The 40891-nt window shown below is 58.9% G+C and carries 49 protein-coding genes; 36 read left to right on the top strand and 13 right to left on the bottom strand.

Going from position 1 to position 40891, the window contains the following annotated elements; genetic code table 11:
- Positions 1-213 precede the first annotated feature (213 nt).
- The 30 genes from rpsJ (at position 214) to bfr (ending at position 16225) form a co-directional block, all read left to right on the top strand.
- Positions 214-525: a 30S ribosomal protein S10 gene (gene rpsJ, locus D8U70_RS18295; RefSeq protein WP_003186070.1), complete on the top strand. Its 312-nt coding sequence runs from the start codon at positions 214-216 to the stop codon at positions 523-525.
- Between the two features lie 80 nt (positions 526-605).
- Positions 606-1241, top strand: coding sequence for a 50S ribosomal protein L3 (gene rplC, locus D8U70_RS18290; RefSeq protein ID WP_003228738.1), 636 nt, complete (start codon positions 606-608; stop codon positions 1239-1241).
- Positions 1242-1253: 12 nt separating this feature from the next.
- The gene (rplD, locus tag D8U70_RS18285) at positions 1254-1856 is read left to right on the top strand and encodes a 50S ribosomal protein L4 (RefSeq protein WP_003228735.1); all 603 of its coding nucleotides are present in this window, start codon (positions 1254-1256) and stop codon (positions 1854-1856) included.
- Complete coding sequence (rplW, locus tag D8U70_RS18280; RefSeq protein ID WP_002555488.1) at positions 1853-2152, top strand: 50S ribosomal protein L23; 300 nt, start codon at positions 1853-1855, stop codon at positions 2150-2152. The genes rplD and rplW overlap by 4 nt, the downstream gene beginning before the upstream one ends.
- 14 nt (positions 2153-2166) lie before the next feature.
- Complete coding sequence (gene rplB, locus D8U70_RS18275; protein ID WP_016772943.1) at positions 2167-2991, top strand: 50S ribosomal protein L2; 825 nt, start codon at positions 2167-2169, stop codon at positions 2989-2991.
- A 16-nt stretch (positions 2992-3007) separates the two neighbouring features.
- Complete coding sequence (gene rpsS, locus D8U70_RS18270) at positions 3008-3283, top strand: 30S ribosomal protein S19 (protein ID WP_130929451.1); 276 nt, start codon at positions 3008-3010, stop codon at positions 3281-3283.
- A gap of 11 nt (positions 3284-3294) precedes the next feature.
- Positions 3295-3627, top strand: coding sequence for a 50S ribosomal protein L22 (gene rplV / locus D8U70_RS18265; protein ID WP_003103908.1), 333 nt, complete (start codon positions 3295-3297; stop codon positions 3625-3627).
- 13 nt (positions 3628-3640) lie between these two features.
- Entirely contained in the window at positions 3641-4327 is a 687-nt protein-coding gene (gene rpsC / locus D8U70_RS18260; protein ID WP_003176422.1) for a 30S ribosomal protein S3, read from the top strand.
- Positions 4328-4339: 12 nt separating this feature from the next.
- Positions 4340-4753: a 50S ribosomal protein L16 gene (gene rplP, locus D8U70_RS18255; protein ID WP_003228729.1), complete on the top strand. Its 414-nt coding sequence runs from the start codon at positions 4340-4342 to the stop codon at positions 4751-4753.
- Complete coding sequence (gene rpmC, locus D8U70_RS18250) at positions 4753-4944, top strand: 50S ribosomal protein L29 (protein ID WP_002555481.1); 192 nt, start codon at positions 4753-4755, stop codon at positions 4942-4944. Before rplP ends, rpmC begins: the two co-directional genes overlap by 1 nt.
- A 2-nt stretch (positions 4945-4946) precedes the next feature.
- On the top strand, positions 4947-5213 hold the full coding sequence (gene rpsQ, locus D8U70_RS18245; protein ID WP_003194644.1) for a 30S ribosomal protein S17: 267 nt from the start codon (positions 4947-4949) through the stop codon (positions 5211-5213).
- Between the two features lie 23 nt (positions 5214-5236).
- Positions 5237-5605 carry a 50S ribosomal protein L14 gene (gene rplN, locus D8U70_RS18240; RefSeq protein WP_002555479.1) on the top strand — a complete coding sequence of 123 codons (369 nt, stop codon included), beginning with the start codon at positions 5237-5239 and terminating at the stop codon, positions 5603-5605.
- A gap of 11 nt (positions 5606-5616) precedes the next feature.
- Entirely contained in the window at positions 5617-5931 is a 315-nt protein-coding gene (gene rplX / locus D8U70_RS18235; RefSeq protein ID WP_003186046.1) for a 50S ribosomal protein L24, read from the top strand.
- Between the two features lie 20 nt (positions 5932-5951).
- Positions 5952-6491 (top strand): 50S ribosomal protein L5, encoded by a 540-nt coding sequence (rplE, locus tag D8U70_RS18230; RefSeq protein WP_003210069.1) that lies wholly within the window; start codon positions 5952-5954, stop codon positions 6489-6491.
- A gap of 13 nt (positions 6492-6504) precedes the next feature.
- Positions 6505-6810 carry a 30S ribosomal protein S14 gene (gene rpsN, locus D8U70_RS18225; protein ID WP_003186042.1) on the top strand — a complete coding sequence of 102 codons (306 nt, stop codon included), beginning with the start codon at positions 6505-6507 and terminating at the stop codon, positions 6808-6810.
- A 208-nt stretch (positions 6811-7018) separates the two neighbouring features.
- The gene (gene rpsH / locus D8U70_RS18220) at positions 7019-7411 is read left to right on the top strand and encodes a 30S ribosomal protein S8 (protein WP_016772944.1); all 393 of its coding nucleotides are present in this window, start codon (positions 7019-7021) and stop codon (positions 7409-7411) included.
- Between the two features lie 12 nt (positions 7412-7423).
- Positions 7424-7957, top strand: coding sequence for a 50S ribosomal protein L6 (rplF, locus tag D8U70_RS18215; RefSeq protein ID WP_003228722.1), 534 nt, complete (start codon positions 7424-7426; stop codon positions 7955-7957).
- 10 nt (positions 7958-7967) lie between these two features.
- Positions 7968-8318, top strand: coding sequence for a 50S ribosomal protein L18 (rplR, locus tag D8U70_RS18210; protein ID WP_003186037.1), 351 nt, complete (start codon positions 7968-7970; stop codon positions 8316-8318).
- Positions 8319-8321: 3 nt separating this feature from the next.
- Positions 8322-8822 carry a 30S ribosomal protein S5 gene (gene rpsE, locus D8U70_RS18205; protein ID WP_007955637.1) on the top strand — a complete coding sequence of 167 codons (501 nt, stop codon included), beginning with the start codon at positions 8322-8324 and terminating at the stop codon, positions 8820-8822.
- A gap of 2 nt (positions 8823-8824) precedes the next feature.
- Complete coding sequence (gene rpmD / locus D8U70_RS18200) at positions 8825-9001, top strand: 50S ribosomal protein L30 (protein WP_003176408.1); 177 nt, start codon at positions 8825-8827, stop codon at positions 8999-9001.
- A 3-nt stretch (positions 9002-9004) separates the two neighbouring features.
- Positions 9005-9442 carry a 50S ribosomal protein L15 gene (gene rplO, locus D8U70_RS18195; protein ID WP_003228720.1) on the top strand — a complete coding sequence of 146 codons (438 nt, stop codon included), beginning with the start codon at positions 9005-9007 and terminating at the stop codon, positions 9440-9442.
- Positions 9443-10771, top strand: coding sequence for a preprotein translocase subunit SecY (secY, locus tag D8U70_RS18190; protein WP_016772945.1), 1329 nt, complete (start codon positions 9443-9445; stop codon positions 10769-10771).
- Between the two features lie 27 nt (positions 10772-10798).
- A complete protein-coding gene (gene rpmJ, locus D8U70_RS18185; protein ID WP_002555468.1) occupies positions 10799-10915 on the top strand; it encodes a 50S ribosomal protein L36 in 117 nt (38 codons plus the stop codon).
- A 130-nt stretch (positions 10916-11045) separates the two neighbouring features.
- Positions 11046-11402, top strand: a complete 357-nt coding sequence (gene rpsM / locus D8U70_RS18180; protein ID WP_003186020.1) for a 30S ribosomal protein S13 — start codon at positions 11046-11048, stop codon at positions 11400-11402.
- Between the two features lie 30 nt (positions 11403-11432).
- Positions 11433-11822: a 30S ribosomal protein S11 gene (gene rpsK, locus D8U70_RS18175; protein WP_002555466.1), complete on the top strand. Its 390-nt coding sequence runs from the start codon at positions 11433-11435 to the stop codon at positions 11820-11822.
- Between the two features lie 18 nt (positions 11823-11840).
- Positions 11841-12461: a 30S ribosomal protein S4 gene (rpsD, locus tag D8U70_RS18170; protein ID WP_003176404.1), complete on the top strand. Its 621-nt coding sequence runs from the start codon at positions 11841-11843 to the stop codon at positions 12459-12461.
- Between the two features lie 22 nt (positions 12462-12483).
- Positions 12484-13485 carry a DNA-directed RNA polymerase subunit alpha gene (gene rpoA, locus D8U70_RS18165; RefSeq protein WP_016772946.1) on the top strand — a complete coding sequence of 334 codons (1002 nt, stop codon included), beginning with the start codon at positions 12484-12486 and terminating at the stop codon, positions 13483-13485.
- 42 nt (positions 13486-13527) lie between these two features.
- Positions 13528-13914 (top strand): 50S ribosomal protein L17, encoded by a 387-nt coding sequence (gene rplQ, locus D8U70_RS18160; protein ID WP_003176402.1) that lies wholly within the window; start codon positions 13528-13530, stop codon positions 13912-13914.
- 239 nt (positions 13915-14153) lie between these two features.
- Positions 14154-15590, top strand: coding sequence for a catalase (locus tag D8U70_RS18155; protein ID WP_110646970.1), 1437 nt, complete (start codon positions 14154-14156; stop codon positions 15588-15590).
- Positions 15591-15757: 167 nt separating this feature from the next.
- A complete protein-coding gene (bfr, locus tag D8U70_RS18150) occupies positions 15758-16225 on the top strand; it encodes a bacterioferritin (RefSeq protein ID WP_016772947.1) in 468 nt (155 codons plus the stop codon).
- Positions 16226-16289: 64 nt separating this feature from the next.
- On the opposite strand, the gene uvrA is transcribed toward bfr, so the two are convergent.
- The gene (gene uvrA, locus D8U70_RS18145; protein ID WP_130929450.1) at positions 16290-19124 is read right to left on the bottom strand and encodes an excinuclease ABC subunit UvrA; all 2835 of its coding nucleotides are present in this window, start codon (positions 19122-19124) and stop codon (positions 16290-16292) included.
- Positions 19125-19315: 191 nt separating this feature from the next.
- On the opposite strand from uvrA, the gene D8U70_RS18140 reads away from it, so the two are divergent.
- On the top strand, positions 19316-20713 hold the full coding sequence (locus D8U70_RS18140) for an MFS transporter (RefSeq protein ID WP_122747494.1): 1398 nt from the start codon (positions 19316-19318) through the stop codon (positions 20711-20713).
- Between the two features lie 9 nt (positions 20714-20722).
- Positions 20723-21241 carry a single-stranded DNA-binding protein gene (locus tag D8U70_RS18135; protein ID WP_003228709.1) on the top strand — a complete coding sequence of 173 codons (519 nt, stop codon included), beginning with the start codon at positions 20723-20725 and terminating at the stop codon, positions 21239-21241.
- Between the two features lie 194 nt (positions 21242-21435).
- Here the strand turns inward: D8U70_RS18135 and D8U70_RS18130 are convergent, their stop codons facing one another.
- The 7 genes from D8U70_RS18130 to D8U70_RS18100 form a co-directional block, all read right to left on the bottom strand.
- A complete protein-coding gene (locus tag D8U70_RS18130; protein ID WP_130929449.1) occupies positions 21436-22593 on the bottom strand; it encodes a glutathionylspermidine synthase family protein in 1158 nt (385 codons plus the stop codon).
- A gap of 1 nt (position 22594) precedes the next feature.
- On the bottom strand, positions 22595-23296 hold the full coding sequence (locus D8U70_RS18125) for a DUF1190 domain-containing protein (protein ID WP_130929448.1): 702 nt from the start codon (positions 23294-23296) through the stop codon (positions 22595-22597).
- An 18-nt stretch (positions 23297-23314) separates the two neighbouring features.
- Positions 23315-23740 carry a DUF350 domain-containing protein gene (locus tag D8U70_RS18120; RefSeq protein ID WP_016772952.1) on the bottom strand — a complete coding sequence of 142 codons (426 nt, stop codon included), beginning with the start codon at positions 23738-23740 and terminating at the stop codon, positions 23315-23317.
- 15 nt (positions 23741-23755) lie between these two features.
- Entirely contained in the window at positions 23756-24406 is a 651-nt protein-coding gene (locus D8U70_RS18115) for a DUF2491 family protein (RefSeq protein ID WP_110646975.1), read from the bottom strand.
- Positions 24407-24616: 210 nt separating this feature from the next.
- The gene (locus D8U70_RS18110; RefSeq protein ID WP_041477670.1) at positions 24617-25315 is read right to left on the bottom strand and encodes a PspA/IM30 family protein; all 699 of its coding nucleotides are present in this window, start codon (positions 25313-25315) and stop codon (positions 24617-24619) included.
- A 17-nt stretch (positions 25316-25332) separates the two neighbouring features.
- On the bottom strand, positions 25333-26001 hold the full coding sequence (locus D8U70_RS18105) for a YjfI family protein (protein WP_130929447.1): 669 nt from the start codon (positions 25999-26001) through the stop codon (positions 25333-25335).
- 143 nt (positions 26002-26144) lie between these two features.
- A complete protein-coding gene (locus D8U70_RS18100) occupies positions 26145-26699 on the bottom strand; it encodes a cysteine hydrolase family protein (protein ID WP_130929446.1) in 555 nt (184 codons plus the stop codon).
- 101 nt (positions 26700-26800) lie between these two features.
- Here D8U70_RS18100 and D8U70_RS18095 point away from each other — a divergent pair, with 101 nt between their 5' ends.
- The 3 genes from D8U70_RS18095 (at position 26801) to D8U70_RS18085 (ending at position 29934) form a co-directional block, all read left to right on the top strand.
- Positions 26801-27781 (top strand): helix-turn-helix domain-containing protein, encoded by a 981-nt coding sequence (locus tag D8U70_RS18095; RefSeq protein WP_130929445.1) that lies wholly within the window; start codon positions 26801-26803, stop codon positions 27779-27781.
- A gap of 298 nt (positions 27782-28079) precedes the next feature.
- Positions 28080-29189, top strand: coding sequence for a DUF3182 family protein (locus D8U70_RS18090; RefSeq protein WP_130929444.1), 1110 nt, complete (start codon positions 28080-28082; stop codon positions 29187-29189).
- A complete protein-coding gene (locus tag D8U70_RS18085) occupies positions 29179-29934 on the top strand; it encodes an alpha/beta fold hydrolase (protein WP_071173737.1) in 756 nt (251 codons plus the stop codon). The genes D8U70_RS18090 and D8U70_RS18085 overlap by 11 nt, the downstream gene beginning before the upstream one ends.
- Positions 29935-30028: 94 nt before the next feature.
- Here the strand turns inward: D8U70_RS18085 and D8U70_RS18080 are convergent, their stop codons facing one another.
- Genes D8U70_RS18080 through D8U70_RS18065 form a run of 4 tightly spaced genes read right to left on the bottom strand, consistent with a single transcriptional unit; the run spans position 30029 to position 34006 of the window.
- Positions 30029-31018, bottom strand: a complete 990-nt coding sequence (locus D8U70_RS18080) for a lysylphosphatidylglycerol synthase domain-containing protein (RefSeq protein ID WP_130929443.1) — start codon at positions 31016-31018, stop codon at positions 30029-30031.
- Positions 31015-32289, bottom strand: coding sequence for a cardiolipin synthase ClsB (gene clsB, locus D8U70_RS18075; protein WP_016772961.1), 1275 nt, complete (start codon positions 32287-32289; stop codon positions 31015-31017). The genes D8U70_RS18080 and clsB overlap by 4 nt, the downstream gene beginning before the upstream one ends.
- Complete coding sequence (locus D8U70_RS18070; RefSeq protein ID WP_056790768.1) at positions 32286-33083, bottom strand: endonuclease/exonuclease/phosphatase family protein; 798 nt, start codon at positions 33081-33083, stop codon at positions 32286-32288. The genes clsB and D8U70_RS18070 overlap by 4 nt, the downstream gene beginning before the upstream one ends.
- Positions 33080-34006, bottom strand: coding sequence for a DUF72 domain-containing protein (locus tag D8U70_RS18065; protein WP_130929442.1), 927 nt, complete (start codon positions 34004-34006; stop codon positions 33080-33082). Before D8U70_RS18065 ends, D8U70_RS18070 begins: the two co-directional genes overlap by 4 nt.
- Before the next feature lie 387 nt (positions 34007-34393).
- On the opposite strand from D8U70_RS18065, the gene D8U70_RS18060 reads away from it, so the two are divergent.
- Positions 34394-36496 (top strand): mechanosensitive ion channel family protein, encoded by a 2103-nt coding sequence (locus D8U70_RS18060; RefSeq protein WP_130929441.1) that lies wholly within the window; start codon positions 34394-34396, stop codon positions 36494-36496.
- 114 nt (positions 36497-36610) lie between these two features.
- Here D8U70_RS18060 and D8U70_RS18055 read toward each other — a convergent pair whose 3' ends face one another.
- On the bottom strand, positions 36611-40891 hold the full coding sequence (locus tag D8U70_RS18055) for a DEAD/DEAH box helicase (protein WP_130929440.1): 4281 nt from the start codon (positions 40889-40891) through the stop codon (positions 36611-36613).

Genomic DNA, 40891 nt, shown 5'->3' with positions numbered 1-40891 from the left:
CTATCCGTGAAGGCGGTCGTACCGTCGGCGCTGGCGTCGTAGCCAAAATCATCGAGTAAGACTTTTAAAGTCAGCTTGATGGATTGAAAAAGCCCCCGCTCAGCGGGGGCTTTTTTATTGGGTTGACACCTATCGGGGGCGTCTATAGAATTGCGCCTCCTTTTAACGGGCGTATTGCGCCCGGTGGGAATAGCAGCCGGAGTCTGAAATCCAATGCAAAATCAGCAAATCCGTATCAGGTTGAAGGCTTTTGACCATCGCCTGATCGACCAATCAACCCAGGAAATCGTGGAAACCGCGAAACGTACTGGTGCTCAAGTGCGTGGTCCAATTCCACTGCCTACCCGTAAAGAGCGGTTCACCGTTCTGGTTTCCCCGCACGTCAACAAAGACGCGCGTGACCAGTACGAGATCCGCACTCATAAGCGTGTTCTGGACATCGTCCAGCCAACGGATAAAACCGTTGACGCGCTGATGAAGCTTGATCTTGCGGCCGGTGTGGAAGTGCAGATCAGCCTCGGCTAAGACTCGGTCTTGGTCGTGTAACGCTCTGAAATGGGCGGCCATAGCGGGTGAAAGCCCCGTACACTCATGAGGTTTACAACATGACTATTGGTGTAGTCGGTCGTAAATGCGGTATGACCCGTATTTTCACCGAAGAAGGTGTCTCCATTCCGGTCACGGTCATTGAGATCGAGCCGAATCGCGTCACCCAGTTCAAAACTGAAGAGACCGATGGCTATCGTGCAGTGCAAGTCACTGTCGGCGAGCGTCGCGCTTCGCGTGTAACAGCAGCTCAGGCTGGCCACTTCGCTAAAGCGAACGTTGCCGCTGGTCGCACCACCATGGAATTCCGCCTTGAAGAAGGCGAGTACCAGGCTGGCGATCTGATCAACGCTGAAATCTTCGCCGCTGGTCAACTGGTTGATGTAACCGGTCAGTCCAAGGGTAAAGGCTTCCAGGGTACGATCAAGCGTTGGAATTTCCGCGGGCAAGATAACACCCACGGTAACTCCGTATCCCACCGCGTCCCAGGCTCTATCGGCCAGTGCCAGACTCCTGGTCGTGTATTCAAGGGCAAAAAAATGTCCGGTCATATGGGCGCTGAGCGCGTGACCGTGCAGTCCCTGGAAGTAGTGCGCGTGGACGCTGAACGCAATCTGTTGTTGGTCAAGGGTGCTGTTCCTGGCGCTACTGGCGGCAACCTGGTTGTACGTCCAGCAGCCAAGGCTCGCGGTTAAGGGGAAGCTGACATGCAATTAAATGTAAATGACGCTCAAGCGATCGAAGTTTCCGAACTGACATTTGGCGGCGAATTCAACGAGACGCTGGTTCACCAAGCAGTCGTGGCCTACATGGCCGGCGGCCGTCAAGGTAGCAAGCAGCAGAAGACCCGTTCCGACGTTCGTGGTGGCGGCAAGCGCCCATGGCGTCAGAAAGGTACTGGCCGTGCTCGTGCCGGTACTATCCGTAGCCCAATCTGGCGTGGCGGCGGTACCACTTTCGCAGCTCGTCCACAGGATCACTCCCAGAAGCTGAACAAGAAGATGTATCGCGCAGCAATGCGTTCCATCCTTGCTGAGCTGGTGCGTACTGATCGTCTGGTCGTGGTTCAGGATTTCGCTGTTGAAACTCCGAAAACCAAAGATCTGCTGGGCAAACTGAACAACATGAGCCTGACCGACGTTCTGATCGTGTCGGACGCTGTTGATCAGAACCTGTACCTGGCTGCTCGCAACCTGCCGCACGTAGATGTACGTGACGTGCAAGGTTCCGATCCAGTTAGTCTGATCGCATACGACAAGGTGTTGATCACCGTGTCGGCCGTGAAGAAATTCGAGGAGCTGCTGGGATGAACCAGGAACGCGTATTTAAAGTTCTGCTTGGCCCGCACGTTTCCGAGAAGGCTACGGTTCTGGCAGACAAGAAAGGCCAGTTCGTTTTCAAGGTTGCTACTGATGCAACCAAGCTGGAAATCAAGAAGGCCGTCGAAAGCCTGTTCAGCGTGAAAGTAGAGCGCGTCACTACCCTGAACGTTCTGGGTAAGAGCAAGCGCACTGCTCGCGGTCTGGGCAAGCGTAATGACTGGAAGAAGGCAGTTATCTCCCTTCAGCCAGGCCAAGATCTCGATTTCAGCAGCAGTGCTGAGTAAGGAAGGGGTGCATCATGGCAATCGTTAAATGCAAACCGACTTCCCCTGGCCGCCGTTTTGTGGTCAAGGTGGTCAACCAGGAGCTGCATAAAGGCGCTCCTCACGCACCGCTGCTCGAGAAAAAATCGAAGTCTGGTGGTCGTAACAACAATGGCCGTATTACCACTCGTCACATCGGTGGTGGTCATAAGCAGCATTACCGTATGGTCGATTTCCGTCGCAACGACAAAGATGGCATCGTCGCCACTGTCGAGCGTATCGAATACGATCCAAACCGTACTGCTCACATCGCACTGCTTTGCTACGCAGACGGCGAGCGCCGCTACATCATCGCCCCTAAAGGCGTGAGTGCTGGCGACCAGCTGATCGCAGGCGCTCTGGCTCCAATCAAGCCAGGCAACGCTCTGCAACTGCGCAACATTCCAGTCGGTTCTACCGTACACGGCATCGAATTGAAGCCAGGTAAAGGTGCACAGATCGCTCGTTCCGCTGGTGCTTCGGCTCAGCTGATCGCTCGTGAAGGTGTCTACGTGACCCTGCGTCTGCGTTCCGGTGAAATGCGTAAAGTCCTGGCTGAATGCCGTGCGACCCTGGGTGAAGTCTCGAACTCCGAGCACAGCCTGCGTTCGCTGGGTAAAGCTGGTGCCAAACGCTGGCGTGGCGTTCGCCCAACCGTTCGTGGTGTTGCCATGAACCCGGTTGACCACCCACATGGTGGTGGTGAAGGTCGTACCTCTGGTGGTCGTCATCCGGTATCGCCATGGGGCTTCCCGACTAAGGGCGCGAAGACTCGTGGTAATAAGCGTACCGACAAAATGATCGTCCGTCGTCGCAAGTAAATAGAGGGATACGACAGTGCCACGTTCTCTGAAAAAAGGTCCTTTTATTGATCTTCACCTACTGAAGAAGATCGAAGTGGCGGCGGAAAAGAACGATCGCAAACCAGTTAAGACCTGGTCGCGCCGTTCCATGATCCTGCCACAAATGGTCGGTCTGACCATCGCGGTACACAACGGTCGCCAACACGGCCCAGTTCTCGTGAACGAAGACATGGTCGGCCATAAACTGGGCGAGTTTGCCGGTACCCGCACTTATCGTGGGCACGTGGCTGACAAGAAAGCCAAGCGTTAAGGGGTAAGGAAATGGAAGTAGCCGCTAAGTTGTCGGGCGCTCGAATCTCCGCCCAGAAAGCCCGCTTGGTCGCCGACCAGATCCGCGGGAAGAAGGTGGGCGAAGCGCTCAACCTGTTGGCTTTCAGCAGTAAGAAAGCCGCCGAGATCATGAAGAAAGTGCTGGAGTCGGCCGTAGCCAACGCCGAGCATAACGAAGGCGCAGACGTTGATGACCTGAAGGTCAGCACCGTTTTCGTCAACGAAGGGCGTTCGCTGAAGCGCATCATGCCACGTGCCAAAGGCCGTGCTGATCGCATCGTCAAGCGGTCTTGCCATATCACTGTCAAGGTTGCTGACAAGTAACGGAGTCGAAGAGATGGGTCAGAAAGTACATCCCATTGGCATTCGCCTGGGAATCGTCAAGGAGCACACCTCCGTCTGGTACGCAGACGGTCGGACTTATGCGGACTACTTGTTCGCAGATCTGAAAGTGCGTGAGTATCTCCAAGACAAACTAAAAAGCGCGTCCGTAAGCCGTATCGATATCCATCGTCCGGCCCAAACTGCACGCATCACCATCCACACCGCTCGTCCAGGTATCGTTATCGGGAAGAAAGGTGAAGATGTTGAGAAACTGCGTCAGGACCTGACCAAGCAAATGGGTGTGCCTGTGCACATCAATATCGAAGAGATCCGCAAGCCGGAGCTCGACGGTATGCTGGTTGCGCAGAGCGTAGCTCAGCAGCTGGAGCGTCGTGTAATGTTCCGTCGCGCTATGAAGCGCGCTGTACAGAACGCCATGCGCATTGGTGCCAAAGGCATCAAAATCCAAGTGAGCGGTCGTCTCGGCGGTGCTGAAATCGCACGTACTGAATGGTATCGCGAAGGTCGTGTGCCACTGCACACCCTGCGTGCCGACATCGACTATGCCAACTACGAAGCTCACACCACTTACGGTGTGATCGGTGTAAAGGTTTGGATCTTCAAAGGCGAAGTTATTGGTGGTCGCCAAGAAGAACTGAAACCACAAGCACCAGCGCCTCGTAAAAAAGCTGCTAAGTAAGGGGTACGCCAAATGTTGCAACCAAAGCGTACGAAGTTCCGCAAGCAGATGACCGGCCACAACCGTGGTCTGGCACTGCGCGGTAGCAAAGTCAGCTTCGGCGAGTTCGCGCTGAAGTCTGTTGCTCGTGGTCGTCTCACCGCTCGTCAGATCGAGTCAGCGCGTCGTGCTCTGACCCGTCACGTAAAACGTGGCGGCAAGATCTGGATCCGTGTATTCCCGGACAAGCCGATCTCCAAGAAACCTCTCGAGGTTCGTATGGGTAAAGGTAAGGGTAACGTGGAGTACTGGGTTGCCCAGATTCAGCCAGGCAAAGTCCTGTATGAAATCGAGGGTGTTTCTGAAGAGCTGGCGCGTGAGGCTTTCGCCCTGGCTGCTGCAAAGCTGCCGCTCGCCACCTCCTTTGTTAAACGGACGGTGATGTGATGAAAGCGAATGAACTTCGTGAAAAATCCGCACAGCAGCTGAACGAGCAACTGCTCGGCTTGCTGCGCGACCAGTTCAATCTGCGCATGCAGAAAGCAACTGGCCAGTTGGGGCAGTCTCATCTGCTCTCGCAAGTTAAGCGTGACATCGCTCGCGTGAAGACTGTGCTCAACCAGCAGGCAGGTAAGTGATCATGGCTGAAGCCGAAAAAACTGTCCGTACGCTGACTGGCCGTGTTGTCAGCGACAAGATGGACAAAACCATCACCGTTCTGATCGAGCGTCGCGTAAAGCACCCGATCTACGGTAAATACGTTAAGCGTTCGACTAAGCTGCACGCGCACGACGAAACCAATCAGTGCCACATCGGCGACAAAGTCACTATTCGTGAAACTCGTCCGATGGCCAAGACCAAGTCTTGGGCGCTGGTTGATGTTCTCGAACGCGCTGTGGAAGTCTAAGGGCTAGGGGTCGGAGAAATTATATGATTCAGACTCAATCCATGCTCGATGTGGCCGATAACAGCGGCGCTCGCCGTGTTATGTGCATCAAGGTGCTGGGTGGCTCCCATCGTCGTTACGCTGGTATCGGTGACATCATCAAAGTTACCGTCAAGGAAGCAATTCCTCGCGGTAAAGTGAAAAAAGGCCAAGTGATGACTGCTGTTGTAGTCCGCACTCGTCACGGCGTACGTCGTGCTGATGGCTCCATTATCCGCTTTGATGGCAACGCTGCTGTTCTTCTGAACAACAAGCAAGAGCCGATCGGCACCCGTATCTTTGGGCCAGTGACCCGTGAACTTCGTACTGAGAAGTTCATGAAGATCGTCTCGCTCGCCCCAGAAGTGCTGTAAGGAGATCCGACATGCAAAAGATTCGTCGTGACGACGAGATCATCGTGATCGCCGGCAAAGACAAAGGTAAGCGCGGTAAGGTGCTGAAGGTTCTTGCTGACAACCGTTTGGTTGTTGGTGGTCTGAACCTGGTCAAGCGTCATACCAAGCCTAACCCGATGTCGGGCGTACAGGGCGGTATCGTCGAGAAAGAAGCGCCACTGCACGCTTCCAACGTCGCCATCTTCAACGGCGAAACCAACAAGGCTGACCGCGTTGGTTTCAAAGTAGAAGACGGTAAGAAAATTCGTGTCTTCAAGTCGACCCAAAAAGCGGTTGATGCTTGAACACTGCTAGGTAGAAGACCATGGCACGACTAAAAGAGATTTACCGGAAGGAAATCGCTCCGAAACTTAAGGAAGAACTTAAGCTTTCGAACGTGATGGAAGTTCCGCGCGTTACCAAAATCACCCTGAACATGGGTCTGGGCGAAGCGATCGGCGACAAAAAAGTCATCGAGCACGCTGTTGCTGACCTCGAAAAGATCACCGGCCAGAAAGTCGTTGTGACCTACGCTCGTAAATCCATCGCTGGCTTCAAAGTCCGCGAAGGATGGCCGATCGGCGTCAAAGTGACCCTGCGCCGTGAGCGTATGTACGAGTTCCTGGATCGTCTGCTGTCGATCTCCCTGCCTCGGGTTCGCGACTTCCGCGGCCTGAATGCCAAGTCCTTCGATGGTCGTGGCAACTACAGCATGGGCGTGAAAGAGCAGATCATCTTCCCGGAAATCGACTACGACAAGATCGATGCTCTCCGCGGTCTGGACATTACCCTGACCACCACTGCCAAGAACGATGATGAAGGCCGCGCTCTGCTGCGTGCTTTCAAATTCCCGTTCCGCAACTGATTGGAGTAGGAAAATGGCCAAGAAGAGCATGAAGAACCGTGAGCTGAAGCGTCAGCTCACCGTTGCCAAGTACGCCACCAAGCGTGCAGCGCTGAAAGCTATCATCGTCGATCTGAACGCAAGTCCAGAAGCGCGTTGGGAAGCTACCGTAGCTCTGCAGAAGCAACCACGTGACGCTAGCGCTTCGCGCATGCGTAACCGTTGCCGCCTGACTGGTCGTCCGCACGGCGTATACCGCAAGTTCGGCCTCGGTCGTAACATGCTGCGTCAAGCTGCAATGCGTGGTGACGTACCAGGTCTGGTTAAAGCCAGCTGGTAACAGTTGTCAAAGTCTCGATGTTCGGGTTCGCAAGAACCTGACCATCGGTGGCCTTGAATCTGAATCAAGCCCCTTTTGGGGCTTGATTCATTTCTGGGGTGTGTCTAGAATGACCGGCTCGCCTGAGCCCGTGTTTTTCTGCCCGGAAGTTCTCGGCGACAAGTAGTAGCCGCAAGGCTAATTTTTTTGTATTAGGAGCGTCTAGCCCATGAGTATGCAGGACCCGTTAGCGGACATGCTAACTCGAATCCGTAATGCCCAGATGGCTGAAAAGTCTGTCGTAAGCATGCCGTCTTCCACGTTGAAGGCTGCTGTAGCAAAAGTCCTGAAGGACGAAGGTTACATCGCGGATTTTCAGATCACCACCGACGCCAAGCCGTCGCTGTCCATCTCGCTGAAGTACTTCGAAGGCCGTCCGGTTATCGAAGAAGTGAAGCGCGTTAGTCGTCCAGGCCTGCGTCAGTACAAGTCCGTTGAAGATCTGCCGAAAGTTCGTGGCGGTCTTGGCGTGTCTATCGTCTCCACCAACAAAGGTGTGATGACGGATCGTGCTGCGCGCGCTGCCGGTGTCGGCGGCGAAGTTCTTTGCACTGTGTTCTAAGGGGGGATAAGCATGTCTCGCGTCGCTAAGAACCCCGTTAAGCTGCCAGCCGGTGTCGAAGTCAAATTCGCAGGCCAACAGCTTTCGGTGAAGGGTGCCAAGGGTACTCTTGAACTGAACATCCATTCGTCCGTTGAGATCGTTGAAGAAGCTGGTGAGCTGCGTTTCGCTGCTCGCAATGGCGATCAACAAACTCGCGCAATGGCCGGTACCACGCGTGCGTTGGTAAACAACATGGTCCAGGGCGTAAGCCAAGGCTTCGAGCGCAAGCTCCAGCTGGTCGGTGTTGGTTACAAAGCGCAAGCAAAAGGTCAGGTTCTGAACCTGGCTCTTGGCTTCTCGCACCCAGTGGATTACGAACTGCCGGAAGGCATCACCGCTGAGACTCCTAGCCAGACCGATATCCTGATCAAGGGCATCGACAAGCAGCTGGTAGGTCAAGTGGCCGCCGAGATCCGCGACTTCCGTCCACCAGAGCCATACAAAGGCAAAGGTGTGCGCTACGCGGACGAAGTCGTCCGTCGTAAAGAAGCCAAGAAGAAGTAGGGCATAGCAAATGACCGACAAAAAAGTTACTCGACTGCGTCGCGCTCGCAAAGCACGCCTGAAAATGCACGAACTCGAAGTCGTGCGTCTCTGCGTGTTCCGCTCGTCGCAGCACATCTACGCCCAGGTCATCTCGGCCGACGGCAACAAAGTCCTGGCAAGTGCCTCGACTTTGGATAAAGAACTGCGTGATGGTGCCACTGGCAACATCGACGCGGCCACAAAGGTTGGCCAGCTGGTCGCTACGCGTGCTAAGGCCGCTGGCGTATCGCAAGTGGCTTTCGACCGCTCTGGCTTCAAGTACCACGGCCGCGTTAAAGCGCTGGCTGATGCTGCTCGTGAAGCTGGGCTGGAGTTCTAAGTTATGTCAAATAACGACCAAAAGCGCGACGAAGGCTACATCGAGAAGCTGGTTCAAGTTAACCGCGTAGCCAAAACCGTTAAAGGCGGCCGTATCTTCACTTTCACCGCGTTGACCGTGGTTGGTGATGGTAAAGGGCGTGTTGGCTTCGGCCGTGGCAAGTCGCGTGAAGTGCCTGCTGCGATCCAGAAGGCAATGGAAGCTGCTCGCCGCAACATGATTCAAGTTGACCTGAACGGCACCACTCTGCAGTACGCAATGAAGTCCGCTCACGGCGCTTCGAAGGTGTACATGCAGCCTGCTTCTGAAGGTACCGGTATCATCGCTGGCGGCGCTATGCGTGCTGTCCTCGAAGTTGCTGGCGTTCAGAACGTTCTGGCCAAGTGCTACGGCTCGACTAACCCGGTAAACGTGGTTCACGCCACTTTCAAGGGTCTGAAGGCTATGCAGTCTCCTGAGTCCATCGCTGCCAAGCGTGGCCTGCGTGTTGAGGAGATCAAGTAATCATGGCTACCGTTAAAGTTACGCTGATCAAAAGCATGACCGGCCGCATCCCTAACCACAAACTGTGCGTTAAGGGTCTGGGTCTGCGTCGCATCGGTCACACTGTAGAAGTCCAGGATACTCCCGAAAATCGCGGGATGATCAACAAGGCTTACTACATGCTGCGTGTCGAGGGTTAATCGATGAAACTCAATGATCTGAGTCCAGCGCCGGGTTCCCGTCGCGAAAAGCATCGTCCGGGCCGTGGTATCGGTAGTGGTTTGGGCAAGACTGGTGGCCGTGGTCACAAAGGTCAGACCTCCCGCTCCGGTGGCACCATCGCTCCAGGCTTTGAAGGCGGTCAACAGCCGCTGCATCGTCGCCTGCCTAAGTTCGGTTTCGTTTCCCTGAAAGCCATGGATCGCGCAGAAGTGCGTTTGTCCGAGCTGGCCAAAGTGGAAGGCGACATCGTTACTGTGCAGTCCCTGAAAGATGCCAACGTGATCAACGTCAACGTACAGCGTGTGAAAATCATGCTGTCCGGTGAAGTGACTCGCGCTGTCACTATCGGCAAGGGAATCGGCGCCACCAAAGGTGCGCGTGCGGCTATCGAAGCAGCTGGCGGCAAGTTCGAGGAATAAATGGCTAAGCAAGGTGCTCTCTCTGCGCTCGGCAAAGGCGGTATGTCTGAACTCTGGGCTCGTCTGCGTTTTCTGTTCCTGGCGATTATCGTCTACCGAATAGGCGCACACATCCCGGTTCCAGGTATCAACCCGGACCGACTCGCAGACCTGTTTCGACAGAATGAGGGGACCATTCTTAGCTTGTTCAACATGTTCTCCGGCGGCGCGCTGGAACGGATGAGCATCTTTGCACTGGGGATCATGCCGTACATTTCGGCATCGATCATCATGCAACTGATGACCGCCGTCAGCCCGCAGCTGGAGCAGTTGAAGAAGGAAGGTGAAGCTGGCCGTCGCAAGATTAGCCAGTACACCCGCTACCTCACCGTCGCTCTCGCTCTGGTCCAGGCTATTGGCATGTCCATTGGTCTGGCGGGGCAGGGCGTCGCGTTCACTGGTGACTTTGGCTTCCATTTCGTCGCGGTAACCACATTTGTGGCTGGTGCGATGTTCATGATGTGGCTGGGTGAGCAGATTACTGAGCGTGGTGTTGGCAACGGTATCTCGATGTTGATTTTTTCGGGTATCGTCGCCGGTCTTCCGAGAGCAATCGGGCAGTCTTTCGAGTCTGCGCGTCAGGGTGATATCAACATCTTCGCCCTGGTTGCCATCGGTTTGCTGGCAGTAGCGATTATCGGTTTCGTGGTGTTCATTGAGCGTGGTCAGCGTCGTATTGCTGTTCACTACGCCAAGCGTCAGCAGGGCCGCAAGGTTTTTGCTGCGCAGACAAGCCACTTGCCGCTGAAGGTGAACATGGCCGGTGTTATTCCGGCTATTTTCGCGAGCAGCATCTTGCTGTTTCCGGCTTCGTTGGGTGCCTGGTTCGGTCAGTCTGAAGGTATGGGCTGGTTGCAGGACATCTCGCAGTCGATCGCTCCTGGTCAGCCGTTGAATATTCTGCTGTTTAGTGCAGGGATTATTTTCTTCTGCTTCTTCTATACGGCGTTGATGTTCAATCCGAAAGACGTAGCGGAAAACCTGAAGAAGTCCGGTGCCTTTATTCCGGGCATCCGTCCAGGTGAGCAGTCTGCGCGCTATATTGATGGCGTTCTGACCCGCTTGACCCTGTTCGGTGCTCTTTACATGACGGCCGTGTGCCTGTTGCCCCAATTCCTGGTGGTTGCAGCAAACGTTCCGTTCTACCTTGGCGGGACCTCGTTGCTGATCGTGGTCGTGGTTGTGATGGACTTCATGTCCCAAGTACAATCGCACCTCGTTTCGCACCAGTACGAATCCCTGATGAAGAAAGCCAACCTGAAGGGTTACGGCAGCGGCATGTTGCGCTGAGTACCCATAAGGTTCGAGGAGTTGGTGATGAAAGTTCGTGCATCGGTGAAAAAGCTGTGCCGTAACTGCAAGATTATTCGCCGCGAAGGTGTTGTTCGAGTAATTTGCAGCGCGGAACCGCGTCACAAACAGCGCCAAGGCTGAGTGTGATTGTGCTTCAAGCCCGGTAGCTAGTGCGCTACCGGGTTGATTATTTGTTATTACAGCGATATTATCTCGCGCCCTATTTCTTGGCTTCCGGGGCGTAGGTAGCTGTCAATTGGAGTCCCACTGAATGGCCCGTATTGCAGGCGTTAACATTCCAGATAACAAGCATACTGTTATCTCGCTGACCTACATCTATGGTGTTGGTCGCACTACTGCGCAGAAGATCTGTGCAGTGACTGGGGTAAACCCAGCAGCAAAGATCAAAGATCTGAGCGACGAGCAAATTGAACAGCTGCGTGGCGAAGTGGCGAAGTTCACCACTGAAGGTGACCTGCGTCGCGAAATCAACATGAAAATCAAGCGCTTGATGGACCTCGGTTGCTATCGCGGTCTGCGTCATCGTCGTGGTCTGCCAGTACGCGGTCAGCGTACCAAGACCAACGCGCGTACCCGTAAAGGTCCGCGTAAGCCGATCCGCAAGTAATCGCCCCAGCGAATCGACAGGAATTTAATCATGGCAAAACCTGCTGCTCGTCCTCGTAAAAAAGTTAAAAAGACAGTGGTTGATGGCATCGCCCACATCCATGCATCTTTTAACAACACCATCGTGACCATTACCGACCGTCAAGGTAACGCTCTTTCCTGGGCTACCTCCGGTGGTTCGGGTTTCCGCGGTTCCCGCAAGTCCACCCCGTTCGCTGCTCAAGTAGCTGCTGAGCGTGCTGGTCAAGCTGCGCTGGAATACGGCCTGAAAAACCTCGACGTCAACGTCAAGGGTCCAGGTCCAGGTCGTGAATCCGCAGTCCGCGCTTTGAACGGCTGTGGCTACAAGATCGCCAGCATCACCGACGTGACGCCAATCCCGCACAACGGGTGCCGTCCGCCGAAGAAGCGCCGCGTGTAATCCAGGAGATTGTAAAGAATGGCTCGTTACATTGGTCCAAAATGCAAACTCGCTCGTCGCGAAGGCACCGATCTCTTCCTGAAGAGCGGCGTGCGCGCGATCGAATCGAAGTGCAACATTGAAGCAGCACCTGGTATCCACGGCCAACGCCGCGGTCGCCAGTCCGACTACGGCACCCAACTGCGTGAAAAGCAGAAGGTCCGTCGTATCTACGGCGTTCTCGAGCGTCAGTTCAGCGGCTACTACAAAGAAGCTGCTGGCAAGAAAGGTGCAACCGGTGAAAACCTGCTGCAACTGCTCGAATGCCGTCTGGACAACGTTGTATACCGTATGGGCTTTGGTTCGACTCGTGCCGAATCCCGTCAACTGGTATCGCACAAGTCGATCAGCGTTAACGGTCAGACCGTAAACGTTCCGTCGTATCAGGTTCGTGCTGGTGACGTGGTTGCAGTTCGCGAGAAAGCAAAAAACCAACTTCGCATTGTCCAAGCTCTCGATCTGTGTGCCCAACGTGGCCGCGTAGAATGGGTAGAAGTAGACACTGAGAAGAAGTCGGGCGTTTTCAAGAACGTTCCTGCTCGCAGTGATCTGTCCGCCGACATCAACGAAAGCCTGATTGTCGAGCTCTACTCCAAGTAAGGGCTAGAAAATAGGTGCATCCATGCAGATTTCGGTAAATGAGTTCCTGACACCCCGCCACATTGATGTGCAGGTTGTCAGTCCAACCCGCGCCAAGATCACTCTCGAGCCTCTCGAGCGTGGTTTTGGCCACACCCTGGGCAACGCGCTGCGCCGCATCCTGTTGTCCTCAATGCCCGGCTGCGCAGTAGTCGAGGCCGAGATTGACGGTGTGCTCCACGAGTACAGCGCCATCGAAGGTGTACAGGAAGACGTAATTGAAATCCTGTTGAACCTTAAAGGTCTGGCCATCAAGCTGCACGGTCGTGACGAAGTTACGCTGACCTTGTCGAAGAAGGGTTCGGGGGTGGTTACCGCTGCCGATATTCAGCTGGATCATGATGTCGAGATCGTTAATCCCGATCACGTAATCGCTAACCTGGCGTCTAACGGCGCCCTGAACATGAAGCTCACCGTAGCTCGTGGTCGTGGTTATGAACCAGCCGACTCGCGTCAGAGCGATGAAGACGAAAGCCGCAGCATCGGTCGCTTGCAGCTCGACTCTTCGTTCAGCCCGGTTCGCCGTATCGCTTACGTGGTGGAAAACGCCCGTGTCGAACAGCGTACCAACCTGGACAAGCTGGTTATTGATCTGGAAACCAACGGTACCCTGGATCCTGAAGAGGCTATCCGTCGCGCTGCAACCATCCTGCAACAGCAGCTGGCTGCGTTCGTCGACCTCAAAGGTGAAAGTGAGCCGCTGGTTGTCGAGCAGGAAGACGAGATCGATCCGATCCTGCTTCGCCCGGTTGACGATCTGGAACTGACTGTACGTTCGGCTAACTGCCTTAAGGCGGAAAACATCTACTACATCGGCGACCTGATTCAGCGTACCGAAGTAGAGCTGTTGAAGACTCCGAACCTGGGCAAGAAATCCTTGACTGAAATCAAGGACGTTCTGGCCTCCCGCGGTCTGTCCCTCGGCATGCGCCTCGACAACTGGCCGCCTGCAAGTCTTAAGAAGGACGACAAGGCGACTGCCTGATCGTCGTAATCACCGAACGTAGTGTTTGGTAAGGAATGAACCATGCGTCATCGTAAAAGTGGTCGTCACCTGAGCCGCACCAGCTCGCACCGCAAGGCCATGTTCCAAAACATGGCGGTGTCGCTGTTCGAGCACGAGCTGATCAAAACTACTCTGCCAAAAGCCAAAGAACTGCGCCGCGTTGCCGAGCCGCTGATCACTCTGGCCAAGACAGACAGCCTGGCTAACCGCCGTCTGGCTTTCGACCGTACTCGTTCGAAAGCTATCGTTGGTAAGCTCTTCAACGACCTGGGCAAGCGTTACGCTACCCGTGAGGGTGGCTACCTGCGCATCCTCAAGTGCGGTTTCCGCGCTGGCGACAACGCGCCTATGGCGTACGTCGAGTTGGTTGATCGTGCTACTGCTGGCGAAGCTGTATCCGCCGAGTAAGACGTCAGTCTGAAACAAAGAACCGGGCCTAGTGCCCGGTTTTTTGTGCCTGTAAGAAATGCGCCGTCTGTACAAGTTTCTGACATGGTTGAACTGCCACTATGTGCCGGGAAAACATAATTAGTAATTATCTATCGATGCCTGCAAGTTAATGAATTTGTAGCTGTAACGTCGATGATCAATACTTCCCGCCAAGCCCATTAGCCGGCAGTTCAAGACTGACAGAGGAAGAAGACCGCATGAGCCAGACCAAGACGCTTACAACCGCCAGTGGCGCGCCAGTCGCTGACAACCAGAATTCCCGTTCCGCCGGCCCACGCGGTCCGCTGCTTCTCGACGATTTCCATCTGATCGAAAAGCTCGCGCACTTCAACCGTGAAAACATTCCAGAACGCCGTGTCCACGCTAAGGGCTCGGGCGCTTACGGTACGTTCACCGTCACCCGTGACATCACCGAATACACCAGTGCAAAGTTGTTCGAATCGGTAGGCAAACAAACGCCAACCTTTCTGCGCTTTTCCACCGTAGGTGGCGAGCGTGGTTCGGCCGACACTGAGCGCGATCCGCGCGGCTTCGCCTTGAAGTTCTACACCGAGGAAGGCAACTGGGACATCGTTGGCAACAACACGCCAGTGTTCTTCATCCGCGATCCGCTGAAGTTTCCGGACTTTATCCATACGCAAAAACGTCTGCCGCAAAGCAACCTGAAAAGCGCGCAGATGATGTGGGATTTCTGGTCGCATTCGCCTGAAGCGTTGCACCAGGTCACCATCCTGTTTTCTGATCGTGGCATCCCTGACGGCTATCGCCATATGCACGGCTTCGGCAGTCACACTTACAGCCTGATCAACGACAAAGGCGAGCGTCACTGGGTGAAGTGGCACTACAAGACTCAGCAAGGCATCAAGAACCTGGCGCCAGCCGAGGCCGCCCGTTTGGCCGGTACCGACCCGGACTATGCGCAGCGTGACCTGTTCGAGGCCATCGAGCGCGGTGAATTCCCGAAATGGCGCGTGTGCATTCAGATCATGACCGAAGCGCAAGCGGCGGCTCATTACGAGAATCCGTTCGACGTGACCAAGACTTGGTCGCAGAAGGAGTTTCCGTTGATCGAAGTTGGTGAGCTGGAGTTGAATCGCAACCCGTTGAACTACTTCGCTGAAGTTGAACAGGCGGCGTTTGGCCCGAGCAACATGGTGCCAGGCGTCGGTCTGTCGCCAGACCGCATGCTGCAAGGCCGTGTATTCGCATACGCTGACGCGCACCGCTACCGTGTGGGCACCAATCACCAGCAATTGCCGGTGAACGCTCCGCGCAGCCCGGTGAATACTTATCAGCGTGACGGCTCCATGGCTTTCGGCAGCAATGGCGGCGCGGCGCCGAACTATGAACCGAACAGCTACGTTGAGTCGCCGAAACAAGCGCCACATTACGCTGAGCCAGCGCTGGCCTTGAGCGGTGCCGCCGATCGTTATGATCACCGCGAAGACACCGACTACTACAGCCATGCCGGTGCCTTGTTCCGCTTGATGAGCGACGAGCAGAAAGCATTGCTGGTCAGCAACATTGCCGGCGCAATGGCGGGTGTTTCGAGCGACGTCGTGGATCGTCAGCTGCAGCATTTCTACAAAGCCGATCCGGCGTATGGAGAAGCAATCGCAAAGCTGCTCAACTGACAGCTTAACGTAGTCTAAACGAGAAGCAGAACCGCCCTCATTTGGGCGGTTTTTGCGTTATTTGGCCTGCTTTTCTCAGAATATCTTCGCTTTTATTGCGCGAAGCGAGTGACCTTCCGGTCAGGTTGGTTCAAACTACAGACTTTCAGGAAGGGAGATGTAGGGCGATGCAAGGCCACCCAGATGTAATCGATTACCTCAATACGTTGCTGACCGGCGAACTGGCCGCGCGTGACCAATATTTTGTTCATTCGCGGATGTATGAGGACTGGGGGTTCACCAAGCTCTACGAGCGCATCAACCACGAGATGGAAGAAGAAGCCGGCCACGCCGATGCATTGATGCGGCGGATTCTGATGCTCGAAGGCACGCCGCGCATGCGTCCGGACGATCTGGATGTCGGCACCACGGTGCCTACGATGCTCGAAGCTGATTTGCGCCTCGAATACAAAGTCCGCGCTGCGCTGTGCAAAGGCATCGAACTTTGCGAGCAACACAAAGACTATGTCAGCCGCGAAATTCTGCGGGTTCAGCTCAACGACACCGAAGAAGATCACACCTACTGGCTGGAAAAGCAGCTGGGCCTGATCAAGCTGATCGGTCTCGAGAACTACCTGCAATCCCACGCATCCTGATTGCACGGCTACAAAAAAGCCCCTGTCACTTCAACGGTGACAGGGGCTTTTTCATGCCTGGCAGTTAAGCCCGATCTCGGACCAGCAGCGGCTTGAGGTAATGGCCGGTGTGAGATTGCTTCATCTCGGCGACTTCCTCCGGCGTACCGGTGGCAATGATCTGCCCGCCCTTGGAACCGCCTTCAGGACCAAGGTCCACCAGCCAGTCAGCGGTCTTGATCACATCGAGGTTGTGCTCGATGACCACCACGGTGTTGCCGTGGTCGCGCAGACGATGGAGGACGTCGAGCAATTGCTGGATATCGGCAAAGTGCAGACCGGTGGTCGGCTCATCGAGGATGTACAGGGTCTTGCCGGTATCGCGTTTGGACAGCTCGCGCGACAACTTGACCCGCTGTGCTTCACCGCCGGACAGGGTCGTTGCCGACTGCCCCAGCTTGATGTAGGACAGGCCGACATCCATCAGCGTTTGCAGCTTGCGCGCCAGTGCCGGAACCGCGTCGAAGAATTCCCGTGCTTCCTCAATGGTCATTTCGAGGGTTTCATGGATGCTCTTGCCCTTGTACTTGATTTCAAGGGTTTCGCGGTTGTAACGCTTGCTCTTGCACACATCGCAGGGCACGTAGATGTCCGGCAGGAAGTGCATTTCCACCTTGATCAGGCCATCGCCCTGGCACGCTTCGCAGCGACCGCCCTTGACGTTGAACGAGAAACGCCCCGGGCCGTAACCCCGGGAGCGCGACTCGGGCACGCCGGCAAACAGTTCGCGGATCGGCGTGAACAGCCCGGTGTAGGTCGCCGGGTTGGAGCGCGGCGTACGGCCGATCGGGCTCTGGTCGATATCGACGACTTTGTCGAGATGTTCCAGGCCTTTGATGCTGTCATGTGCAGCCGCTTCCAGCGTGGTCGCGCCATTCAGCGCCGTGGCGCTCAGCGGGAACAGCGTGTTGTTGATCAGTGTCGATTTACCCGAACCGGATACGCCAGTCACGCACGTCAGCAGGCCGATCGGGATGTCCAGATCGACATTGCGCAGATTGTTGCCGCGCGCACCCTTGAGCGACAGGTTGAGCTTCTTGTTGCGTGGGGTGCGTTTGGCCGGCACTTCGATCTTCACCCGGCCGGACAGGTATTTGCCAGTCAGCGAATCCGGGTGCGCCATGACTTCATCCGGCGTGCCCTCGGCAACGATCCGCCCGCCGTGTACACCTGCGCCAGGACCGATATCGACGACATAGTCAGCCAGACGAATCGCGTCTTCATCATGCTCGACCACGATCACCGTGTTGCCGATATCGCGCAAATGCTTGAGCGTACCGAGCAGCCGATCGTTGTCGCGCTGATGCAGACCAATGGACGGTTCATCAAGGATATACAGAACGCCGACCAGACCGGCGCCAATCTGGCTGGCCAGACGAATCCGTTGCGCCTCGCCACCGGACAATGTGTCGGCACTGCGATCCAGCGACAGATAGTCGAGGCCGACGTTGACCAGGAATTGCAGGCGCTCGCGGATTTCCTTGAGGATCTTGTCGGCGATCTCGCCGCGGCGACCGGTCATCTTCAGCGCGCCGAAATATTCGCAGGCATCGCCGATCGGCAGATTGGTCACTGCCGGCAAGGTTTTCTCGCCGACCCAGACGTGCCGCGCTTCACGGCGCAGACGCGTGCCACGGCAATCCGGGCAGGCCTGATGGCTGAGGAACTTGGCCAGCTCTTCGCGCACGCTCGCCGATTCGGTTTCGCGATAGCGACGCTCAAGATTCGGCACGATGCCTTCGAACGGGTGCGAGCGTTTGACGATATCGCCACGGTCGTTGAGGTATTTGAAGTCTACGTTCTGCGAGCCGCTGCCATGCAGGATGAACTTCTGCTGCTCGGCGCTGAGGTCGTTGAAGGGCTTGTCCAGGCTGAACTTGTAGTGCGAGGCGAGTGAGCCGAGCATCTGGAAGTAATAGACGTTGCGCCGGTCCCAGCCGCGTATTGCACCTTCGGCCAGGGTCAGCTCGCCATTGACCAGACGCTTGATGTCGAAGAACTGCTTCACGCCCAAGCCATCACAGGTCGGGCAGGCGCCGGCCGGGTTGTTGAAGGAAAACAGCTTGGGTTCCAGCTCGCTGATCGCATGGCCGCAGATCGGGCAGGCGAAGCGTGCGGAGAAGATCATTTCTTCGCCCGGCTCGTCGTCCATCGGCGCGACCAGGGCAATGCCGTCGGCGAGTTTCAGCGCGGTCTCGAAAGACTCGGCCAGACGCTGCTGCAGATCGGCGCGGACCTTGAAGCGGTCGACGATCACATCGATCGAATGCTTCTTCTGTTTATCCAGCTTCGGCAGCTCGTCGAGCTCGCAAATGCGTCCGTTGACCCGGGCGCGGACGAAACCCTGCGCACGCAATTCTTCGAAGACCGACAGGTGTTCGCCTTTGCGTTCGCGGATCACCGGTGCCAGCAACATCAGTTTGCTGCCTTCCGGCTGCGCCAGCACCAGATCGACCATCTGGCTGACGGTCTGCGCTTCCAGTGGAATGTCGTGATCCGGGCAACGCGGCGTACCGACGCGGGCATAGAGCAAGCGTAGGTAGTCGTAGATTTCGGTGATGGTGCCGACCGTGGAACGCGGGTTGTGCGAGGTCGACTTCTGTTCGATGGAGATCGCCGGCGACAGGCCTTCGATGGTGTCGACGTCGGGTTTCTCCATCATCGACAGGAACTGCCGGGCATAGGCCGACAGCGATTCGACATAGCGGCGCTGACCTTCGGCATACAGCGTGTCGAACGCCAGGGACGACTTGCCGGATCCGGACAGGCCGGTGATGACGATCAGTTTGTCCCGTGGCAGGGTCAGGTCGATGTTCTTCAGGTTGTGGGTACGGGCCCCACGTATCAGGATCTTGTCCAAAGTGGCCTCGCTTGGCGGGCGTCGAAAACGTAGGAGTATACGGGCAAATACTGGATGGATGCACACTATCAAACGAAGGGCGTTTTGCCGTTCATGAAGAGAGTTTCATCTATACGCGTCATAGCGTCGCGATATACCCCGTCTTCCGATGGGACTGGTAGAATCGCCGCCGGTTCACACGAGGTTTTTCCATGCACGATCCCCACAGCGAACGCATGAGTGGCAGCGAGACCCGCGCGGCGAGCGGTCTGGCCCTGGTGTTCGCTTTCCGTATGCTTGGCATGTTCATGGTGTTGCCGGTGCTGGCGACCTATGGCATGGATCTGGCGGGAGCGACCCCGGCCCTGATCGGGCTGGCGATTGGCGCTTACGGTCTGACCCAGGCAATTTTCCAGATTCCGTTCGGGATCATTTCCGACCGCATCGGTCGCCGGCCGGTGATCTACCTCGGCCTGATCGTCTTCGCTCTCGGCAGTGTTCTGGCTTCCCAGGCCGATTCGATCTGGGGCGTGATCGCCGGGCGAATCCTGCAGGGCGCCGGGGCGATTTCTGCAGCGGTGATGGCGCTGCTTTCCGACCTGACCCGCGAGCAGCATCGCACCAAAGCCATGGCGATGATCGGCATGACCATCGGCCTGTCGTTTGCCGTGGCCATGGTGGTCGGGCCGTTACTGACCAGTGCGTTCGGGCTGTCCGGGCTGTTCCTCGCCACTGGCGCCATGGCGCTGGTCGGCATCCTGATCATCATGTTCATGGTGCCGCAATCCACCGGGCCGTTGCAGCACCGTGAGTCCGGCGTCGCCCGGCAGGCACTGATGCCGACGCTCAAGCACCCGGACCTGCTGCGCCTGGATCTGGGCATCTTTGTGTTACATGCCATGTTGATGTCGAGCTTCGTCGCCTTGCCGCTGGCACTGGTGGAAAAAGCCGGTTTGCCCAAGGAACAGCACTGGTGGGTCTACCTCACCGCGCTGCTGATTTCGTTCTTCGCCATGATCCCGTTCATTATCTACGGCGAGAAGAAACGCAAAATGAAACGAGTTTTGCTCGGCGCCGTCATGACATTGATGCTGACTGAACTATTCTTCTGGCAGTTCGGCGACAGCCTGCGTGCTCTGGTGATCGGTACTGTGGTGTTTTTCACCGCGTTCAATCTGCTCGAGGCATCGTTGCCGTCGCTGATCAGCAAGGTTTCACCGGCGGGCGGCAAGGGCACGGCCATGGGCGTGTACTCCACCAGCCAGTTCCTCGGTTCGGCACTCGGCGGGATACTCGGCGGCTGGTTGTTCCAGCATGGCGGTCTGTCGGTTGTGTTCCTCGGATGCGCCGCGCTGGCTGCACTTTGGCTGGCCTTTGCTGTTACCATGCGCGAACCTCCCTACGTGACGAGCCTGCGCTTGCCGTTGTCGCCCGAAGCGATCCGCGAAGCGGGTCTGGTCGAGCGCCTCAAGGCCCTGGTAGGGGTAACAGATGCAGTGATAGTCGCCGAAGAGGCGGCTGTTTACATCAAACTGGACAAAGAATTAGTGGATCGCAGCACCCTCGAACGCCTGGTCAACAACCCGGCCGGGGCTGCGTGCGACGCTTAGGAGAACGTTATGGCCCGTGGGGTTAACAAAGTCATATTGGTCGGCACTTGCGGCCAGGATCCCGAAGTTCGCTACCTGCCTAACGGTAACGCCGTGACCAACCTGAGTCTGGCCACCAGCGAACAATGGACCGACAAGCAGACCGGTCAGAAGGTCGAGAAGACCGAATGGCACCGCGTATCGATGTTCGGCAAGGTGGCCGAGATCGCCGGTGAATACCTGCGCAAGGGTTCGCAGGTGTACATCGAAGGCAAGCTGCAGACCCGCGAGTGGGAAAAGGACGGTATCAAGCGTTACACCACTGAAATCGTGGTCGACATGCAAGGCACCATGCAACTGCTCGGCGGCCGTCCACAACAGGGCGACCAGCAAGGCGGCGGCAACAACTACCAGCAGCAGGCGCCACGTCAGCAGGCTCCACGCCCGCAGCAGTCGGCTCCACAGCAGCGTTCGGCTCCGGCGCCTCAGCAGGCCGCACCGCAACCGGCTCCGGATTTCGACAGCTTCGATGACGATATTCCGTTCTGATTTGCCGCTGTAACCGTCTTAAATGAAAAAGGCCCGTCGCTTAAACGACGGGCCTTTTTTGTTCAGGAAATTCCTGGCTACTCACAATCTCCTGTGGGAGCGAGCCTGCTCGCGAATGCGTCAGATCAGTCGATGCACCTGTAACTGACAGGGCGCTTTCGCGAGCAGGCTCGCTCCCACAAGGTAATTTCGTCTTAATCCAGGATCAGGTGCGGCAAAAATCGACTTGAATCCTTGGTGATCAGACTATTGTCTTCACGCACACCAATCCCCGCTGCCTCATCGCCAATCACCCACGAGCCAATCAGCGTGTAGCTGTCGCCAAACTTCGGCAGCGGCGCGAACTGCTGCAGGATGAACGGCGCATCGGTGTAAGGCCCGTCCTCTTTGACGATCAGACCTTCTGCCGTTTGCAGTTCGATGTTGGCACCTTCGCGGGAAAAGTACGGCTTGCGCACCCAGCCCTTCGGCACGGCACTCTGCGGATTCGGATCAAGGTGCGCAGCGAGCAGATTCGGATGTCCCTTGTGCAATTCCCACAGCAGCGGCAGCGCACCCTTGTTGGACAGGATCGCCTTCCACGCCGGTTCGAAAAACTGCGTGTCACACTCGGCGATCGCCGCGCCGAACGGTTCGTGGAAGATGAATTCCCAGGCGTGCAGCTTGAACAGATGCGGGATCCAGCGATCCTGCAGATCGACGAAACGGCCCTCAGCCGTCAGGCCGATGTCTTCGATATCGATGTGGCGTGATTCGATGCCGACCTTTTCCGCGATCAGCCGCAGGTAATCGGTGGTGCCTTTGTCCTCGACCGAGTCTTTCATCGAGGCAAAGTAGAACGGCCGCTTCAACTGCAACTCGGCGAAGGCCTGATGCAGCTTGGTGTCGATGCTGTTGAACTGGTCAGCATGCGGCGGCAGCGTGCCACGCTCGATGCATTGCTCCAGCCAGCCCCACTGAAACGCCGCCGCTTCATAGAGGCTGGTCGGCGTGTCGTAGTTGAGCTCCAACAGTTTCGCCGGCCCGTTGCCGCTGTAGGAAAAGTCCATACGACCGTACAGATGCGGATGACCTTCGCGCCATGAGGTGCGGATCATGTCGTAGTACGCCGCCGGAATGCTCAAGCGATCGAGCAACTCTTCGCTGTTGACCACGCGATCAACCAGATCCATGCACATCTCATGCAGTTCGGTGGTCGGATCTTCGAGATCGTTTTCGATCTGCGCGAGGCTGAACTGGTAGTAGGCGCTTTCGTCCCAGTACGGTTCGTCGTCGATGGTGTGGAACAGGAAACCGAGGCTTTCGGCGGTGTGTTTCCAGTCGGGGCGCTCGGCGCAATGGATCTTTTTCATGTCAGCTGCTCGAGCGTCCGGAACTGCTGCCCCAGCCACCCCAACCGCTGCGGGCGCTGGACTGGCTGCCGAAACCGCCGCGCGAAGTCGACGACGCAACGTTCACCGGTTTGCTCTTGCTGCTCTCGTAATCCGACTGGCTGCGCGAGGTTGTGTCAGCTCGGCGGTACTGCGTTGAGGTGTTGTACGGCTGGCGCGTTTCGCGATCACGGTAAACGGTGCGTTCGGCGTTGTTGCTCATTGCGTTGCCGATCAGCCAGCCGGTCAGCCAGCCATTGCCGCCGCCACCTGAGCCACCGGAATAGTGCGAGCCGCCGTGGCTGGCACTGCTGCTGGTGGTGGTGCCGCCCGCCGGCATTTGCGAATTGGCGATGGCATCGAGATCTTGCGGCGTCTCGGCATTGCCCGGCACTTTGAAGCCGCCGAGTTTCGGCACGAAACGGCCATCGGAATTTTTCTGACACCAGCCAGCGGCAAAGTCTGCGTCGCACTTGGCCTTGTCGGTGTAGGCCGGGGCGATGCGCCGGTGTTCGTTCAGGGCGGCGACGTAGGCGCTGGAGCAGAGATCGGCGGCCAATTCGGCGTCGACACACTGTTCAACGCTCTGGAAGTTGCGCGGCTGATCCAGCGCCGCTGCTTCACCGGAAATCGCCATCGCCACCGACGCGGCGAGGGACAATTGCACGTATTTGCTGCGTTTCATCGAGAGGCTTCCTGCCGGTCAGTGGGACGGGGTCATGCACGCGGCATTGAGCATGCCGACGCTGATCGCCACGGCAGCCACATAGATGCCGGCCGCGACTTCGCCGTTGGCGATGCGCTGGGAAGTGCCCTTGAGCACCAGCCCGGTCGCAACGAACGCCAACAGCTGCACGACGGCGGCGATGACCGCCCAGAGGACGAAGTCGAGCACGTTGACCGAGTAGGCGATCACGTTGCTCGCCGGAATCGCGAAACCGATGATTGCCCCGGACAGGGCAATGGCGGCGGCAGTGTTGCCGGCACGGATCAGTTCGAATTCCTTGTGTGCGGTAATGCGCGTGTAGACGAATTGAAACAGCATGAACAGCAACACGGCGCCGATCAGGTAGACGACAAAACCGACCAGCGCGGTTTTGTTCAGGGAAACGGCCAAGACTTCCAGCATGAAAAACTTCCTTTTTTAGATGGCGCTCAAATCAGTCGTGTACAGCGAGATGCCCAGCGAGGTGCTCAGGCTGACGGTGCCTTCTTCGTCCTGTTCGACGGAGAACAGCAGCAGTTCGCGGCGATCGGTCAGACCGGTGTCGCGGGCATACAGCATGGCGTGGTGCTTGATGGTGTAGGACTCGTCCGGATTGACCACGTGTTCGGTCATTGGCACCAGTTCAGTCTGATGCAGTTCGGTGCCCCATTCGCGGGTGTATTCAACACCGTCGTGGTTGTAGGTCGGCAGACCGATCAGGCTGTTCGGGCCGGCCAGACGCTGCAGTTCGGCGTCACTGTTGACCGTCACGTAGCTGAGGTAATTGAACAGGGTGACCGACTCGACCTGATCATCGCCGGTGACGTGGATCTGCACCCAGAAATCCTCGTCGTTCATGTAGTAGCGGTGCAGCTTGTTGGACTGGCCGAGATCGACCCAACCGGCGCTCCACACCGCTTGATCGAATGGCACCCGCACCGAAGTCGAGCCTTCCAGCAGCAATGCCAGGGTCGTGTCGAAGCGCACGCCTTTGCCTTGTGCCATGCCCAGCGGGCCGCTGGCGCCAGTGCTCGTTGGCGCAGCGGTCTGCCAATTGCTGGTGCCGAGCAAGTCTTTAAACCATCCCATGGGTACGTTCCTTGAAGCGGGTGGAGGTGTTCGGGGGTGAAAAAGTGGCGGTAGTGTAACGGGCGAAGCGGTGAACGAGCAGGGGCAATTACGCCGCAAAACCATGTGGGAGCGAGCCTGCTCGCGAATGGGGTGTGTCAGTCACTCGATTCTTTGACTGTCACGACGCTTTCGCGAGCAGGCTCGCTCCCACAGGTTACCGATCAGTCATTACTGCGCGGACTTCTGCTTCAGGCGCTCAAGGATCGCATTGGCGCTGCCTTCGTTCGGCGTGATGCCGGCGTCGCGCAGTTTGCGTTCCAGATCGTTGCCGGTGGAGGCGTCGGCCAGTTCGTCCGCTGCGCTCAGTTCGGCAGCGCGTTGCTGCTGCTTGGCTTGCAGGCGGTTCAGGGTGCCGACTGCGGTTTCCAGTTTGCCGTTGGCGCCGCCGCTGGCAATCGAGGCGCTGACCTGGGCTTTCTGCACGCTGTCGCGGGCCTTGGCCATGTCCACCTGCTGGCGCAGGCTCTTGATCCGCGATTCGGCTTTGCTGATGTCTTTGCGCATGTTGTCGGCGTAGGCGCCGAATTCATCGCTGAGTTTCTTCTCGGCAGCGAGGTCGTTGGTCAGGGTCGAAATAGCTTCGGCCACTTCCAGCGCCAGGTCTTCACGGCCGGCATTCAACGCGGCTACAGCCTTGGCTTCGAGGTCCTTGATCTTGGCGTCGTATTCGCTGACGCGGTCGGCGGCCAGTTTGTGCTTGGCCATGATCGTTACCAGTTCGCGGCGAGCATTGGACAGCGCGGTGTCGGCGTCGCGGATTTCCTGATCGAGGATGCGCAGGGCCTGCTGGTCGGCGATGGCTTCGCCGACTTCATTGGCGCCGCCGCGCAGTGCGGTGAACAACTTGCTCCAGATGGACTGAGTCATTGGATATTCCCTGTTGATTACTTGAAGAAGTGTTCGAAGGCTTCGCTGGCGCGCTGCACGTTGTCGACCAGGGTTTTCACCTCGGTAACCACGTTGGTCAGGCTCGAATCAGCACTGAGGGCGCCGAACATGTTGTAGACGGTCTGGCCATTGGGCATCGACTCGATCCCGATCGACGACAGCGGGAACATTTCGCGGCTGCGCAGCACGGCATCGTTGAACGCCTGGACGTTGCTGATCGAATCGATGTCCACCAGCACGGTGTCGACGATGATCTGCTGGCCGGCCAGGGCGATGTGAATCGGCAGGCCGCCGAATTCGTTCATTTCCAGCTTGATGCTCGGCTCGGAGCTCTGGATCAGGGACAGCGAAATCTCTTGGGAAGCCACCTCGTCCAGCGCCTTGAGGGCATTGAAGAGGCTGTCGATGGTCCAGTTGTTGCCTGCGCTCATGTATTTCTCCGACATGAAAGAGCCAGCCAGAATCGGTTGGCGTAGCTGTTGCTCCATTTGCTTGAGCAAGCTTCGGTTTTCCGGAAGCACCCAAGTTTCGTGTTTCACATAACCGGCGGCGGCCAGGCCTGCGCGCATCTGCTTCATGTAGAAGCTCGACGGTTTTTTCGCTGACGTCTTGCCACGCTCGCCCTTGAGGCTGGCTGCGGCAGGCGTAGGAGTGCGGCTTGTCATGGCTGGAATCCGGTTATGAGCGTCTCACGCGTGGGCCACACTACAACCAATGCAAAGTGCCATCAATGACTCACGCGTGAGATTTTCATGACAAACGCAAAAAGGCCCGCAACGTGGCGGGCCAGGGGATTGCGCAGTTGTTGCTAGGCGTTGCTGCTGAGGAACTCGTCAGTGGATACCACGCTGGCATAGGCGAAACCCAGCGCCGCCATGAAGGCTGCGTGCACATGGGCGGCCGGCACCGTCAGGCCATTGAATTCCAGATCACGGCTGGCGCAGGCATCGTGAATCACGATCACGCTGTAACCCATGTCTGCCGCCGCGCGGGTGATGCCATCGACGCACATATGGCTCATGCTGCCGACCACCACCAGGTCGGTGATGCCGTGTTCGTCTAGTACTGCTTTCAGTTCGGTTTCACGGAACGAGTTGACGAAGTGCTTGAGCACCACCGGCTCATCGGCATGGTTGAGCACTTTCGGATGCAGTTTCGCGCCCTCGGAGCCGGGAGTGAAAAACGGCGCATCCTCGGAGGTGAATTCATGCCGAATGTGCACCACCGGATTGCCCGTTTCGCGAAAGGCTGCGATCAGCCGTGCGGCGTTGTCGGCAGCGGCGTCGGCGCCGACCAGCGGCCACTTGCCTTGGGGGAAGTAGTCGTTCTGGATATCGACTACGATGAGCGCTTGCTTGGCCATGGGATTGTCCTCGAGGCAGTGATTGGGTGTGGTCTCAGTATTGGCGCTTGCCGAGGATTCGAGGATTGGCCGCACCGACAATAGACGGGGGAAAACTGACAATGGCTGCACAAAGAGCCGCCACCGCTGAACTGGGCGTGCTGATTTACCCCGGCGCGCAACTGGCGGCGGTGCACGGTCTGACCGACCTGTTCGCGGTGGCCAACCGCATCGCCGCCGAGTATCAGGCTGTGCAATTGCCCTTGCTGCGGGTGAGTCACTGGCAGGTCGAGGGCGAGCAGTTGCCGGCGCGGGTCTATGACAGTCATCCGGGCGGTGAGGACGCTTTGCTCGCCGTGCTGATTCCGCCGTCCCTTGGCGGGTTCGATGCGGCACAGATGACCGCGAGTCTTGCGCAATGGCTGCGCGATCAGCATGCGCGCGGCGCAACCCTTGGTGGTGTTTGTGTGGGCTCGTTGATGCTCGCTGAAAGCGGCTTGCTCGACGGTCGCAGCGCCACCACCCACTGGACCTCGGCCCAGGCGTTTGCCGAGCGTTACCCGAAGATCAAACTGAAGGCCGACACGCCGATTATCGACGACGGTGACCTGATCACCACGGCGGGGCTGATGGCCTGGTCGGAACTGGGGCTGCGCCTGCTCGATCGCTTGCTCGGCCCCAGCATCGCCACCGCGACCGCGCGTTTTCTGGTGATGGAACACAGCGACAGCGCCAGTGAATGCGGGAGCAATTTCGCGCCGATCCTCAGTCATGGCGACGCGGCGATTCTCAAGGTCCAGCACTGGCTGCAAAGCACCGGGGCGACGGATGTTTCGCTGAACGCGATGGCCGAGCGCGCGGGCCTTGAAGAACGCACTTTCCTGCGCCGATTCCGCGCCGCGACAGGCTTGAAACCGACCGAGTATTGCCAGCACCTGCGGGTTGGCAAAGCGCGAGAAATGCTCGAGTTCACCAATGGCACGATCGACCACATTGCCTGGACGGTGGGCTATCAGGATCCGGGCGCGTTTCGCGCGATTTTCAAGAAAATTACCGGGTTGGGGCCGAGTGATTACCGGGGGCGGTTTGGTCTGACGCGGTAGCCTGGGCACTGGAGTAACCCTGTGGGAGCTGGCTTGCCAGCGATGCGATCAATCAGTTGCAAAACAGGTGACTGATCCACCGCCATCGCTGGCAAGCCAGCTCCCACAGGTTTTTGCACAGGACCACGGATCGTGCAATTTGCCGGAGTTTTGCGCGCTGTCGTGCAGTTTGAAACAGGCGTGATGCCAGCACAGTCACGGCAAGCTCCCGATTATCGGGCGGTTCGTGGGGATCGTTGATTGGCCTGATCTCTGCAATTTCCCTGAGTGAACCCATCGACTGATGAAAGGGGAACGCATGACCCCGACACCCAGCAAGAAAATTGTCGTTGCCCATTCGGTGCGTGCCGAGGCGCCGCAACATGAAGTCGAGACCAACAAGGCTCTGGCGCGCTGGTTGGCGCAGATTCTCGGTTGCAAGTTCGGCGGCAGTTACGACCCGGCCAAACATTCGGGCCGCGACCTCTATCTGCTGCCGACACAAACCATCGTCGGCGCAGCCCACGCGCAAGCACTTGGCATCAACGGCCCCGATGACTTGTGGGGCGGTTACGTCGAATACGATTTCATCTGCACCAAAGCCATCAGCCACGGCTTGCGCAGCCATCTGGCGCACGCTCCGCAGGGCTGGTCGCCGCTGTTTTCGGAACGGGTGCGCAATGTAGTGCTCGACGGTCTCAGCGTATTTGCCCTGGAAGATGCACGGCCCGCCGCCGAACATTTGCTGTACGCCGGGCCGATTCGCTTGAAGCCGGTTCACGCTTGCGCCGGTCGCGGTCAGGAAGTGATCAAAAGCCTCGACGCGTTCGATGAGATCCTCGCGCGGCCCGAGGCGCAAAGCCTGTTCAGGGACGGCGTAGTGCTGGAGCAGGACTTGAGCAACGTCGTCACCCACAGCGTCGGCCAGTCGTTCATCGGCGGCAAAGTGTTGAGCTACTGTGGTGATCAATACTTGACCGAGGACGGCCAGGGCGAAGAGGTCTACGGCGGTTCGAATCTGCTGGTGGTGCAAGGGGGCTATGACCAATTGCTCGCGCTGGATCTGCCTGATGATGTGCGTCTGGCCATCGAGCAGGCGCAGGTCTTCGACAGTGCCGCCAACGAAGCTTACCCGCGCTTCTTCGCCTCGCGGCGCAATTACGATATCGCCCAGGGCCTCGACGCCAGCGGCAACCCGCGCAGCGGCGTGCTCGAACAATCCTGGCGCATGGGCGGTGCCAGCAGCGCCGAAGTGGCGGCGCTGCAAAGCTTCGTCAACGATCCACAGATGCGCGCGATTCGCGTGTCGTCGGTGGAAACCTATACCGATCAGGCGCTGCCGGCGGACGCTATCGAGGTCTATCGCGGACCGGCGGAAAACAGCGCATTTCTTCTCAAATATGTGACGGTCCAATCCTATGACGGCTAGAAGCGAAAGCATTCAAATCGACATTGATGACGAACAGATGAGTGGGACCTTTCTCAGTCCCAAATCGAAGGTCCCGGGGGTGTTGTTTGTTCACGGTTGGGGCGGCAGTCAGGAACGTGATCTGGAGCGGGCCAAAGGCATCGCCGGCCTGGGTTGCGTATGCCTGACCTTCGACCTGCGCGGGCACACCGGCGGCACAGGAATTCCGCTGACCCGGGTGACCCGTGAAGACAATCTGCGTGATTTGCTGGCGGCCTACGATCGCCTGCTGGCGCACCCGGCGCTGGATACCTCGGCGATCGCCGTGGTCGGCACCAGTTATGGCGGTTATCTGGCCTCGATCCTGACGTCACTGCGCCCGGTGCGCTGGCTGGCGCTGCGCGTGCCGGCGCTGTACCGGGATGAACAATGGCACACGCCCAAACGCGATCTGGACAAGGCCGACCTGCGCGATTATCGCGGCACGCTGGTGCGCGCCGACAGCAATCGCGCCCTGCATGCCTGCTCGCAATTCACTGGCGACGTGCTGTTGGTGGAATCGGAAACCGACGATTTCGTGCCCCACGCGACGATCATGAGTTACCGCGCCGCGTGTCAGCAGACCCACTCGTTGACCCACCGGATCATCGATGGCGCGGATCACGCGTTGAGTGACCCGGTGTCGCAGCAGGCCTACACCTCGATTCTGGTGGACTGGATTACCGAGATGGTGGTGGGGGAGCGGTTGAGCATTATCCAATCCTGAGAAATCAAAAGATCGCAGCCTCCGGCAGCTCCTACAGACAGATTGCATTCCAAATGTAGGAGCTGCCGAAGGCTGCGATCTTTTGATCTTGATTCTAATGTGTGGGTTTCTTCTCTATGCGCAACGCCTTGGCCTTAGCCTCCACCACCAGATACATCACCACCGTAATCAACAGCGGCAGCAGAAAATAAATCGCTCGATAAGCCAGCAATCCCGCGACCAGACTGCCGCGCGATGCCTCGTGCTGCAGCAGCGCCACGAACACTGCCTCAAGCACACCCAGCCCCGCCGGAATGTGCGTAATGACCCCGGCAATCGCGCTGATCAACAGCACCCCAAGCACCAGCGGATAATCCAGTTTGCTTGGCAGCAGAGTGAAGATCACCGCCGCCATCAGCGACCAGTTCAACGCGCCCAAGAGCAATTGCAGCACCGCCATGCGCAGCGACGGCAGGTTGATTTCCACGCCGCGTATAGACCACTCGCGGCGCTTGGAAAACTGACACGCCGCCAGATAGCCGGCACTGACCAACAGCAATAACACACCGACCAGTTGCAAGGCCGAACTGCTGAGCTTCCAGCCCGGCGGCATCGTCACCAGACCGCTGCTGAACACTACGCCGGCGATGGTCATGTAGCCGAACCAATTGGTCGCCAGGCTCAGGCCGAGAATCTTGGCAATGTTGCCTTTGCTTACGCCCAGCCGCGAATACAGGCGATAGCGCATGGCGATGCCGCCGACCCAGGCGCTGAGATTGAGGTTGAAGGCGTAGCTGATGATGCCCACCGGCAGGATCTGCTTCCAGGTCAGGTCTTGCCGAATGTAAGTGCGGCCGATCAGGTCGAAACTGGCGTAAACCAGAAAGCTCAGCAACGTCAGGCTGGCGGCGATAATCAGCGTGCGCACCTTGAAATCGGCGAGGGTCTCCAGCACCTCGGCCCATTCGATGCGGGTGGCGAACATCGTCAGCAGGACGATCAGCGCGAGGAAAAACAGGATGGTCAGCGGACGTTTCCAGCGGCTCCATTTCGACGGCGCCGCTTCTGCCGAATGGCTATCGGAGTGCACTTCGGAATGACTCATGGACGCGCACCTCGGAACGGCTTCAGACGCGGTTTATGTGCCGGCAGCCAACCGGCCATGGCCGGGAAGTGCCGCAGGAAGTGGAACACCAGAAAACCCACGGTCATGTGCCAGATGCGCCCACGCGGCAACAGCTTGGCGTCCATGGCTTTGCAGTGGTTCTGGCTGAGGTCTTCGAGGCGTTCGTACAGGTGCTGATTGAACGCGCGGTCGCGGATCAGTACGTTGGCTTCCAGATTCAGCGACAGGCTCAGCGGGTCGAGATTGCTCGAGCCCACGGTGCTCCAGTCATCGTCGACCAGCGCGACCTTGCCGTGCAGCGGGCGCTGGCAGTATTCGTGGATCTGCACGCCGGCACGCAGCAGATAATCGTAGGTCATGCGCGCTGCCAGTTTCGCCACGAGCATGTCCGGCTGGCCTTGCAGGATCAGCCGCACCTCGACGCCACGGCGGGCGGCGTTGCGGATTTCGCGCAGCAAACGGTAGCCGGGAAAGAAGTAGGCGTTGGCGATGATCACCCGGCGCTTCGCCTTGCGCAGCACCTGCAAATACACGTCTTCGATATCGGTGTTGTGTTGATCGTTATCGCGGAACACCAGGCGCACCTGGCCGTCGTGATCGGTGAAGGCCATTTCCTCCAGACGCTGGCGCCGGCGCTGCCACCAGAACCGCGCGCGTCCGGGACGACCGCTTTGCAGCAGGGCGAAGTGATGGATATCGGCGACCACCGGGCCCTGGATCTCCACCGAGTAATCCTGCTTGGCTTCAGGGCCGAAATCGGCCAGGTGATCGCCGGAAAAGTTGATCCCGCCGATGAACGCGATCAAGCCGTCGACCACCACGATCTTGCGGTGCAAGCGGCGGAACCAGTTGGTGCGGATGCCCAGGTGCTTCGGCGCCGGATCGAAGATCTGCAGATGCACGCCGGCATCGCTCAAGGCCGACAGATAGCCAGTGCTCAGCTCGCCACAGCCGAAGCCGTCGAGGCTGACCGTGGTGCGCACGCCACGCTGGGCGGCTTCGATGAGGATCTGCTGCAACTCGGCGCCGACCTTGTCTTCGAAAACGATGAAGGTCTCCAGCAGGATCTCGCTCTTGGCTGCGCGCATCGCTTCGAACACGCGGGGGAAGTACTCCTCGCCGTTCTCCAGCAGTTCTACGCGGTTATTGCTGTGCCATTGATACTCGACGTCAACGTGGCCGGGCTCGCGCACCGGCGGGTTCAGCGGGACCGGGTCAACGGCAGATTTTTCCAGTGGCGCACTGTTCATAGTTCAATCTCCACCGATAACGGTGCGTGGTCGGAAAGGTGGGACCATGGCCGGTTGGTCAATACTTTTGGCCGGCTGGCCTTGAGGTTGCGTACGTAGATGCGGTCGAGTCGTAGCGCTGGCAGCCGCGCGGGAAAACTGCGCGCCGGTTTGCCGTACTGCTCGGCGAACACTTCGCGCAGGCCACAGGGCTTGAGCTGCGCATCGGCGCGCTGGCGCCAGTCATTGAAATCGCCAGCGACGATCACCGGGGCGTCGGCGGGCAATTCGGCGAGACGTTGCATCAGCAGATCCAGTTGCGCGTTGCGGTGGCTCTCGCGCAGGCCCAGATGCACGCAGATCGCGTGCACTTCGGTGCCGTCGCCAGGCAGGCGCAGCACGCAATGCAACAGGCCGCGGTTTTCATGGCCGCTGATCGACACGTCGAGGTTGTCGTGGCGGATGATCTGGAATTTCGACAACAGCGCATTGCCGTGATCGCCCGCCGGGTACACGGCGTTGCGCCCGTAGGCGAATTGCGGCCAGAGGCTGTCGGCGAGAAATTCGTATTGCGGCATCGTCGGCCAGTTGTCGTAGCGTTTCGGATGCTGCTCGTGCGTGCCGTGCACTTCCTGCAGAAACACCACGTCGGCGGCGACGCTGCGCACCGCTTCACGCAGCTCCGGCAGAATGAAGCGCCGGTTCAGTGCGGTGAAGCCCTTGTGGGTGTTGACGGTCAGTACGGTGAAGGTGCGCACCGAGGGCGCAACCACGGAGCCTTCGTCGGTAAAACCGACCGGTTCGGGAATGCTCATGACAAAACTCCTTCTGCGGCAACTTGCCCGGGAGTCGTGGCGAGGTCTTTGTCGAGGTCGAAACGCTGCAAGAGGTTGCGTGCGTCGTAGGGCGCGCGGACTTTGATGTCGTTGTCGAAGTAGCAGAACACTTCGCGGGATTTGCGCGCGCGGGGTTTCAGGCGTGGCGCTATCAGGTGGGCGTCCTCTGGCTGTTTACCGTGATGCCAGGCGTCGATGCGCTCGGCCCAGCGCTTGAGCGCTTGTTCGGAATAACCGCTGGCGTAGAGCTCTTCGGCGCCATGCAGGCGCAGATAGACGAAGTCGCTGGTGAGGTCTTCGCGGTACGGCCATTTGCCGGCGGTGTCGGCGACCACCAGCGCGGTGTTATGGCGCTTGAGCAGGCGCACGAACTCCGGGTCGATAAAGCTCTCGTGACGGATTTCCACGGCATGGCGCAACGGCTTCTTGCGCCAAGCTTTGACGCTAGCGTGTCCGGGCAGATGCGAATCGTGCTGGCGGGCGAGGGCTGCTGCGGCTTGGGTGTCGTGGGGCAGTTGCGCGAGAAAATGGTCGAAACGCTCGGCGTCGAATTTGAAGTTTGGCGGAAACTGCCAGAGGATCGGCCCGAGTTTTTCCTTCAGCTCCAGCACACCCGAGGCAAAGAAATTCGCCAGCGGTTTTTCGATTTCGCGCAAGCGGCGCACGTGGGTGATGAAGCGCGGTGCCTTGACGCTGAAGACGAAGTCATCAGGGGTTTCGGCGTACCACTGGGCGTAACGTTCGGGGCGTTGCAGGGCGTAGAACGATCCATTGATTTCAATGCTGTTGACCGCGCGGGAGGCGAACTGCAATTCGCGCTTCTGCGCCAGTCCCTTCGGGTAGAAATCCCCGCGCCACGGGGCGTAGCGCCAGCCTGAAATACCGATGTGAATCGTCGCCATCCCATCCTCCCGTAGAAAGTCCTCGTGTTGCCGATGTTCTGTGATGACTGCGGCGGGGGCGGGAAAGTTTCGGTGGTGTTACGGATGGTCGCGGGTGAAGCGAAGATCAAGAGCTTACCCCCTCACCCCAACCCTCTCCCCCAAGGGGGCGAGGGGGAAGGGAGCAGATCTTCATGCCTCCTGAAATCGCGTACGACTGTGAAGGGAGCAGATCTGCATGGTCTTCAGGACTTGAGTTCGACTCAAGGCGTGCAGTTGGTGATTTTGGTCAGGCAACTCGGTCGACTCCCTCTCCTGGGGGAGAGGGCTGGGGTGAGGGGGCTCTTGAACTTGCCGCGCAATTACCGATCAGTTCCTTACCAGGGTCAGCCACGGGAGATCGGAGCTTTGCGCAATTTCAGGATCGCCATTCTGCTGGGAGCGCTGCTGTGCTTCGGCGTCAACGCATCGCAAGCCGCCGCGCTACCGGGCGTTCCGGCTGCCGCCGATACGGCGGAAAAACCTGCCGAACCGGAACCGCTGGTGCAGGGTGGTCTGCTCGGGGCGATCAGTACGAGCATCGACGATGTGCAGGAAAAACTCGATCTCAACGAACACCTGGTCGATGCCTGGCGGCTGCGCGCCGACCGCGCGGCGGATGAGGTCGACAGGCTGGTCAAGCAACCGTCGAACCGCTCCGGCTGGAGCGTGGCCGGGGATTTCCTCACGTTGTCGGGCGTATGGCTGGGCAGTTTCGCTCTGCTCACCGTGCTCGGCAGTTTGCTGGCCAAGCGTCTGCGTGAGGGCCGCTGGTTGCGCACCCGCCAGCGCAGTCAGGATCTGCTCGGCTACGTGCTGCCTTACACCGTGCCGGCGCTGATCTGCCTGCCGCTGACACTGTATGTCAGCCATTTTCTGCAAGCTTCGGTGGGCCGTGCGCTGGCGCTGTGTCTGGCCTATGCCACCAGCAGCGGTATCTTCTCCACATCAATGTTGTTGTGCGTGGTGGTGATGTTCAACGTCGGGCACAAGCGCGCCGCCGCACGAATCATCCGTGAATACTGCCCGCGCCCGCTGTTCCTGATCGGCTTTCTCGCAGCCCTCAGCGATGCCCTGACCAGCCCGCAGATCGCCCGGCAACTGGGCGGCAATATCACCAGCAGCATCGCCGTGTTCACCGGGCTGATCGCCTCGGTGATTTTCGGTTTGCTGGTGATTCGCCTGCGCCGGCCCGTGGCGCATCTGATCCGCAATCGCCCGCTCAGCCAGCGTTTGAAACAACCGTCGCTGCAGGAGTCGCTGCGGATATTTTCCGGGTTGTGGTACTGGCCGATCGTGCTGATGGTGCTGGTCTCGGCAGTCAGCCTGATCGGCATTGGCGAGGACAATCAGAAAGCCCTGCGCTGCGCCTTGTTCACTACCGTGCTGCTGATCGCCACGGTGTTTCTCAGCACGGTGTTGCAGCACCTGTTCAAGTCGCGCAAGGCCGAGGCGATCCAGCGCAGCAGTGCCTACAAGGAACGTTTTCTCAGCCTGTTGCATGCGTTGCTGCGGATCGTCATGGCGATTGTGTTCATCGATATTCTCGGGCGGATCTGGGGCGTGTCGCTGCTCGATTTCGCCCAGAGCAGCACGGTCGGCCGGGCGATCAGCAATGCCTTGAGCAGCATCGGTCTGATCTTCCTGGTGACGTGGCTGCTGTGGGTGGTGCTCGACACGGCGATTCAGGAAGCGCTGAAACCGCCGCTGAGCAAACGCGCGGCACGCCAGCCGAGCACACGGGTAAAAACCATCCTGCCGCTGTTGCGCAATGCGATCAAAATCATCCTCGTGGTGATCTGCGCGATTACCACCATGGCCAACCTCGGCATCAATGTCGCGCCGCTACTGGCCGGTGCGGGCGTGGTCGGTCTGGCGATCGGTTTCGGTTCGCAGCAACTGGTGCAGGACGTCATCACCGGGTTGTTCATCATCATCGAAGACACCCTGTCGATCGGCGACTGGGTGGTGCTTGATTCCGGCCACGCCGGCACCGTGGAAGGCCTGACCATTCGCACCTTGCGCCTGCGTGACGGCAAAGGCTTTGTGCACTCGGTGCCGTTCGGCCAGATCAAGGCTGTGACCAACCAATCCCGCCAGTTCGCCTTCGCATTTTTCTCGGTGCAGTTCACCTACGACACCGACGTCGACAAGGCCATCGAGCTGATCCGCGAGGCCGGCGATTCTATCCGTGAAGACCCGTTCCTCAAGTACAACCTGCAAGGGCCGCTGGATGTGTTTGGCGTGGACAAGATGGACTTGAACGGCGTGGTGTTGACGGCGCAATTCCGCACGGTGTCCGGTGGCCAATATGCGGTGAGCCGCGCGTTCAACCAGCGCTTGAAGAAGCTTGTGGATAACACACCGAATGTGCATTTTGCGCAGACTTATCCACAACAGGTTCTGTTGCCTAAGCGGCAGGAGGAAGGGGCGGTGGTTGCGGGTGAGGTGCCGCAGGAGTCGCGGACCTGAAGCATGATTTTGGGGTGCAGGGCCGGCCATTCGCGAGCAGGCTCGCTCCCACAGGGGAAACGGGATTGAACTGTGGGAGCGAGCCTGCTCGCGAAGACGCCGGTGCGAACACTCTCAATGCCGGATCAGCTTGGCATGCAGTTGTCCCATGGCTATCGGATCCAGCTCTACCCAAACCTGCTGCTTGCCGGCAATCACCGCCGCCACCGGCACGCCATCGCGATACACCAGCCGATTGCTCACCAGCGCCGGCACTTTCACCCCGGGCAACAACGTCCCGGCCAGATTCAATGGATCAACTCCGCACACCGCCACCAGGCTGCCGTCCTGCGGGCGTCGGCGTACTTCGCGCAGCAAGGGAATGGCTTCGGGCAAGGCAAACTGCTCGCCAGCCAGACCACTGACAAATCGCCCGCCACGAATCTCGCCCCGCGCTTCCAGACGATGAAAGGTGCGCAGCAATTCCCGCCAGCTCGGCAGCCAGTCCGCTTCGCGTTCGAGCAAGCGCCAGAACACCACGCCGTAGCGGCGCAGCAGGGTCATGGCGACGTGTTCGAGTGTCTCGGCGGCATCGGCTGACGAACCCCGGCGCAGCAATGCCCAGCGCCCGGCATCGTCCATGCCGCCGATAAACGCCCCGCGTCCGCGTCGACTGCTGCGCTGCTGGCGCTTGCTTGCAGGAGTGATTAGCGCACGCAAGCCGGCGAAGCTGTCGGCGTTCACCAAACCTGCGGCGACCAGTTCCTGCAAGGCGATTTCCAGTTCGCTGCGCAGCAGGCGTGCTTCATGAATCAACTCATCGAAAAACAGCGCGCCATGCTGACTCAGCGCCTCGAAGACTTTCTGTGTTTTCGGCGATAACTCACTCACTGGTGTCTGTTCTGCCAATGCACTCCACAGACCCACTTGGCTGCGCGGCAGCAGCACAATCGGCGTACTGCGCAATGCCGAGCCGCTGACCTTCTGCCGCGCATTGATGCGCGTCCACACCAGTTTGCCGTTGCGGCACAGTTCATCCAGCCAGCTCGGCGAATAGTCCTTGAGGCGGGCCGGCAGGATGTCGCTGTCCCACGCCGAAGCTGCCGCCGGGTAACCTTCGAACTGGCCGACAATCGCCGGCAGCACCGCGCTGCCCTGACCTTGGGTGGCCGGCGTCAGATGCTGCCAGTCGAACAGAAAACGCATGAAGTCCTGCAATGCCACCGGTTCGATTTCCCGGCGCAGGCGCTTGACCGTGTAGCGATGGACGCGCGCCAGCAGATGGCGTTCGCACCATTCTTCAATCGCGCTGTTCGGCGTGAACTGGCCGCGCAACACATAACCTTCACGCTCCAGTTGCGCGAGGGCCTGATTGACTTGCGCGGCTGGCAGCGCGAGCGGCTCGGCAATGGCGGGCAACGGGATTGGCCCAAAGGCACCGAGGCGGGCGCGGATCACTTCGACCAGCGCTTCATCGAATGTCCACGCCTCGTTGAATCCGGGTAGCGCCACTGCTGCGCTCGCCAACGTGGCTTGTGGATAAAGTGCCTGCAGGCAACTCAGGCGTTCGCGAGCCAGCCACAACTGATGCTCGGCGTCGATCTGCAACCGGCAGGCGCGGCCGCTGGCCATCAGCATTTGCAGCCAGTCCGGCCAACCCGCGTTGGCGCGCGCTTCGGCGTCACTGATGCAGGCGAGGCTCATCAGCGCTTCGTGCATTTCATCCATGGAATTGGGCGACGGCCAGGCTTCTTCGCGCACCGCCGTGATCGCGTCGGCGTCCAGCGCGCCGAGGTCATCGGTCGACTGCGGATCGCTCCAGCGCCGGTTGATCACCGCTTGGGTGCGGCGTTCCTCAAGCGGCGCGTCGTCGAGAAACGTGTACGGCCGGGCGCTGAGGATTTCTGCCGCCAGTGGCGACGGTGCCGGCAAATCACGGGCGATCAGGCGCACCTCGCCACGCTCCATGCGCCGCAGCAGGGTCAGCCAGCCTTCGCTGTCCATCGCTTCGTGCAGGCAATCGTCGAGGGTCTGTTCCACCAACGGATGTTCGGGGACTTCGCGCTCGCCGGCGAGGTTTTCCAGGCAGGCGATCTGGTCGGGGAAGACGCTGGCGATCAGGTCTTCGCTTTTCATCCGTTGCAGTTGCGGAGCGACTTTGCGCCCGCCGGTAAAGCGCGGCAACGCCAGCGCCACCCCGGCATTCCAGCGCCAGCGCACGCCAAACAAGGGCGCATCGAGCACGGCTTGAATAAGGGTGTGTTCGGCGCTGTTGCTGTGCAGGTAACGCCAGACCTCGTCGAGCTCAAAACTGTGACTGGTGGACAGCGACAGCACGATCGCGTCTTCGCTGGCGGCGGCCTGCAACTCGAAGTTGAACGTGCGGCAGAAACGCTTGCGCAGCGCCAGGCCCCAGGCGCGGTTGATGCGGCTGCCGAACGGCGTGTGAATGATCAATTGGGTGCCGCCGGACTCGTCGAAAAACCGCTCCATCAACAGCGTGTCCTGCGAGGGCAGGGCGCCGAGGGTTTGCCGCGCGCGCGCCAGATATTCGACCAGTTGCTCGGCGCTGGCGAGGTTGAGGCCGAGTATGGTGGTCAGCCAGTCGAGCGCCGGTTGCAGATTACCGGGGCTGGCGCTGAGCAATTCGTCCAACTGCGCTTGCAGGCGCGCGACGGCCGCCGACAGTTCATCACTGCGCCCCGGCGCTTCGCCGAGCCAGAACGGAATGGTCGGCGGCATGCCCTGCGCATCCTCGACCCGCACTTTGCCGCTTTCCACTCGCAAGATGCGGTACGAGGTGTTGCCGAGCTGGAACACGTCGCCAGCGATACTTTCCACGGCGAAATCTTCGTTGACGCTGCCGATGTTCAAGCCCTGAGGTTCGAGCAGCACGCTGTAGTCGGCGTTGTCCGGAATGGTGCCGCCGCTGGTCACGGCGGTCAGCTGCGCACCACGCCGGCCACGCAAGGTGCGACTGACAGCGTCGCGGTGCAGGTAGGCGCTGCGAATGCCCTGACGGCCGTTGTAACCCTCGGCGAGCATGCTCAGCAGGGCCTGATAGTGTTTTTCGTCGAGATCGCGATACGGCCACGCTCGGCGGAACATCGCCAGCAACGCGTCCTCCGACCATTCCTGGCAACTGACCTCGGCAATGATCTGCTGCGCCAGCACGTCCAGCGGCTTTTCCGGAATGTGCAGCGTATCCAGCTCGCCCCGGCGCACGCAGTCGAGCAGGGCGGCGCACTCGATCAGATCGTCGCGGGTGGTGGCGAACAAACGCCCCTTGGGCGTGCCGCCGACCTGATGTCCGGAACGGCCAACCCTTTGCAGAAACGCAGCAATCGAGCGCGGTGAACTGATCTGGCAGACCAGGTCGACTTCACCGATATCGATGCCCAACTCCAATGATGCAGTGGCGATCAGCACCTGCAACTCGCCGCGCTTGAGCCGTTGTTCGGCGTCGAGGCGAAACTCCTTGGCCAGGCTGCCGTGGTGCGCCGCCACGGCCTGCTTGCCGAGGCGCTCGCTCAGATGCCGGCTGAGGCGCTCGGCAAGGCGTCGGGTGTTGACGAAAATCAGTGTGGTGCGATGCTCGCGAGCGAGTTCGGCGAGGCGCTCGTACACCAGTTCCCAGACATCGTTGGCCATCACCGCCGACAACGGCACCGGCGGCACCTCGATGCCCAGATCCCGAGGGCGGGCGTGGCCGATGTCGACGATTTCGCAGGGGCGGGCATGACCGACCAGAAACCGCGCCACGGCTTCTACCGGTTTCTGCGTGGCGGACAGGCCGATGCGGGTCAGCGGTTCGGCGCACAACGCTTGCAGCCGTTCAAGGCTCAAGGACAGATGACTGCCACGCTTGCCGGCGGCCATCGCGTGGATTTCGTCGATGATCACCGTGCGCGTGGTGCCGAGCATCCTGCGTCCGGATTCCGAGCCAAGCAGCACGTACAGCGATTCCGGCGTGGTGACCAGAATGTGCGGCGCGATCTTGCGCATGGCGGCGCGGTCTTTCTGCGGGGTGTCGCCCGTGCGCACGGCGGTGGTGATGGTCAGCCGCGGCAGGCCCATTTCGCGCAATTGCGCAGTGATGCCAGCGAGCGGATTCTGCAAGTTGATCTGAATGTCGTTGGACAGTGCCTTCAGCGGCGAGACGTAGACCACGAGGGTTTCGGCGGGCAAACCGTCAGGATGCTCCAGGCCTCGGTGTACCAGCTCATCGAGCACAGCGAGGAACGCGGTCAGGGTTTTGCCGGAGCCAGTAGGCGCGGCGATCAGCGTCGACCGGCGCTGGCGGATCAACGGCCACGCACGGGCCTGAGCGGCGGTGACCGCCGGAAAAGTCTTGTTGAACCAGGCGCTGACGGCGGGGTGAAAACCGGCCAGCGCACTGTTGGTGCTGTCTCTTAT

The organism is Pseudomonas sp. Sample_20, assembly GCF_004307585.1.
GTDB lineage: Bacteria > Pseudomonadota > Gammaproteobacteria > Pseudomonadales > Pseudomonadaceae > Aquipseudomonas > Aquipseudomonas atacamensis.
This window is presented reverse-complemented; position numbering and strand designations above follow the sequence as displayed.

What these genes read in the sequence shown, in the direction of transcription:
- D8U70_RS18155 (WP_110646970.1), top strand. Translation starts at nt 14,154, where the DNA reads ATGAGCCAGACCAAGACGCTTACAACCGCCAGTGGCGCGCCAGTCGCT.
- rplN (WP_002555479.1), top strand. Translation starts at nt 5,237, where the DNA reads ATGATTCAGACTCAATCCATGCTCGATGTGGCCGATAACAGCGGCGCT.
- D8U70_RS18105 (WP_130929447.1), bottom strand. Translation starts at nt 26,001, where the DNA reads ATGACAAGCCGCACTCCTACGCCTGCCGCAGCCAGCCTCAAGGGCGAG.
- rplR (WP_003186037.1), top strand. Translation starts at nt 7,968, where the DNA reads ATGACCGACAAAAAAGTTACTCGACTGCGTCGCGCTCGCAAAGCACGC.
- rplW (WP_002555488.1), top strand. Translation starts at nt 1,853, where the DNA reads ATGAACCAGGAACGCGTATTTAAAGTTCTGCTTGGCCCGCACGTTTCC.
- rpsK (WP_002555466.1), top strand. Translation starts at nt 11,433, where the DNA reads ATGGCAAAACCTGCTGCTCGTCCTCGTAAAAAAGTTAAAAAGACAGTG.
- rplD (WP_003228735.1), top strand. Translation starts at nt 1,254, where the DNA reads ATGCAATTAAATGTAAATGACGCTCAAGCGATCGAAGTTTCCGAACTG.
- rpsN (WP_003186042.1), top strand. Translation starts at nt 6,505, where the DNA reads ATGGCCAAGAAGAGCATGAAGAACCGTGAGCTGAAGCGTCAGCTCACC.
- D8U70_RS18085 (WP_071173737.1), top strand. Translation starts at nt 29,179, where the DNA reads ATGACGGCTAGAAGCGAAAGCATTCAAATCGACATTGATGACGAACAG.
- D8U70_RS18125 (WP_130929448.1), bottom strand. Translation starts at nt 23,296, where the DNA reads ATGAAACGCAGCAAATACGTGCAATTGTCCCTCGCCGCGTCGGTGGCG.
- rpsE (WP_007955637.1), top strand. Translation starts at nt 8,322, where the DNA reads ATGTCAAATAACGACCAAAAGCGCGACGAAGGCTACATCGAGAAGCTG.
- rpmJ (WP_002555468.1), top strand. Translation starts at nt 10,799, where the DNA reads ATGAAAGTTCGTGCATCGGTGAAAAAGCTGTGCCGTAACTGCAAGATT.
- rplE (WP_003210069.1), top strand. Translation starts at nt 5,952, where the DNA reads ATGGCACGACTAAAAGAGATTTACCGGAAGGAAATCGCTCCGAAACTT.
- rpsJ (WP_003186070.1), top strand. Translation starts at nt 214, where the DNA reads ATGCAAAATCAGCAAATCCGTATCAGGTTGAAGGCTTTTGACCATCGC.
- D8U70_RS18140 (WP_122747494.1), top strand. Translation starts at nt 19,316, where the DNA reads ATGCACGATCCCCACAGCGAACGCATGAGTGGCAGCGAGACCCGCGCG.
- D8U70_RS18065 (WP_130929442.1), bottom strand. Translation starts at nt 34,006, where the DNA reads ATGGCGACGATTCACATCGGTATTTCAGGCTGGCGCTACGCCCCGTGG.
- rplB (WP_016772943.1), top strand. Translation starts at nt 2,167, where the DNA reads ATGGCAATCGTTAAATGCAAACCGACTTCCCCTGGCCGCCGTTTTGTG.
- D8U70_RS18115 (WP_110646975.1), bottom strand. Translation starts at nt 24,406, where the DNA reads ATGGGATGGTTTAAAGACTTGCTCGGCACCAGCAATTGGCAGACCGCT.
- rpmD (WP_003176408.1), top strand. Translation starts at nt 8,825, where the DNA reads ATGGCTACCGTTAAAGTTACGCTGATCAAAAGCATGACCGGCCGCATC.
- rpoA (WP_016772946.1), top strand. Translation starts at nt 12,484, where the DNA reads ATGCAGATTTCGGTAAATGAGTTCCTGACACCCCGCCACATTGATGTG.
- secY (WP_016772945.1), top strand. Translation starts at nt 9,443, where the DNA reads ATGGCTAAGCAAGGTGCTCTCTCTGCGCTCGGCAAAGGCGGTATGTCT.
- rplV (WP_003103908.1), top strand. Translation starts at nt 3,295, where the DNA reads ATGGAAGTAGCCGCTAAGTTGTCGGGCGCTCGAATCTCCGCCCAGAAA.
- bfr (WP_016772947.1), top strand. Translation starts at nt 15,758, where the DNA reads ATGCAAGGCCACCCAGATGTAATCGATTACCTCAATACGTTGCTGACC.
- D8U70_RS18110 (WP_041477670.1), bottom strand. Translation starts at nt 25,315, where the DNA reads ATGACTCAGTCCATCTGGAGCAAGTTGTTCACCGCACTGCGCGGCGGC.
- rpsD (WP_003176404.1), top strand. Translation starts at nt 11,841, where the DNA reads ATGGCTCGTTACATTGGTCCAAAATGCAAACTCGCTCGTCGCGAAGGC.
- rpsH (WP_016772944.1), top strand. Translation starts at nt 7,019, where the DNA reads ATGAGTATGCAGGACCCGTTAGCGGACATGCTAACTCGAATCCGTAAT.
- D8U70_RS18095 (WP_130929445.1), top strand. Translation starts at nt 26,801, where the DNA reads ATGGCTGCACAAAGAGCCGCCACCGCTGAACTGGGCGTGCTGATTTAC.
- rpsC (WP_003176422.1), top strand. Translation starts at nt 3,641, where the DNA reads ATGGGTCAGAAAGTACATCCCATTGGCATTCGCCTGGGAATCGTCAAG.
- D8U70_RS18120 (WP_016772952.1), bottom strand. Translation starts at nt 23,740, where the DNA reads ATGCTGGAAGTCTTGGCCGTTTCCCTGAACAAAACCGCGCTGGTCGGT.
- rplO (WP_003228720.1), top strand. Translation starts at nt 9,005, where the DNA reads ATGAAACTCAATGATCTGAGTCCAGCGCCGGGTTCCCGTCGCGAAAAG.
- D8U70_RS18130 (WP_130929449.1), bottom strand. Translation starts at nt 22,593, where the DNA reads ATGAAAAAGATCCATTGCGCCGAGCGCCCCGACTGGAAACACACCGCC.
- rplQ (WP_003176402.1), top strand. Translation starts at nt 13,528, where the DNA reads ATGCGTCATCGTAAAAGTGGTCGTCACCTGAGCCGCACCAGCTCGCAC.
- rpsM (WP_003186020.1), top strand. Translation starts at nt 11,046, where the DNA reads ATGGCCCGTATTGCAGGCGTTAACATTCCAGATAACAAGCATACTGTT.
- rpsQ (WP_003194644.1), top strand. Translation starts at nt 4,947, where the DNA reads ATGGCTGAAGCCGAAAAAACTGTCCGTACGCTGACTGGCCGTGTTGTC.
- D8U70_RS18070 (WP_056790768.1), bottom strand. Translation starts at nt 33,083, where the DNA reads ATGAGCATTCCCGAACCGGTCGGTTTTACCGACGAAGGCTCCGTGGTT.
- rpmC (WP_002555481.1), top strand. Translation starts at nt 4,753, where the DNA reads ATGAAAGCGAATGAACTTCGTGAAAAATCCGCACAGCAGCTGAACGAG.
- D8U70_RS18100 (WP_130929446.1), bottom strand. Translation starts at nt 26,699, where the DNA reads ATGGCCAAGCAAGCGCTCATCGTAGTCGATATCCAGAACGACTACTTC.
- D8U70_RS18080 (WP_130929443.1), bottom strand. Translation starts at nt 31,018, where the DNA reads ATGAGTCATTCCGAAGTGCACTCCGATAGCCATTCGGCAGAAGCGGCG.
- D8U70_RS18135 (WP_003228709.1), top strand. Translation starts at nt 20,723, where the DNA reads ATGGCCCGTGGGGTTAACAAAGTCATATTGGTCGGCACTTGCGGCCAG.
- rplC (WP_003228738.1), top strand. Translation starts at nt 606, where the DNA reads ATGACTATTGGTGTAGTCGGTCGTAAATGCGGTATGACCCGTATTTTC.
- rplP (WP_003228729.1), top strand. Translation starts at nt 4,340, where the DNA reads ATGTTGCAACCAAAGCGTACGAAGTTCCGCAAGCAGATGACCGGCCAC.
- rplX (WP_003186046.1), top strand. Translation starts at nt 5,617, where the DNA reads ATGCAAAAGATTCGTCGTGACGACGAGATCATCGTGATCGCCGGCAAA.
- rplF (WP_003228722.1), top strand. Translation starts at nt 7,424, where the DNA reads ATGTCTCGCGTCGCTAAGAACCCCGTTAAGCTGCCAGCCGGTGTCGAA.
- D8U70_RS18090 (WP_130929444.1), top strand. Translation starts at nt 28,080, where the DNA reads ATGACCCCGACACCCAGCAAGAAAATTGTCGTTGCCCATTCGGTGCGT.
- clsB (WP_016772961.1), bottom strand. Translation starts at nt 32,289, where the DNA reads ATGAACAGTGCGCCACTGGAAAAATCTGCCGTTGACCCGGTCCCGCTG.